The organism is Flammeovirga agarivorans, from assembly GCF_012641475.1.
Lineage (GTDB): Bacteria > Bacteroidota > Bacteroidia > Cytophagales > Flammeovirgaceae > Flammeovirga > Flammeovirga agarivorans.
Map to the genome: position 1 here is coordinate 230,686 of NZ_JABAIL010000006.1, position 57,671 is coordinate 288,356.

Below are 57,671 nucleotides of genomic sequence, written 5' to 3' on the forward strand. Positions count from 1 at the left end.
GCATTAAATCAAGAAACACCAATTGACCCTGATGCATTATACCAAAATAACTTTGCAGATTATACAAACAACCAAGACCTTGTAGGTGATGCTGAGGATTTCTCTTTTGTAGCCTTCAAAAATTTAGAGGGAGAACGTACTTTGAAAGTGATCAACGATCAAGGAAATAATATTGCTCGTTATGAAACTCCAGGTGCTACAGTTGATGCCAATACGAATATTCAAGTAGCACAACAACTTGAAGTACTAGCAGGTAAAAAATATACTTATTCAGCGCTTACTAGAGGTAAATTTGAAAGAGATATTAAAGTAATTAATGTTGCGACTGGTATGGCTGCTTACAGTAGTACTCCATATAACGCAATGAACGACGATGCATTAGCGGCTGTTTGGCAAGAGTTATCCGTTACTTTCATCCCTGATGCTGATATGGAAATCTTGTTGGTAATTAACAGAAAGTGGAATGGTACTTTAGATATCGATGATATCAAATTAGTTGAGATTCCATTAGAAGAAGAAACAGAATTGGATGACACTGCAGATTATCATAATAACTTTGCGAATTATGATGAGGAAACTACAGTTGATACAGATTTTAATTTTGTGAAAGTACAACAAGAAGATGCCGTTAGAACTCTTGAAATTGGAACACAAGACAATAACAGCTTCTTACGTTTTGATACTCCTGATGTGACAGGTGATGCTGAAACATTAATTTATACTACTGCTGATTTTGATTTCGTATTGGGAACAACTTATACTTTAACAGTAAGAAATAGAGGTGCTTATATGAAGAATTTAGCGGTTCTAATGAGCGACGACCTTTCAATTGCATACGAAAACAGAGGACATAACGCTGGTGCATCAGATGATGCATTACAAGTATGGTATGATGATACTTTAACGTTTACGCCGACAGAAGACTTTACAGGTAAGCTTGCGATCGGTAGAGAAACAAATGGCATTTTAGAAATTGACGACCTTAAATTAGTAAGTGTTGTTAATGATGACGACGAAGATGATACTCCGGTAGAAGAGGAGGAAGAAGATGAAGACGAGACTCCTGTAGACGAAGAAGAAGAGGAGGACGAGGATGAGGATGAAACACCTAATGATGATGAAGAAACTCCTGAGGATGAGGAGAATCCTGACGGTGATGTGACATCATTAGAAGATTTAGCTTCAGAAATCTCAATTTATCCACTACCGACAACTTCTAAAATCAACCTGAAGTTAGAAAGCTCTAATCCTATCTCGATTATAGTTTCTAATGCCAACGGTACTGTTGTACAACGTATCGATTCACTTCAGATTTCAAACAACGGAGTAGGTACTCTTAATTTAGAAAACACATTAAACAACGGTGTGTACTTTATGAAAATTACAGATGGAGACAAACAAGTTGTTAAACGTATTATCTTGATGAGATAATCAATAGAAATAAGCGACCGACAGACAACAAAAAAGTCATCCTTCTTTAGTGGAGGGATGACTTTTTTGTGCTTTTTATGTAATTAGTTAATCGTTCTGAAAGGTGCAAATTCTGGGTTAATGCATCTTTCTCCGTATCGGTCATACACCGCTTTAAGTTGTTCTTTACTTTCAGGATATTGTCCTTGATCATTAGTGGAGACTATCCATTGGTCAAGAATTCCTCTTAGTTCTTTTAACTTTGAAGCATAATTAGGATCATTTGCCAAGTTATTGACCTCAAAAGGATCGTTCTTTAAATCATACAACTCTTCAGCAGGTCTTTGGTCAGAAAGCCATTCATTTTCAAATGGGATCCCCTCTTTATTCGCTTTAAAAATAGCTTTCACAGCAGGCTTGTGTGATCTGTATTGCAATTGCATCAAAGGTCTATCGGTCATGAAATTTTTGATGTACTTAAACTGAGTAGTTCTCACAGCTCTAATTCTGTCTATTGTAAAATCACAACGGTCCCTAGCCGCAATAACAAAATCTCTATGGTATCCTTTTTCAAATACATCCTTACTCTCCATATACTCTGGTACTTTAATTTTTGCCAGTTGAAGAGTAGTGGCCGTAAGGTCTAAAAGACTCATTAGATCCTCTCTTACTCCAGATTTTTTCAAAAGCTTTGGATTTCCGGGAGCAGAAATAATCATAGGCATATGGAGTCCTGCATCATATAAAAACTGTTTGTCTCGTAACAGTTTGTATCCATTGTCAGAAAAGAAAATAATAATCGTATTTTCATACAAACCATCCTTCTTCAATTCATTGATAATCTCACCAATTTCACCATCGGTAACTTTGATCTGGTTATAATGATCTGCGATCTGCTGTCTTACAGATGGAATATCTGGATAATAAGGCATTACTTTTACCTTATCGGGAGAAATTGGAGAGGCAGGTTTCTTGTTATTTTTTCCTCCATAAAGTTCAATAACTCCAAAGAAAGGTTGGCCATCTTTTCTATTTTTCCAGCTACCTGTTCCCGATTTTCCAAAGTGCTTTTTCTCAGTATAAGAACCCGACCAATAGTCGTCCCAATTGTAAGACCAGTTGAAATCATCTTTACCTTCACTAAAGGTATAATACCCATGCTGTTTGAAAATTTCTGGAACAACTTGTACATGTGATGGTAATCGCTTTGTAATGGTTCTACCCGAGCGGTGGTTATGTGTACCGATTGTAGTAGGCATAGCACCTGTAAATATACCAGACCTTGCAGGAGAACATACAGGAGACATAGAAAAACAATTAGTGAAAGTAACACCATTTTGGGCTAAAAAATCAATGTTTGGCGTCACAACAGTAGAATCTCCATAGACGGGCATCCAAGGATCGATATCTTCTCCAAACAACCATAATATATTGACTTTTTTACTGCGATGAGCAGTTTTCTGAGTGGAAGAACAAGTACTAAATACTAACGGAACCGCTAGCATGAGTAGTACGGATCTTAATGGAAATAATATTCTATTACATTTCATCGACTTCACTTTAAATAGATTAAAAAATTATCAAATACAAAGTCGATATTCTTGAGATAATGCAGGTATTTATCCGTTATTTCAATGTGTTTCTTGGTAAACATCTCTGTTTCTATGGGTGTGGAAAATACAATCCATTAGATAAACACTTTGTTATGATCCACAAAGCAAAATGTCCGTTTTTATACTAATAATGTAAGTATTTGGATCAGTTGGGTTAGCCAAAATTATGATCTAACGCTAAGGGACAGATGATTTACGGAGAGCAACACTGCCTGTAGGATTAATCTTGATATTTGATGGATGGTTGACGAAAAAGATATTTTTTAAAACTGTATGAAATGAAGAAAATTAAGCAAAATACTATCCTCTTATTATTACTATTAGTGATGCAAACTTTAGCATTCGCTGGTGATAAAACATCCTTTAATAAGGGATGGAAATTTATTAAAGAAGGCGAAAAATTAAATCACTCTTTAGTTAGTCAGACAAATTTTAATGATGCTGATTGGGAATCGGTAAATTTACCACATACCACTAATTTAGAACCTTTAGTTGTCAATAATCAGTGGCAGGGAATTTCTTGGTATAGAAAATCGTTTTCGATCAAAAAAGAAGAGGAGCAAAAACAAATATTCTTGGAGTTTGAAGGGGCAATGAACATTGCTGAAATATGGGTAAATGGAAAATTTGTCAAGAAACATTTAGGAGGCTACCTACCTATAGTAGCTGATATTTCTTCTTTTGTAGAGGCAGGGAAACAAAATATTATTGCCATCAGATTAGACAATACGGATAGTGATGTAACAGGTCCTAAACCGTTAAGGATTCTAGATTTCAATACATACGGTGGTTTATATAGAAATGCATGGATGATCGTTAAAGATCCAGTACATATCACATTGCCCTTATTAGAGGAAGAGGTAGCTGGTGGTGGAGTATTTATTCGTTATCCAGAAGTGAGTAAGTCTTCTGCTACTATTTCTATTCAGACAGATATTAAAAATACGTACAAGAAAGAGGTGTCATTTTCTTTAGTTCAAGAATTGAAATGGAAGGGGAAAACCATTAAAAAGTTAAAGTCAAAAAAGGAGATACTTTCCGCAGGTACAAAGAGAGTGATGCATCAATCGATGGTCATTAAAAACCCTAAATTGTGGAATACATACTCTCCCAACTTATATCAGCTAGAAACTAAAATACTAATCAATGGAAAAGTGACTGATCATGAAGTCACAACCATTGGTATCAAATCTGTTGAATTTAAAGGCAAAGAGCTATATATCAATGGAGAGAAAAGATATGTAAAAGGTGTGAATAGACATCAGGAATATCCTTTTGTAGGATATGCTCTTTCTGACCAAGCAGAAATCAGAGATGCTGTTTTGATAAAGAATGCAGGTTTTGATGTCATTCGTCTTTCTCATTATCCACATTCTCCAGCATTTATGAATGCTTGTGACTCTCTAGGTTTACTTACTATCGATGCTATTTTAGGATGGCAATATTATCAACCTACTGAAGCGTTTAGGAATCAAATCTTCCAGACGGCAAGAGACCTAATAAGAAGAGATAGAAACCACGCCAATGTATTACTTTGGGAAGTTTCATTGAATGAAACCAAAATGCCTTTGGAGTTTAGAGAGAAACTAAGCAAAATAGTAGAAGAAGAATATCCGAAGGTGAAGGCATATTCTGCTGGATGGATGGACGAAGGTTATGATGTGTATTTTCAAGCAAGACAGCATAGGATTCTTCACCCTGAAACAGAAGGTAAATGGAAAGGGCCTTATTTTGTTTCAGAATATGGTGATTGGGAATATTATTCAAAAAATGCAGGACTAAATCAGCATAAACTAGATAAACAAACACGTTACGAGACTTCAAGTAGACAATCAAGAGTTTATGGTGAAAAACGACTATTACAACAAGCATATAATGTGCAAGAAGCATTGAATGATAACCTTAATACTTCAGCATTTGGAGATGGTTATTGGGTGATGTTTGACTACAATAGAGGATACCACTCAGATTTAGAATTTTCAGGATTATCGGATATTTTCCGTATTCCAAAGTTTGCTTATTATTTCTATCAATCACAAAGGGAGTATAGAGAAGATAAAGATGCAGTTGTAAAGATCGCTTCTTATTGGAATGAAAACTCACCATTAGATGTAAAAGTATATTCTAATTGTGATCAAGTAGTTCTTTCCTTAAATGGTGAAGAAATTGCCATACAAACTACAGATAAAGATAAAAATTCATCTAAGCTTTCTTATGCTCCATTTACCTTTAAGGTCAATAATTTTGTAGCAGGTGAGTTAAAAGCAGAAGGATATAAGGATGGAAAGCTGATTAAGGTTGATCGAGTAAAAACAGCCAAAAAGGCATCACAATTAAGAATTAAGTTGGCAGAAAATACAGTAGCTGTTGGTAATAATGACCTTATCTTCGCTTATATAGAAGTAGTAGATGAAGAAGGAACAATAGTACATGATTTTGCAGATACGATAGATGTACGTCTTGCAGGTGATGTCGCTTTAATGAATGTCGGGGAGGTACAAGTGGAAGCAGGTATTGCGACTGCATTGTTGAAAGTAAACTCTTTAGATCAAGGTTTATCGATTCAAGCATTGTCTAAGAAGACGCAATTAAAAGGATCTTTTCAGTATAAAGAAAACGAATAAAAGAAAGTACAATGAAACGAATATTGGTATTATTTATACTCATCTTTACGGTGATTATTACTAGTAAAGGAGAGGAAGTGATCAAGATCCAACCCGATGGAACAAATGATATGACAAGGGCGGTGAAACAAGCGATAGCCTCTGCCAGATCAAAAGAAATTAAGTTGATCTTTGAGCAAGCAGACTATTATTTTAAACCTGATTTTGCCACTGAGAAGTATTGTAGTGTAACAAACCATAAAAACGGTTCGAAACGTATCGCTTTTGCTTTTGATGGATTTAATAAAGTATCAATCGAAGGTAATGGAGCTAATTTAATATTCCATGGCAAGATGATGCCTTTTCAATTTGAAAGTTGTGAAAATGTAACTGTGAATCACTTGTCGATAGATTGGGATACTCCATTTACAATTCAAGGTACAGTCTTAAAGGTTAATGAGAAAGATCATTGGATGGATATTAAAATGGATACGGATGGGTTCTCATTTTCAGTGAACAAAGGTGTGATTAAGTTCCCAAATATCCATCATCAGGAATATTCTAGCCTTGGTAATACACTTACGTTTGATTCTCTGACTAAGGCGGTAAGTCATGGTGCTTGGGATGCTAATTTTAGAGCAGAAAAAGTACAACGCTTAAAAGGAAATACTTATCGTTTCTATGGTAGAATGAAATATTATCCCAAAGTAGGAAACAAGATTAATTTTAAAGGCCCACATGGCGATAATCGTTATGCACCGGCCTTTCATATAATCCGTTCGAAAAACTTAAAGTACGACCAAGTAGTGGTTCATCATGCCTTAGGTATGGGTTTCTTAGCGGAAAGAAGTGAAAATGTTTCAATCAGTAATGGTGGGGTGTATGTACGAAAAGGGTCTAATCGATTAATATCATCTACAGCAGATGCGACTCACTTTTGTAACGTAAAAGGAAAAGTGATCGTAGAGAACTGTAGATTCGAAAACATGCTTGACGATGGGACCAATGTTCATGGAACCTATGTGGAAATTAATGAGATATTAGACCCTAAGACGGTGATTGTTCAACTAAAACATTTCCAACAATTAGGTTTTGACTTTGCTCAAAAAGGTGATGAATTATGGTGGATAAATCAACCAAGCCCTAATAGAAGAGCTGAGACTGTCTTTGTAACCGGATCAGAAGTGATTAATGAAGAATATATCCAATTGTCTTTCGATAAAGAACTACCAAAAGACTTATCAGTAGGTGATCTGTTTGAGAATAAGACTTGGAACCCAGAATTTGTGATGAGAGGTTGCACCCTACAAAACCATCGAGCAAGAAACATTGTGCTGAAATCACCAAAGAAGACGGTGATTGAAAATAACTTCTTTTCTTCAAGTATGTCAGCCATCTTCTTTAGAGGGGAATCCTATTTTTGGTATGAATCGGGACAAGTAGAAGATGTACTTATTCAGAATAATACTTTCTACAACTGTGCATCGAGTGGCAATGAACATGCGGTATTATATATTACGCCAAGACTTGGTAAATCATACGATAAGTCAGCTACCTACGATAAAAATATTCGATTTATCAATAATAAAATCAATACGTTTGATGATCGTATCGTTTGGGCTTACAATGTAGATGGTTTAGTGATAGAGGGGAATGAAATTACCAAAAATGATTTATTAGCACCTGTACATCCTGATCGACCTATTTTTGATTTTAATTATTGTAAAAACATAGTAGTGAAAAACAATAATTACCATGGTCCGAAAGATCAAAATATCAAAACAGATAAGGCGTCATCAAAAGAAATATCAATAAAGAAAAATAAAAATATTCATCTTGGTAAACTTGATGTGGTGGAGTAAAATAGGCCTTTAGACTACTTATATAAAAGATATAACTAATAGAAACATTATTCTTACCTAAAGTAACAGACAAAATTTCATTTCAATTTACCTTACCAACATGAAATCATCAGAGGGCTGAGAGTTCAGTTCTCTGATGTTCTTTTTTGTATAGCTAGCTTACAATTAACAACACCTTTAATGGTGTAATTATTAAATGAAAAAAAGGGTAAACAACATCACATAAATAGAGCCCTTTCATTGAAATGAATTGAATATGAATTACAATTATCAAAACTTACAAAATACTTGTTATAAGCAGGTATTCTTGATAGGCATGGCACTACTATGCCTAAATTTCTCCGCTATTGCTCAAAAGACAATTGGTAAACATACAGCCACTGTCGGAACAAAAAATCTTACATTTTTCACAGACAATATCACTGTGAATGCTACTAAGGTTTTCAAAAACGGAATTGCTACAACAAATGATGTAAATAGTGAAATCCAAAGAATCTCAAACCTTGGAGGTGGAGTCGTAAAGTTTCTGACCGGAACATATACGCTTGGACAAATCAACTTGAAATCAAACATCCGAATTGAGGTTGGGAATAATGTCACTTTTATTATCGATCGCAGTGGTAATAATAATACCTTATTTAACCTTGGTAGAGATGCCAATAACCTTCAGGGAGTAATTTCTAATGTAGAGATTATTGGTGCAGCAGAAAGCTCATCCACATGGTTTGAAATAGACCTTAGTAATTTTGATCCTTTAGAAACTGCTACTCCTTTTAAGGTCGCATATGTAAAGAATTTTGCGATTTCAAGGTTTATCATTAAAGATAATTATACCCTTAATCCTTCTGTATTTTTAGTAGCAGACAGCAAGTTTCTAGGGAGAGATGAAACAGGAAGATTAAATTACGATTTAAGTACTTTCAATAGAATTCCGATTCAGGGTGTAGTTAAAAATGCGAAGGCAACAGGAATTGGTACTGGCTATGCATTAGTACAACCTTTTAGTGGTAAACGCTTGTATTTTGAGAACTTGGAAGGTGAACAAGGGATCACAGTAAGGTTAGAACCTGGTAGTGGTAAATCCAATGATGATCTGAACTTAACCTCAAGTCAAAAGATGGGATCTATTGATGATGTATACATCAAAAACGTATCGAATAAACTAGGTTTTGCAGCATTATTTATCAAACCTCATGCAAAGATCTGTAATAATATTTATGCTACAGATCTGTATGCAGAAAACAGTTTATCAACGTTATACATTGCATCTGCAAGTTTATTACCTCAGTCAAGAAGAGGAAAATTTACGAACACTAAGTTTGAGAATATCTCTTTCAAACAAACTATCGTTAATAGGGTGTCTAATGGAACGAATAATCTTGTCGCTTCAAATTATCCAGCAGACTCAGGATTAGAAGGGTTAAGATTTATGACGGAGTTGCATAGACAAAAACTAGTGACGGTACGAAACAGTAGATCACCAAAGCCTGGAGTATATTCATTGATAGTAAGAGATGCAGGTGGGGAGCGTTATAAAACTCATCCTATTGCCCCAATTATGTATACAGCTAGGTTCTCTAAAAATACCATTGGGAATATTACAGGAAGATACAATGTGAGTATCCCTAATGAAAATGATATAGAAGTTTTAGGAGGAGTTTTCTCCGGAGATAAGGTAGTGTATAGAAGCGAAGCAAGAGTGATTACCACTGCGGCTGAAGATACAGATTACATTTACGAATAACCCTAAAAACTTATAATCATGAAAAAAACATTAATATTTATCGCTTTACAATTGCAGGTGATTTTCGCTATTGCTCAGACGCCATTAAACTTTGATACAGAGATATTATCTTCTGGTAATTACATCGTTGGTGTTCCTTACGAAGTTTCTTCAGTAGGTGCTACAAATCAAATTAAAATTAACTGTAAGGCAACTGGAACGGAAGCAAAATTCGGAGTTTATGCTGATGACGAAGGAGCTCCGGGAGAGCTGATATTTCATTCTAATACGATCACACTAACCGAAGATGAAGTGATGGTTTCTCTAGAAAATACGGTATTAGAGCCAGGAAAATATTGGATCATGGTAAATTACAAGTCCAATGGATACCATGTAAATGCCAATGTATCTGATCCTTTGTCCAAGGTGTATTATACCCAACAAAGGTTTAGTGAAAGTTTCCCTGTATCAGCGGCAGAATTTGATCTTTATTATGGGCATCAGTTCCCGTTTTCAATAGAGGTAATAGAGAAGCCGAAATCATTTGAGATGGAAGTGTATCCTAACCCAACAGTAGACGATGTTCATATTCAAGCCAACCAGAAAGAATATATGGTACATGTTTACGACAGTCAGGCTAAGAAAGTACTTTCTCAGTTTTGTCAAAATTACAAAACGGAGTTAGAGTTAAAGACCTTACAGAAAGGAACATATTATATAGTGATTGAAGGAGAGGAGACGTTTAGAATATTGAAAAATTAAGAAAACATCAATCCCTTTTTTCTCTAGATAAATTGTACATAGTATTTATTGACAGATAAAAAACATGAAACGACAAACAATTTACTTCTTATTTCTACTCTTAATGAGTACTTCATCATTTGCTCAAAATCTAGTGAATGAAATACAACAGGAAAAGAGAACCTTACTTGCTTTGATAAAGAAGGCAGAGAAAAAAGGGATTGATGTAACTAAAGAAAAAAGCACAATCCGTACAGCTGAAATATGTGAACGATTTGCGGATTGGGATGAAAAGAACATTAAAAAAAATGAACAACTTTTTAAGCGTTTAAAGACGTACAAACAAAATGCCTTAGAGGTAGCAGAAGAACTACCCAACTTTGAAAGAGAAGAGATTGTTTTGATGTTACAAGACGCTCAGCATACTCTAGAACTTGCTTTGAAGGGAAAAGTTGTAAAGCAACCTATCGAAAAAATTGATTGGTCGAAAGTGAAACTTGAGGGGAGTGATGCACTGTACAATGGTAAGCCGGTATTTCTAGCAGATTATACATGGAAACCAAAAGTAGACTTCCTTACAGAATACCATGGAAATCTAGATGGAATATTCGTAACTACAAAGTATCTCTTAGACGAGAAAGGAACATTAAAACCAAATTTCAAAAAGGAAATTATAGAAAAGCCATCGGGTAGAGTGGGTACTGTATTTTTAAATCACTTGAATCCACCCAAATGGTTTACAGAAAAATATCCAGAAGCCTCAGTAGGAAGCAGAAGGTATTTTGATTATGATATTGACCATCCTGCGACAAGAGCATTACAACAATCTCTATTAAAAAGTATTGTACCTACTTTTAAAGATAAAAAGTATAGTTCTATAGGTTATATGTTAGTAAATGAACCTCATTGGCATACTAAAGAAAAATCATGGGATACAGGTGAAGTTTCATCCTATACTTTTGCCAAGTTTAGAAAGTACTTGGAAGAAAAACATAAGAGCATCGCACAACTAAATGTCATTTGGAATACCTCATTTGAAAGCTTTGACAGTGTGAAAATTCAAGTACCAATGTCTGGAGATTTACGAGGATCTGCTGTTTGGTACGATTGGATGCGATTTAACCAACTCAGAGGAACAGAATGGTTTCAGTTTTTATCAGACGAAATTCATAAATATGACCCTAAGGCAAATACGCATATTAAAGTAATGCCCCATCTGTTTTCGGAGAACGCAAGAGATCATGGAATAGACTTAGAAGCTTTAACAGAAGTCACAACAGTGATTGGTAACGATGCAGGAGCTGTATATTCTGACATGTGGGGGAAAAAGGAGCCTGAGTGGTCATCAAAATATTACTTTGATTGGAAACAGCTTTGTATTGGCTATGATTTTATGAAGTCTGTTAGTCCGGATAAATTAGTATTTAACTCAGAAGGTCATTTTATTTCAACGATACGTTTCAGAGACTTGAAAATGAAACCGGAATATGCTAGAGCCACCTATTGGTTAGCCACTATGTTAGGACTGGATGTGATGCAAACATGGTTTTGGCCTAGAGATGTAGATGGTTCTTTACGAAAAGAGTCTAAAGGATATGCAGCATCTTTAACGCAAATGCCAAGAGTTATCAATGAAATCACATTAACTTATTTGGATATGAATGCCAATGCAGAAGCTTTGACAAAAATTCAGAAGTTAAGAAAACCGGTACGTATTTTTCATTCAGAGACTTCTGCAATCAATAAACCAACTCATATGGAAGATGTTTATCATACATATGAACAGTTTCTATTTGAAGGTATAGCAGTAGGTTTTGCGACAAAAAATATTCTAAATAAACAGCCACATCATTTGTGGGATGTTGTAGTTATTGAAAATACACCTTTTGTCACTAAAGAGGAAAGAAACGCCCTTCAAGAGTATCTTGATCAAGGAGGGACAATCGTAATGGACAATAAGAGCATCCTTAAAAATGAATATGGCGAAAGTATAGATGTACTGACCCAAAGTAAGGGACAATTGATAAAGTTCAACACAGCAGAGAATATTCAGAAAAAAGTACTTAGCATAGTAAAGAAAGATGATATACAGATTCATGAGACAAATATGTTGAGTCATAAAGGGTGCATCTGGAGATATTTCGAAAATGAAGAAAAACTTAAGATTGTATCTATTGTCAATGTGGGTAAGTCGGAAGCTAAACTTGATGTTCTATTAAATGGGATAGACCAAAGTGTGGAGCTTACAGATGTGATTACAGGGAACAAAATTGAGAATGGGTTTACCATGAAATCACTTGATGTGTATTTATTAAAAGTGGGAACTATTCAGAAGAAAGGTTTGTAAAAAAAATATATTATTGGAACTATAATAGATGTGTGTTTCTACTTCAAGAGCGCCTTACACAATGTAAGGCGTTCTTTCTAAAAAGATCAATCACCTTAGTAATTCTAAAATTTCACATAACACTTTAAACCATACTTTTCTGTTATTTCTCGCAAATACCTAACGGTTATAATAACTATTTGTGTAGATACAAGAAATCGAAATAAATAACGGGTGTACATTGTTTTTGTTAATGCTCTTTTGAAATATTTCTTTGGATCCATAATACGTTACTTTGCGTAAGGAATCGCCCTTTTTAGTTGATTAAAAGCTGTTTTTAACCAATACTTGTAGTGTTCGAACATTTACTGATGAAAATTATTACACTAATTTTTTATTGAAATGAAACATCTAAAAATACTATCAACGATTATTCTATTCTTAAGCACTTATTTCAACATCATTGCTCAGACTACCATTCAAGAAACAGCAGATGTCTTCTTCCCTGAGAAAGTTGTAATAGCTTTAAATCATCCATACTTTAATTACGCAGTGAATGATGCGTACCTAAAAGGTATGAAATATGAGACCACTTTTGGTGAAGATTCATTTAATGGTAAATACAGAACATCAGTTCCTCATGTATCTTTAATGACCAACCCAATGGAGAATAAAGATGCTTATGAATTTGAAATGCGTTCGGCAAAATTAATGGGAATCGATGCATTCAAATTTGAATTTAGACCTCTTGGAAGTGATTTCTATATCAGACAGTTTAAAAAGATCTTTGCTGCCTATGTAAAAGTAGCAGAAGAGAAAGAAATAGATTTTAAGTTTACTATCGCGGTGGAGATGAACAGGAATAAAAATATACCTGTGACCCACATGATGATGAAAGTAGAAAAGAACCTGAACGAACTATTTGAAACCACAAACTTTTCAAAGAAGTGGTTGAGAACTGGAAATGGTAAGGTCATCGTCTTTACTAAATTCACTCAGAAAGTCATCGATGAAGGATTAGTAAAACTATACTCGAAGCAATTTGTGAAGGATCCTTCTCTCATGGAAAAAGTAGCGGATGTCTATTCATCATTGAGAAATAAATTAAAAGACGATGTGGCCTTTGTTTATCAAGCAGATGTTGTCGGGAACAACTACTTTGTAAATCAAGTATTAGATCATTTTCCAGCAGTGTATACTGCGAGAGGTATTCAGACATACGAAAAGGGTATCGATAACTTAAAAAGAATTTGTAAGAACAGAAAACGTCCATTTGTACAGAGTGTATTTTCAGATGGTCAAGGTGTGCAATTGTATAGCAAGGTCAATAATAAGAAAGTAGAGGAAGGTTCTAAATATGCACAAACTGTACAGAATAGGGACTTATATATAAAAGGGAACAATTACAAGATGACGGGCACATTAAGAAAACTCTTAGAAAAAGGAGTGAATCGAGATGCAGATGCTTTTTGTGTATCTTCTTGGAATTTCTATGATGCGGGTTCTCATTTTGCTCCCGAGATTCACCACGGATACGGACCTGGTTTATTGTTGAATTACTACAAAAACCAATGGAAAAATGGAGTGACAACTACACAAGATGAAATGGTGATGGTTTCTTTTAAAAACTATATGACCGGTGGTTTAAATAAGAATACAGGTATTACAGTAAAAGTGAATAGTAGATTTTATAAACTACCGGAAATGGATAGTGTAGAAATTGTTACGGTACTAAATGAACAAGGTGAGGTTTATTGTAATAACGAATTTGTAGGGACTGCTCCCAAAGGAGTATATGCATTCTATGTACCTAAAGAAAAAGGGGATATACACGTTAGAGTAAAAAGAGGAAAAGAATCGGTGATTAATTATTTAGTTCCTAAGAATATTCAAGCAGCTGAAGAAAATATAGACTTCTTAACCTATACTTTTTCTAATCTAGATAGAAAGTTTGCGTCTTTTTCTCAAGAGATCATCTTAAACAATGAGATAGAACAAATGAGAAAAAGGTTCTTGATTTCAAGACAAGATCAGATCGATTGGAAAATGGCTGCAACAGAAAGGTTTATTACAAACTTGGAGGCAATTCAGAAATATGGACATGACTCAGAGAAGTATTTGAGTATTCAAGATAAAAATTATAAAAAGTACAAGCTTCAAATCAAAAGTATCTTAGAGGATCTCCATTACGAGATTTGGTGTGAACTAGAGGAAAGTGCACAGAACAACAAAGGTATGCTTACGCTAGATGATGATGTTGATGATGTACTAAAAGGATATAACATTTTACCCGGAACACAGAATCTAAAATAAACGTAGAAATATAGCTTAAAAATAGAAAAGTAATTATTTAAAGAGTACGACCTTGTTGTGCTCTTTTTTTATACATATAGAAACATATAGTTTTTGGATAACAACTTGTTTTTTCTGTTCACCTAGGATATTTGAGACATAGATTATTAATGATGTGAACGAATAAATGAAATGAATGTATTATTAAAAACAATAGCAATTTTCACCTTATGCCTCACTTCATCTTTAGTGATGGCACAAAAGGTAAGCTTTAATAAGGACTGGTTATTTACACTAAATGATTCTGTTGAATATACTCTGAGTACTTACTCAACTGAGCATTGGAGAAAAGTGAACTTACCACATGACTTTTCTATCGAACAAGATTTTGAGAAAGATAATGAAGGATGTACTGCCTTTTCATCGGGTGGTATTGGTTGGTATAGTAAGCGTTTTAAATCACCTGCCTTAAAAAATCAGAAATGCTTTATTGTATTTGATGGAGTATACAACAATGCTGAGTTTTGGTTGAATGGGATAAAGTTGGGAAGCCATCCTTATGGTTATGCACCTATCTATTTTGATCTCTCCAATTATTTAAACCGAGATGATTCCGAGAATATACTTATGGTAAAAGTAGATCATAGCCGTTATGCAGATTCTAGATGGTATACAGGTGGCGGAATCTATAGAAATGTAGATATCGTTGTTACTGAAAATGTATATATACCAGTTTGGGGTACTTTTGTGACTACACCCAACATTAAGAACACTACTGCAGAGGTCGCCATTCAAATCGATTTGAGAAACGACAGTGGTTTGTCCCAATCGAGAAAGATTCATGTTGATATCTTAGATGCTAATAATAAAGTAGTTGGAAATTCAGTTCAGGAAGTACTTTTTCAAAATTCAAAAAAGAAGGTCATCAATACTAAAATAGTGATGGATAAGCCTCACTTTTGGGATCTTAATGATCCATATCTGTATTCTGCCAAAATCACTCTTATTGAGAATGGTAAAAAAGTACAAGAAAACGTAACTAGGTTTGGAGTGAGAGATATTCATTTTGATAAGGATAAAGGCTTTTTCTTAAATGGTAGAAATGTCAAAATCAAAGGTGTTTGTTTACATCATGATGCTGGAGCAGTAGGAGCAGCCGTTCCAAAAGATGTTTGGAGACGGAGGCTTACATTATTGAAAGAAGCAGGCTGTAATGCGATTAGAAGTGCACATAATCCAGCATCAGACGAGTTTTTAGACCTATGTGATGAGTTAGGCTTTCTTGTACAAAACGAGTTCTATGATGAATGGGATCTACCAAAAGACAAAAGGTATAATATGCATGATAAAGAAGTAGATTTCATTACTAGAGGACATGCAGAACATTTTCAGAATTGGGCGGAAAAAGATCTTAAAAATACAATGCTTTCAAGTCGAAACCATCCAAGTATTTTTCAATGGAGTATAGGCAATGAAATCGAGTGGACCTATCCGGGTAATCGTGGAGCGACGGGAATCTTTAAAGAAACCAATAAGGATGATAAGATGGATTGGACACTATGGAGAACAGAAGTTCCACCTCATACACCTGAAGAAGTTCGTGAATTTTGGAAAAACTATCCGGAACAGACTTTTAATATTGGTGCCACTGCAAAGAAATTAGCCGAATGGACCAAAGAAATGGATAGTACTCGATATATCACAGCCAATTGTATTTTACCTACATCAAGTTTTGAAACAGGATATACAGACGTTTTAGATGTTGTCGGATTTAGTTATAAACCTCACAAATACGATTATTTTAAGGAAACGTACCCTAACCAAATCATGATGGGGACAGAAAATGTTCCGAGGTGGTACGAATGGAAAGCAGCCCTGGAAAGAAACTTTATTGCAGGAGTCTTTCTATGGACGGGTATAGATTATTTGGGTGAGCGCAGAGCCAAAGAATGGCCGTTGAAAGCAACACCTCATGGTTTATTAGACACTGCAGGTTTTCCTAGAGGTTCATTTTATATGTTTAAATCTTTATGGAGAGATGATATCCCTGTGATGAGTATATACACTCAATCTGCTAAGCACTCTATATACAAAGAAGGGAGTAATGGTAAGGTTGTAGAGAAGAAAAAAGGATATTGGGAATTGGCTCCAAGAGAATGGCAAGATGTAAATCCTTATTGGAATTATAAAAATGGAGAGGAGACCATAGTAGAAGTATATTCTAATTGTGAAGAAGTAGAGTTGTTTCAAAATGGGAAATCTTTAGGAAAACAATATCTTAAAGATCAAGAAGATTATACCTACAAGTGGGCTGTAACTTATAAGAAAGGTAAATTAGAAGCTGGAGGAACTAAAAATGGTGTACCTTCTAAAGTATCATTGGAAACAACAGGCGAGGTGACGGCAATAAGGATTTCCAAAGACCGATCTACAATGGTGGCAAACAACGCTGATGTTTCTCATTTTATCGCTCAATTAGTGGATAAAAAGGGAAGAGCTGTAAAAAATTCAGAAGAAGAAATTACCTTTGAAATACAAGGTGATCATGCTTTCCTCGGAACGGACGGGGGAGATACAAGAAAAATAACGAATTATAAAAAACATACAGCAACGACAGTCAATGGGCAGTGTCTCATGATGGTTCAATCAACAGATAAGCCCACAAAACTAATAGTAACGGCTTATGTCAACGGTAAGAAATTAGAATCTAACGAGGTCATTGTTGATATCAATAAAAAGGGGACGATAACACAATAAAATAATGAAATTAACAGACATATTAAAAGGGATTATACTATTGGGTGTTATACTTATATCTATTCAAGTACAGGCTCAGAATCATCCATTATCAGACCTTGAAAATAAGGACAATTGGGTTTTTAATGAGACTTTAAGTGATGAATTTAATGGGAAAAAACTAGATAAAGACAAATGGTGGATTTTAGGAGAGAATGGTGATTACCGCTCAAAATGGAAAGGTAGGGCACCAGGACAATTTGTGGCAGAAAATGTGAAAATCCGTAAAGGAAACCTTGTACTTCAATCTAAGTGGGATCCCAAATTCAAGTTTATCGAAGAAAAAAATAATGGGGTGTACTATGGGGGAACAAAAGAGTCATTTGATGGAAGCCACCCAATTACACAAGCTTGTATTATGAGTGAATCTTTTTTCCAATACGGGTACATGGAAATAAGATGTAAAATCGCTGATGCTCCTGTAACATCTGGCTTTTGGACGACAGGATATAAATCAGAAATTGATATGATTGAGAACTTTGGAAAGTTGCCTATTGGAAATCCAAAGAAGAAAAATACAGATCTTGAAAAAAAATATAGGACCAACATCATTAACTGGGAGGCCAAGAGAGATCCAGATTTTGAAACGTATAAAGCAGAAGATGTTATGTCAGAACGTTTAGCTGAAGACTATCATGTTTATGGTTTCGAATGGGACAAAGATTATGTAAAAACATTCTTTGATGGTCAATTGATAAGACATGTGACGAGAGAAGAACTGGAAAAAGAAAACCAATGGAAACATCAATTTCCGCAGGAATTGTGGATCAACTCAGAAGTATTTTCATGGTATGGACTTCCTACAGCTAAAGACCTTGAGAAGCCTGCAGAGTTTTTGGTAGACTATGTTCGTATATGGCAAAAAGAAATCACTGGTCCTGAGTTTGATGCACTTGGTTTTGAAGGTCCTTTCTATTTTCAAGGAAGAAGTGTAAATTGGTGGTGTAAAGCGAAAGAACCCTGGAGAATATCTAACGAAAAATCTTCTGATGGTACCTTTGCCTTAAGATTTAAAATGGATAAGAAGATAAAAAATAAGTCTTCTATATTTTCTCCTTTTGGATCATTAAATCTACCTAAGGGTGATAACGAATTAAATTTCAAAATTTGGATTGACAAAGAGACGGAAGTGGATCAACTGACTTTTGTTCTACAGAGTCCGTACAAACCAATCAAAGTTAATCTAAGTGACGTAAAGAAAAATAAATGGGTCGAAGTTTCAGTTCCTTTTAAAAGAAAAGAGGGGTCGAACTTGGCATTAAAAAATGGTGATAGGATACAATTATTTGTAACCGCTGACGACTTAAAGAGTACCACAGCATTGTTCTATATCGATGAAATATCTTTCAAGAATATCACAAAAGAAACGAAATAAAGAGCATGTTAGTCGTTGAAAGTCAAGGAATATACTTGTACAATCATTCCTTTTACTTAAAACAACATCGACAAGAACAACCTTAAGTAAATTGAATCATCAATTTTTTTGTCTTAAGAAGCGTAGAGAAATGAAACAGATTATTAATCGCATATGGACTGTACTACTTGCCTTTGTGTGTGTGGCATCAAGTGTATCAGCAGTCGAGAAAGGGAAATCACCACGGCCTAATATTCTATTGATTGTAATGGATGACTTAGGGTATGCTGATGTTGGATTTATGCCCAATGCAGCGAAAGATATATATACACCTAACATTGATAAATTAGCTGAAGGAGGAACGATTTTTACTTCAGCATATGTAACGCATCCGTATTGTGGTCCTAGTAGAACGGGATTAATGACAGGTAGAATGCCTCATGTTTTTGGAGCTCAATTTAACTTGGCTGCATTTTCTGGTTATGGTGTCGCAAGTGGAGAGTTATTTATGTCGGACGTTTTACAATCGGCAGGGTACCATACTGGTATTGTAGGGAAATGGCATTTAGGAGAAGAAGGTGAATTCCATCCAAATGAAAGAGGCTTTGATTATTTCTATGGTTTCCTTGGTGGAGGTCATGAATATCATTCTAGAACTTGGTTACCTGCAAAAACATACAATCCAGAAGGATATCAACCGGGAGCATATGGGATGGATTACAATCGTCCTATGATGAAAAATAAGACCTATTTAGAAACAGGGAAGGATAAGTATGTAACAGATGTACTTACGGATGCCACTTTGGAATTTATCGATGAATCTTCTGAAAAGGAAAAACCTTTTTTCTTATACTTATCGTACAATGCACCGCATACACCGCTTCAAGCAAAGCAATCTGATATTGCTGAGATTCAGCAGAAGTTAGGAAAAGATGCTGCACAGAAAGGTAGTAAAAGACTTACTTATACTGCCATGATGTACAATGTGGATTATAATATCCAACGCATTGTAGAGAAATTGGAAGAAAAGGGTGAACTTGAGAACACAATGATTGTTTTTATTAGTGATAATGGAGGAAAAACACCTGCAGGAGCTAATAATCAACCTTTAAAAGGAAGAAAAGGAGATGCATACGAAGGGGGCTTTAGAGTACCAATGTTTGTTTACTATCCAAATAGCAAAATGAAAAAAGGAGATGTAAATACGCATAATTTTTCAGCGTTAGATTTCTTTCCAACATTTGCAGCAATAGCGGGAGCAGATATACCAAAGGATAAAATATTGGATGGTAAAAACGTTTGGAAGAGTATTGAAAACAATACTGATCCACGTAAAGATGAGAGTGTGTATGTGCTAAGACACTACTTTAGAATACCTCGTAATGGGAATGTCAACCCATCAAACATCCAAAAATTTAATGATTTGAATAAAGTTGGAGTGGTAAGAAATAATTTCAAGCTTTATTCAAATGGTGATGGAGAATGGAAGCTGTTTGATTTATCAACTGATATTGGTGAAACTAAAAATATTGCTGCTAAACACCCTGAATTAGTGAAGGACATGAAGGCAACAGTTAATGAGTGGACCTATACTTGGGAAGATAAAAGACCAGAATTTTTTGATGCACCTCACTACAATTTCGAAGCGAATTGGAATAAGTTCAATATGCCAAACTTCGAAAAAACATTTGGGGAAATGCACCTCGATAAAAAAAGTAAATAAGACTAATTTTTGAGCATTGATGAGTAGAGGCAATAGTTTCAGTTGCCTCTACTTAGACTATTACTTTTATCACACCTACTATTACGTATTAAATACTAAGAAATGAAAAGGATTATATTACTAAGCTTACTATCAATCTCTCTTTTTCGCGTCTATGCACAAGTAAATCCCTTATCTGATCCCGATAATGATGGAGGTTGGATCCTCAATAAATGGGCAAGTGATGAGTTTAATGGTACATCACTCAACAAAGATAAATGGTGGGTTCTAGGAGAAAATAATGATTATAGAGCCAAGTGGAAAGGCAGAGCACCAGGACAATTTGCAGGGCATAATGTAAGAGTTGAAAATGGAGAATTGATTCTTACTTCTCAATGGGAGCCGGGTTTTGATTATGCAGTGGAAACGAATAACGGTTGTTATTATGGCGGTACCACTTCAGGCCCCGATGGAAGTAAACCCATTACACAGGCAAGTGTGATGAGCGAAACGTTCTTTCGTTATGGTTATATGGAAATCAGATGTAAAGCAGCAGATGGTCCTGTTACCTCAGCTTTCTGGACGACAGGTTATCATAGTGAAATAGATATGACTGAAAATTACGGTCGTCGTCCGATTGGAAACCCTGAGAATCAACCCGATGAATTAGAACGTAAATTCCGCACTAATTTAATCAGTTGGGATCCCGATAGAGCAGAAGACCATGCCAATTGGAAAGTGGAAGACGATATGGAAGTACGTATGGCCGAAGACTATTACGTATTTGGTTTTGAGTGGGATAAAGAATACATGAAAACGTATTTCAATGGTAAACTAGTTCGATCTGTAACAAAGGAAGAGTTAGTAAAAAATGACCAATGGAGATATGATTATCCTCATGAAATCTGGCTGTCATCTGAGGTGTTTTATTGGTATGGTTTACCAAGTGAAGCAGATTTTGCAGAGCCAGTTGAGTATAAAGTGGATTATATCAGAGTTTGGCAAAAAGAGGAAACACAATCTTTTTTTAACGCAAAAGGATTTGAAGGTCCGTTTTACTTTAAAGGAAGAAGTGTTCAATGGTGGAATTCGGCCAATCATCCTTGGAGAATTAGAAATGAAAAAGCTGCAGAAGGTGAATTTAGTTTAAAGTTTGAGAAAGCAGGAGTTTTCTCTGGGAACTATTCTATCTTCTCACCATTTGGATCAATCAACTTACCTGCGGGTGATAATGAAGTGAGTCTAAAGGTTTGGTTAGATAAAGATACAGAGGTAGATAACCTACAGGTAACACTGTTCAATCCTAGGATTACAATACGTCTAAATACTAAAGATATTGCCAAAGAAGAATGGGTGACTGTCACTCAAAGTTTCTCTAGAGAGGAAGCTTCGAATCAAAGTCTAACAGACGGAGACAGAATACAATTAATGCTAAGAGAAAGAGATATTCAAAGTGAAAAAGTACTTTTATATGTCGATGATATTCAGTTTAAAAATGATTTAGATTCAGGACCACCAGAGTATACAACTCCTGATGATGAATATCCTGATGAAAACCATGGCGATGGAGATAAAGATGAAACGCCAAAGGAGGATGAAACGACAGATCCAGATGATTCGGACAAAGATGCCGAAGTAACAGATCCAACATCAATAGATTTTGACCAAAAAGAGTTTACTGTTTATCCTAACCCGACTATGGATATATTAAATATTCAGGGTGATGGTATGGGAATCATAGAAATATGGTCTTCGCAGGGTACTTTATTAAGGCGATGGAATAAAACGGAATCCTTGAGTAAAGTATCATTAAATGGTTTTATCAATGGAATGTATTTCGTTGTAGTAAAAGCTCAAGGAAAAGTATTCCGATATAAAATCATGAAACAATAAGAAAACGAAAGTTTCAACTTATTTAATAATAGAGGCTGTTTTTTACCATAAAAGCAGCCTCTAATCATAATAAACAATTAGTGCGAAATGAAAATCATTAGAAAACTTATTCTCTTACAACTTATAATGGTTGTGCCTTTAGTACTGTTTGCTCAAATAGAAAAAAGATCAGATGTTGGTTACCAAGGTCCTAGTACGAATGAAATACAATCGTTGCCAATCGTTGCTACTTTACATCCTTCTGGTCACGCAAATACTGATATAAAGAACTTTCAAAATGCAATTAATACTGCGGCTCGAAAAAAAGGGGGAAGAATTATTGTCGAGAAAGGAAATTACCAATTAAAGGATATTCAACTAAAATCAAACGTACATTTTGAGTGTAAAAAAGGTGTTGTTTTTATGCCGAGACTGGATTTGGAGAACAATACGAAAGTACAATTGATTTTTGCTATCGGTCGTTTTGCCAATGAAAATATTGAAAATGTCACTTTTATTGGAGAAGGGGATATTTCACAAAGGCCTCGATTTTATTACGACCGTACTATCGCAAAAAAATGCAGAGCTTTTACTGTCGGGAAAGTCACCAACTTATATATTCAGAACTTCTCTGTAACTGATGATCAAACTGTTTTTTCTGCTATTTCCTTGAATATGAGAAAAAAAGGAACATCCAAAAATGATCGTCCCAAAAATGTAACCATCAAAGACTTATCTATTTATAATGCTTCTTACGGTTATGGTTTGGTACAAGGAAATACGGGTGAAAATATTTGGTTGAAAAACCTACAATCTATTGGTGGAGTAACGGCGCGTATAGAAACACATACAGGAAGAGAACACAATGTGGGAGTGGATAATGTAATCATTGAAGATGTTGTTTGTACTCAAGGAAAAGCGGCAGTATCCATGCAGCCACATGTTGTAGAAAATGGGGTTGTTACTGTAAATCGAGCAAAGGCGATTCGTTGTGAATGGGGTGTGATGATCAAAGATGGTTTTATTTCTAAGAAATTAGATAAGAGTAAACATTGGGAGTTAGGTTCCTTTGCTAAAGGATCATCCATCAAAAATGTAGAAATGATTCATGGAGAAGCCACGACTATATCGAGACAATCAAAAGTGTATATCCCTGATGCTTTAATGAAGTTTTACCAAGAAGATAGTTCACCAGATAAGGAAACAGGCATTGGTTGTAAGTTAGGACCATCTATAGCGGCCATTCTAAATTTAGCATCTGATGAGGTAGACATCGATAAAAAATCAATATCCCATACGGGTAAACAATCGGAAGATAGATTGTTAATTGTAACTGAGGAAGTTAAAAGAGTTCGTTCAAATTAATGATTTTCCGTTTTTAGCAGAAAAAGAAAGGCTGTGTATTTGTCTAAAATATAGAGGAATACACAGCCTTTTATTTATGCTTTTTCTTCTAAGCTTTTACTATACTTACTTGGTGATACACCATAGTATTCTTTAAACATTCTACTAAAGTGTGTTCTGTTTTTAAATCCTGTTCTTACGCAAACTTCTGCGACCGGTAAGTTTTCTTGAACTAAGAATTCTGCCGCCTTTTTAAGTCGGTAGACTTTTAATAACTCATAAGGAGTATAGTTTGTAATTGCTTTTACCTTTTGGAAGAAGGTTGTACGGTTTAAGTATAAACCTTTAGCAAATACGTTCATATCAATGTCTTCATTTTCAAGATTTTCCTCAATAAGTTCGTAGAACTTCTCAATAAATATAGCATCGTCTTTATTTGTATTTTTCTTTTCAACTTCTACAGGGAAATCTATTTGGAAGCGTTCTCTTAATTGCTTTCTATTTTTCAATAGCATCTGAGATGAAGCAACTAAGTGTTTCATATCAAAAGGTTTTGAAATATAAAAGTCGGCTCCCACCTCTAGTCCTTTTACCTGATCATCGATGGACGATCTAGAGGTAAGAAGAATGATCGGAATATGACTTGTTCTAATATCTGTCTTTAATTTCTGACATAATTCTAGGCCATTTACTTCAGGCATAAGAATATCACTAATGATCAAATCAGGCCATTCGTTCTCTAAAGTATTTAGACATTCCTTACCATTTTCAAAGCAAGTAACGTTGAAATATTCTGATAGTACATCACTTACAAAAGTCCTGAGTTCTTCATTGTCTTCCACATAAAAAACATTAAGTTCTTTAAGACTTTCATCCATCAAATAACTCGGAAGTTCTAAAGTAGTAGGCAGGATCTTTTGCTTCTCATCGTCTGTCTCGTTGCTTAAGATATCCTGCATTCTATTTTCATTCAGAATTTCTTTTGCATTCACTTTTACTGGAAGCGTTACAGAGAAGGTTGTGCCTTCGCCAACTTCACTTTCAATCGATATTTTACCGAAGTGCATCTCTACTAATCGCTTAGAGAAGGCAAGTCCAATACCTGAACCAATAGAATAGGTATTTGAATTTTCAGATTGATAAAAACGATCAAAAACGTAAGGCAAGTTTTCCTTTTCGATCCCAATACCTGTATCGATTACTTTAAAGAAAAGTGATTGCTCATCGTAACCATATTGAATCTTAACAGTATCTCCTTTCTTGGTAAATTTGAAGGCATTATTGAGAAGGTTATTTAAAACAATCTCAATTTTATAACGGTCAGCAGTAATAAATAACTGATTGGCGTCCCCTTCAATTTCAAGATGTTTCTCTTGCTTCTGTGCTAAAGAATCAAAGTCTTTTTTCATGTCCATGACCAAACCTGTAAAATCGAAGTTTTCTGATTTCAGTTTTAGTATGGACTGTTCAGCTTTATGGAAATCTTGTACTTGATTGACCAATTGAAGCATCTTATTCGATTGTCTATGAATAAGATCCAGATGTACAAATGCATCTTTGTTAGAAGAGAACATATTTAATAGCATCTGAATTGGACCAGTAATCAAAGTGATTGGTGTTCTAAACTCATGAGAGATATTCATAAAGATTCTCTCTTTTGTTTTGTTCAATTCATCTACCCTCATACGTTCAACATGCTCTAACTCCAATTCATGTTTTAAGTGCGTATGATTCAACATAAATCGAATGACGATAAATACAATGGCACACAGTAAAACAAAGTATAGGAAGTAGGCAAATGGCGTTTTCCAGAATGGTGGTCTCACCACAATATTCAATGATATTGGTGCAGTCCAATTATTTTTTGAGTTAGAAGCTTTGGCCTCTAATGTATATTTTCCAGGAGCAATACCATTGAACGAGATATTCTTGAATTCAGAGGTTGTTTCAATCCATTCATCATCTTGAGGTAGTAATCTATATTTAATCTTATAACTGCTCGGATAGTTAGAATAGTGCAGTAGTAATAATTCGATAGAGAAAATATTCTCATCATAACGAAGCGTAATTTTCTTTTTCTGATCTAAAGGTTTGTCTAAAATTACCCTGTTATTGATGGTGTCGTTTACGTTAATGGTAGTATTTAGTAAAACTAAGTCACCAAAGCTAAATGGAGGTAAAGGCTTTTCGATATCAGTCTTCGCTGGATCAAAGAAACAAATACCATTACCTGCTGCAAAAACAATTTTATGGTCGTTTTGCTTAAAACCTACGTTTTCAAAAGCATAAGCATGAATTCCATCTTCTACTGTAAACTGTTTAAATGTTTTAGTTTCAAGATCAAAAAGATTTAATCCCTTATCGGTAGTAATCCATAATTTATTTTTCTCATCATAGACGATTTTCTTAACGATATTATTATCAAGTCCATCTTTTTCAGAGTAACAAGAATACTTTAATTTATCTTTCGAATCATCTTCTATAATACAAAGTCCCTTTCCTTCAAGTCCAACACATACAGAACCATTAGGAAGTAATACAATATTAGATACATGGTTTGAAGGTAAAGATGAAGATTTATTGTTTTCATTTTTGTACTGATCGACCTGCATATCATTAATACATACACCGTCAGCATTATGAAATTTCAGCAAACCACTTAAAGTTGTACCCACCCAAACCGAGTTGTTTAAAGAATCAATCATGATGGTTCTAAACTGGCTTGCATTGGCAATTTGTGTATTAGGGTTTTCAGAAAGTTTCTCTCCAGTGGTAATGTTACCTTTCTCATCTAATTTTAATCGAAATAGACCATTGTTGGTAGCTACCCAATAATAACCGAATTTATCCACTTCAATTTGGTAGAATTTCGAGTAAGTCATTTCAGAAATCTCATTTGACTTAACTGCTATCCAATTCTTTTTGTCGTTAGGTTTTTGATAATACCATTGTCCTCTTTCTCTGGTAAACCTCATCCATTTTCCTCCTTTATTGTCTTTAATAATAGAAGTCCATTTAACTGGGAGAGGACTGTTTTTAAATTCTTCTGGCAGGGGAGCAAGTTTTTCTGTTTTAGTATTGTAATAAACTAAACCTCTTAAGTAAGAACTTAAAAGGATATGTTCATCGTCCCAAACACAACCCTCTAGAATTTTATTATTAAAGTGCCTTCCTCGAAGTTCTACTGTATTTAAGTCAGCATATTTAAAAGGAGAGGCATTCTTATCAAAAGTGAAAAGGCCATCACTTAGAGAGGCAATCCAAATTTCATTATTTTCTTTTTCAGAAATAATATCACTGACCCTACCTATTTCTAGGTAACGGTCACATTTGTTTCTTCTATATTTTTCTTTTTCAGTGAAACTATTTGGGTTTTTGAATAAAGCGATGCCTTTAGAAAGCATTCCGGCCCAAAGTTGGTCTTTATCATCAATTGCCAATGCTCTAAAACGAGCATTAGGGAAGAACTTTTTCACATAGTGGAATTGATAGGAGCCGTTATGCTGTTTTGCTTTGATAAAGCTTATGCCATTATACTCTGCTACATAAATATTATTGGAAGCATCTTTCGCAATACCTTTACAAGAAGAAATGTTTTCTTCTAGAATATATTCATGATGATCACTTTCACTATTGTAGGCAATAAGACCCTTCGCAGTGGAAATTAGGATAGTATTATCACCCATCGGAAGGGCATCATAAACATATTGAAACACTTTATCCTTAATCTCAATACTGTGTACTCTTTCCAATTGATAAGTATCCTTATTATAAAAAAGTAAACCTTCATATTCGGTAACGCAAACAATATGATTCTTAAATGGGATAATCTTAGCAATGATACAAGGCTGATCGGATTTGCTTACAATATTTGCTGTAGGAATAATCTGAATTTTCTGTTCATCATAGATAAAAACATTCAATCCATTTTCAGTACCCACCCAGATATTGTTTTTCTCATCTTGGTATAAAGACCTGATTTTATTGTCACTTAATATTTTTTCGTAGTCACTATTTCTAAAATTCTTAAAATCGTAACCATTATAGCGATCGAGACCATTGTATGTTCCAAGCCAAATCAAACCTTTGTGATCTTCAATTAAAGCAGTAACACCATAATGTGAAACTCCATCATTGATACCATAATTTGTTAGGCCTTCGTTAGAAATATTTTTTGGTTGTGCAGTTACATCAACAAAGAAAAATATTAGAACAATAAAGGACAGTAAATAGTAAAATTTTCTCATCTGTAATATTGTAGTCTTGGTTGGACTAAAAAATTGAGTTGGTAGATAGTAATTTGTATTCTGAAAAAATCCCCCTCAATAAAAAAGATTTGAATTACCATAAATGTAAAAAATACATTAAATTTACACAAAAGTTTAGAGGTTTATTTCAGCACTTCTATTCATTATTTTTTAATCTACCTTTTATTCAATTTTCAAACCGTCAACAATTAATATATGAATACATAATTACACCTTCATTATTTTCTATACTTAACGATATCTTTCATCTGATTTAGTTCAAAATATATTCCTTTTCAAAGTCTTAATAATTGTAAATAAATGGATGTTTTTCCTATATTTGAAATCTCTTTCTTTAGTTAGAAAACAGAAATTTCAATTTTTTGAACTAAAATATACTAACGATTATATCCCATGTGTATGGAAATTTGCTATCAGTTAACTAATTCAATTTGTGGTATTTACGTGTTGGTTTTACGCGAAAAAACATTTTATTGATTTAAAGTAACCTTCAAAAATTTATCTCTATCTACATTTAGATTATCAATTGAAACAAACTCTTGCCTCTTGTTGAGAATAACTAAGAAGATTTAAGGAGTTTGGAGTAGATAACAGATTAGAAATAAACAAATATGATCGGCATGGTGAAATGGCCAACTCGTTATTTTATTAAAAACAACAAGATTCACCAACTAAGATCAATGCATTTATTACACTAATCAAGATGAAATGAAATAGAATAGAATCGAGGGGTTCTTTTACAATGAGAACATTAATTTTTTAGTCCCTTTGATTAGAACGATTTTTATTAATTGAGATGTAACATGAAAGCTTACTTATCTAACTTATTCTCCTTCAGGTATATCATCTGGATGGCAATACTCTCAATGCTTATTTTTTCTAATGATGCTACCGCTCAAGAAAGAATCATTGAAGGTAAAGTGTTAGGAGCAGAAGATAACCTTCCATTACCTGGAGTTAACATTTTAGTACAAGGAACAAAACAGGGAACAGTATCGGATTTTGACGGTAAATTCTCAATGTTAGTGACTAATGGGGATGTTTTAGTATTCTCTTTTATCGGAATGCAAACTAAAACATTCACAGTAAACTCAGAATCATCATTGACAATTACATTAGATAGTGATGTAGAATTACTAGATGAAGTAGTAAAAATTGGTTATGGTGAACAAAAGAAAAAAGAGATCTCTGGTGCTGTAGCACATGTAAAATCAGAATCTTTAGAAAATTTCGTTACCTCTGATATAGGAGATGCGTTGCAAGGGCAAGTTGCCGGTGTGAGTGTCACATCAGCATCAGGTTCACCAGGTGAAGCATCTGTTATTCAGATTAGAGGTGTTAGTACAGTGTCTAATGTAGAAGGGGCGAACCAACCGTTATACGTTGTTGACGGAATTCCTCAAAATGAAGATCCCCGATTAGCACCTAACGAGATTGCATCTATTGATATCTTAAAGGATTTAGCATCTTGTGCGGTCTATGGTACAAGAGGTGCAAACGGTGTAATTTTAATTACAACGAAGACAGGTAACAAGGGAAAATTAAAAGTATCATTAGACGGTAATTATGGTGTTAGGAAGATAACATCAAATACACCTGTGATGAACTCACAAGAACAAGCCTATTTTGATATCCTTGAGCAAAGAGCTTTAAATCCAGGTATTTCTGATGATGAAATCAATATGTTTATCCAAAGAAACAAAAACAACTTCTTGAATGATAACAACTTAGATGAGCTTGTTTTTGTGGATTATGCACCAACACAACAATATAACTTAAACCTAACAGGTGGTTCAAGTTCTGGTTTTACTTACAACCTGACAGGAGGGTACTACAACCAAGAAGGTAGTGTGATTAACTCTGGATTTGAAAGATTAAACTTTAGAGGTGGATCTAGCTTTAAATCGAAAAAATGGACGATTAACTCTTCTATTGCGATTTCAACAGAAGAAAGACAAAGACCTTCAGGAAACTTGTTAACACAAACAATTAGATATAAGCCGTATATGGCTCCTGTAGACCCAGATAAAGATGTTTATGCGGGTGCATCAGATCAGGAAGCTGTACAAGCTAACTTCCTTTACCAGTCGTTGTACTTCCAAGATTTTGAAGACAGAGACCGTTTCTCAGGAAACATCAGTATTCAATATGACTTTACAGATTGGTTGTCATTTACAACAAATGCTGGTGGTAACGTTATGAATAGATACCGTTCTCGTTTCAACCCTTATTTCAAGATTGTAAATGAGAATACAGGAAAAGAATTTTCTGACCCTAACAATTCGTACTACTCAGAACAAAACGAAAGAAGTTCAGCATTTAGTTGGGATGGTAGATTCTACTTCAAAAAGAAATGGGGAGAGCATAACTTCTCTGCATTATTAGGTGGATCATTAGAAGAGTACAACGGACAAGGACATACTGTATTGCGTAGAGGTATTGTTGATAACAATAAGCCAGGGTTTGGTTCTGCTACTTTAGAAACTTCAGTGATTCCAGGGTTTAACTATGTCTATAAGATCATTGGTACGATTGGTAGATTACAATACGATTACAAAGGTAAGTACTTGGTATCAGTGAGTGGTAACTACAATGGTAACTCGAAGTTCTCGGAAAATAATAAGTTCAAATTCTTCCCATCTGCATCTGTAGCATGGAACATCTCTGAAGAAGCTTTCTTTGAAGGAGCAAAAGAGACTATGAACATCTTCAAAATTAGAGCATCACATGGTAATGTAGGTGGTCAAAGCTTTAGACCATACTCAGATCTTCCTACAATTCGTAGAGGTTATGATTATGAGTTTAACGGTAAGGTGTACTCTGGTGCGGCGCAAGCAGCATTTGCAAACCCAGATGTACAATGGGAAACATCTATCCAAAATAACATTGGTGTAGATATGGCATTCTGGGGTAACCGTCTAACATTTAATGCAGATGTGTACCATACAACGAAACAGGATATGTTATTCCCAATTGAAGTGCCTTCATCAGCAGGTACAGCAACGGGTGGCAACAACGATAAGCTAGTAACATTGAATGTGGGTAATATGATCAATAAAGGTTATGAAATTGCCCTTGGTTACAAAGGTAGAGTGAAGAAACTGAGCTGGAATATTACAGGTACTTTCTCAAGTAACCAGAATGAGATTACAAATATGAACTCAGAAGATTTCGTTTACACTGCCGATCAAGGTTTGATCTGGGGAGCTGTAAACCAATCTAGAGCTACAGTATTTGCGAAAGGTTATGAAGCAGGTGCATTTTTCTTATACAAAACAGAAGGTATTATCAATACGGAAGAAAAGTTAGCACAATACAACAAAGTAAATCCTTCAGCGAAAATGGGTGACTTAATGATCCAAGATACAAATGGTGATGGTCAAATTACAGAAGCTGATAAAATCTATGCAGGTAGTGGTCTTCCACAATATGAGACAGGTTTCATCTTAAACTTAAGATGGAAGAACTGGGATTTCATGATGAACTGGTATGCTGCTTTAGGTCATGAGATTATGAATGGTAGTAAGTTAATGGCTTACTCAGAGGGTAGACACCAAGATCAAATTCATACATGGTCTCCAGATAATCCATATTCAGAAATTCCTGCTTACCGAGGTGATTTGAAACAAGGTACTACAAACTTTAGAGGAGATACGGATCTTTGGTTAGAAGATGGTTCTTACTTAAGACTGAAAAACGTGACTCTAGGATATACTTTACCAAAGAGTGTATTGAAGAAGGCAAAAATCGATACTTTCAGAATTTATGTAAGAGCACAAAATCCATTAACCTTCACAAACTATACAGGTTATGACCCAGAAATTGGTGGTAATGGAGTTTCTTCAAGAGGTTTAGATAAAGGTAATTATCCAATTACAGCTTATTATTCAACAGGTTTCCGCATCAACTTCTAAACAACTAACGAATATGAATTTAGTATCAAAAAACATCTTTAGATGTATAATAATATTGGTTGGTATTTCTGCCCTAACATCTTGTACTAAAGATTATTTGACAGAAATCAACCCGAACGAAACAACGATTAAAGATTTCTACCAAAACTTAGATGATTCTGAAGCGGGGTTAACTGCTGTATATGCTTCGATGATGAATCACTACATGTGGAATTTTGGAGAAGAAGCTTGTCGCTCTGATTTAGGTTACCCTGGTATGGATAGACCCACTCCTACAAGTAGGTTGTTGGCTTACTATCAACATACATACACTGAAACAAGTGATGAAATCAATAAGAAGTGGGCGGCATTATACAATGGTATTTTTAAAGCCAACCAAGTGATCCATGGTTTACAATTTGAATCGATGGAAGAGTACAAAGAAGAAGAGCTTTGGGGTTTACAAATGGCTCAAGCGCGTTTCTTCAGAGGTTTATTCCATTTCTATGCACACCAAGCATTCAATAATGGTGAAGTAATTATTAGAGATTCTTGGGTAGATGCTAACAATATGTATAAAGCAGTTTCTCCAGCAGATTCAGTACTGAATTTTGTGAGAGAAGATTTAAAATATGCTTATGAACACCTTCCTGCCAACTACAATAACACAGCAATTACAGATGTAAGTGGTAGTGCGAGAGTGACGAAAGGATCTGCAGCGATGATTTTAGCAAATTCTTACCTTTTCGATTTTGTAGACGGAGCGAATTATGATTCAGCAGCTTACTATTATAATGATGTAATTTATAATTCAGAATATGGTTATGCTCTTGAAACGGATATGAGTAAAATCTTCACTACCGCAGGAGCTTTCAATTCTGAATCGATTCTAGAAATTGCATATTCTAATGATGTTCGTCCAGATTTAAATAACTGGGATGAGGTAAATGGTCAAAACAGATGGGCTGCGGTATTCTCACCTCAAAGTTATGGTGGAAACAGACAATCAATTCCTGTAGGTTGGGTAGCATATGCTTATAAAACAGAGCAGGTAGATCCATCAGATGCTAGAAATACAGTAGAAGTAGAAGGATCTTCATTTGCCAGAAATATTTCAATGAGAGCATCAGCTATGATGGCCTTGGCAGAAGATGATTTAACTCCTTATTACCAAATTGGTTCAGTATCTGAAGCGGACCCATTTAGAGCAGGTGGAGCAAGGTCTCCAGAATTTGGCTACTACAAACAGTTCAGTAACTATGATATTTTAGACAGCGAAAGAAGTTTACCAATGGGTAACCAACGTTCTGCTAAAAATGTAGTAATCAATAGATTGTCTGAAGCTTATTTAAACCTTGCTGAGTGTAAAATTCAAATGGGACAGCTGAACCAAGCAATCAATTTGATTAATGAAGTGAGATCTCGTTGGGGCTTAGTATTATTAGGTTCATCAACAGATGGAAGTAAAACTTTTGATGGGTTATCATACAATGCGACGAATTTAATGGATCACATTATGTATGTAGAAAAACCACTTGAGCTTTCTGTAGAAGGTCATCAGATCAGATGGATTGATTTAAGAAGATGGGGTATTATCAAAGAAAATTTCCAGAGAATTTCTAGCCAAAATTATTGGGTAGTTCACTTCAAAGATGCAAGAACTTATTCTCAGAAGACGCTTTGGAATTCTAGTATTATCCCTGGTGGAGATACGCATCCTACTCCGGAAAAGGAATTTACAGCTCGTCCAAACTACAAGATTGTAGATGGTGAGTCAGCATTGATGAACTACATTCCATCATTGCATGATTTCTATCCGATACCAACTTCTGAGTTGTCGACGAATCCAGGTGTAAAAGGCTAAAACGAAGATAATCATGAAAAATACATATAAAATATTCTCATTAATTTTCTTGAGCATCTTGGGTTTTACCTCATGCCAGGAAAAAGACGAAATGCCTGATGAAGCTAAAGTAAGAGCAATCTCTTGGGCGATTAGTGAAGAACATAAAGATACATTAGAGATTTCCATTGATGATTATATCTCATTTATGGATGCATCTCAAGGAGTATTATTTCACGAATGGACAATTGAAGAATCATCAAATTATTTAACAGGTGATTTTAGTAAAACTGAATTGGATTTTACTCCATTTATTGATGAAAGTAAAGGATTGAAATCTGAAGATGCAACAGTACATGTATTGTTCCCCGAAGCAGGTGTTCATAAAGTGAGATTATATAACACTTATGATAGACAAGTGACTCACAATGGTTTAGAAAGACAGTTAGAGGCTCAGCCTTTGGCTTCTCAACCGGGTATTTGGGTGATTGATACTACATTTAATATTGAAGTATACGATCATGTACAACCTTCATTTTATGTCTTGAAAAACCATACAGATACCGTATTATTTGTATCAGCAGAAGACTTGATTGATGGTGCAGATGATTCTGAGTGGGCTACAGTTCCATTGATTGCAGGTGAAGATACACTTACATTTGTAGATACGACTACAGTAGGTAAACCAACAGATACAGAGTGGACATTAAGCTACTTAGATACGGTTAACAAAAGCAGAGTATTTGATATCATTCCGTTGAAAACAGGTCAAGGTAGAGCAGGTTCCTTGAAATCGATCAGACAAGGTGCTTCTCAGGCTTTATCTCAAACAGTACAGAAAATTATACCTTTAAAATTAGACATTTCAGCACCAGTTTTAGTGCCACAATATGAAATCTATCATGGAGAAACTTTGGTGTTTGCTTTCAACGAGGGTGATGAAATTCCTGAAAATACAGATGAGTGGACTTCAGTAACTATCAAGCTAAATGAGACACTTACTTTTGTAGATAATACAGAAAAAGGTTTAGGGAATGGAAGAGTTTGGACGCTAAATAATGCGGATCAAGAAACTTATACTGATGAAACATCTTATGCTCAGTATCCAAATGTTTCTACACCTTTTGAGGCAGGTACTTTCAAAGTTACTCGTACAGGTGTAACAGGTATTCCAGATGCTGAGGAAGAAGTAAAGATCCCTGTAATGATTCAGGTCAACGAAGCTTTATTAAAAACTTCATCGCTTATGCAAGATGCTGCTAAAGTAATTTCATTTGAAACATCAACATCAGTAGCAAACATTGGAGCAGATGCAGCAAGTCACTTCACAGTACATATCACAAACCCTAATGGTTATGATGCTTCATCAACAATCTCTAATGTGGCGATTGATCCAAGCAACGATAGAATGATTCAGTTAACGGTAGGTGAAACCACTTACAATTCTGATGAAATTACAATTGCTTACTCAGGTAATGGAGGAATTACTTCTGCTACAGGTAACGTCTTGGAAGGTTTCGATGAAGAAAGTGTTGTGATTTATAATACGGCAACGAATGAGTTCGAAAACCCAGATATGATTAGTGTAGAATTGGGATTAACTAACCTTGGTAATGCACATGCTGAAGGTTGGTACCAAGATGGAGGTTCGGATACGGACAAGAAGAAATGGGCAAGAACTACAGACCTAGCATCAGACGGAGATGCAAGTATGTCATACGTAAGTGATGACCGTACATTGCAAGCATCAACGTTATTCTCTATCCATAATATCCATGCGGGTAAAACATGGGACAATGGTATGAAGAATGCTCCAGGTGATTATATGTTAACTTTCGACATCTATATCCCAGAAGGTGTAGACTTTACAAACGGTTTAATTACAGGTTTCCAAGATACTTCTCTACCTGATAATGATAAGAGTTCGTATACTCCAGATCTATCGTCAGTAGAAAAAGGTCAGTGGGTAACCATCAAACAAATTGTAAGCTTTGATCTACAGGCAAACCGTAGACAATTAGTATTACAAGTAGTTAACCCGGTTCCTTCAACGGGAGCGTTAGAATTCTACTTAGATAACTTTAGTTGTGTAGCTATCGAAGCTAGACCATAGAAAACAAGAAGGGGGTATCTTCTGCCCCCTTTTGTTTCACTCAAAACTTAGAAAGATCATGAAAGTTTATAATAAATTAATTGCATTTTTTGCTGTTGCTGCATTTTGGGGTTGCCAGGATATTGAACCTGAAAAAGGTAGCGAAATTGCACCTACTGAAGTCATTCAAATAAGTAGTCAAACGGCTTTTTCACCAGCACTGCAAACAGAATATATTAATATTTATACGGAGAAATCATTCAAGATTCGTTATGTAAATATCACTTCACCAGTAAAACATGAATTCAATGAGTTTTCATATACTTTAGGAGGTGATGCAGTAGGTGACCAGTCAACAGTTTCATATTCAATTGCAGACTTTGAAGACCCTATCTATCAGGTTAATGAAGATATGGATAGTATTGTTATGCAGAATGTAGATTTAATGACTTACAACATTCAATTAGCAGTGACAGAAACGGAAGACGGAAATCAAAATTTAGGTACGATGGATGTAGTGGCCTCTGCAGACACAGTGATTGTATATCCATTTGAAAGGTACTTAGAAGATGCTGAAGGAAATATTGTTGGTATAGAATACGGCACTCCAGATACTGTAGCTAATGAAACTCCAGTTGAATTTACTTTCAATGAGAGTGTAGCAGGAACAGTTGAGGAAGTTCTGAACTAACATAAAAGACCATAATTATAATTAATTCTTTGAGGGATTCGGTATTTTATATCGAATCCCTTTTTTGTATTGCAAATAAAATGGCATTGAAATGAAAAGGTTGTTAAAGAATGAATCCATAATTTGAATTTCATCCCTTAACAACCTTTTTAGTGAAATTAGAAAATATGTGACTAACTGATTACTGACTTTTCGTAAGCTCTAACTTCAAAGAGTTTGGCGATAGAACTACCATATGTTTCATTGATATTTACTCGGAGAGATGTAGTTTTAATCGTATCAAAATTAAACTTTATACGCCTTGTTTTATTATCGGTAATAGTGCCTATAGTAACCCATTTACCGTTAATTCTTGCTTCAAGATTTAAGTCTTTAAGAAGTTCAGGTGGAACAGTATCTGTAAAGATCTTTCTGTTATTGTAATTATTCCTCATCATAATATTCATCTGAACATTAGTGTCACACTTTAGAACGATAGAAGATAATGCCACAGGCTTTTCCCATTCCATTTGCACAGAAGCAGGGATCTGGTCAGTAGACCAATGATGTAGAACTCCTTTAAAATCTCTAGACCATCCATCATTTAATAGATTAACGTCACCGGATTGTGTTGAGGAAGCCGACCATTGTTTCACTTCTTTGGCCAAATCATCTTTATCCATAGCAGGATGATCTGGAATAAAGGCATCATTCAACATTAGCTTTTCCTGAAGCTCAACCATATGTTTCTGATAAATGCCTCTTGGGTTTTTCTTATGCTGAACACACAAGGCAGCGGCTGTTCCCGTAGCTTGTCCCATCAAAGCACAAGTTGCCATAACTCTAGTCGAAGACAATGCAATATGAGTCTGACTAATATTACGTCCACTAAATAGAAGATTATCAATATTTCTTGAATATAAACTTCTAAATGGGATCTGGTAAACTTTCTTAAAATGATAATGGAAATAGCTAGGAGGCTCATCCAAGTTTTCAATACCACCTGGGTTGTGCTCGTCCAGCGACCATCCTCCATAGGCTACAGCATCATCAAAATGTTGATGATCAACAAGGTCTCTTTCTGATAAAATATGGTCTCCCATAAATCTTCGAGATTCTCTTCTTCCCGGAACAGAGCCAATCCATTCTAAAGCATAATTTTCAGTTCCTTCAAAATCCCCTGAGTTTTTTATATAGTCCCAAACACCATGTACATACCCCATCAGTTTGTGTTGTATTTCATCTTGTTCGGCGATAATATCATGCTTAGATCCTACTTCTACCCACCAATAGCCCTCATTAAAAGAACGCACTTTTCTGCGAGGGTTAGATTTTTTCAGGTCAAATGGGATGGCGAAAGAAGGAGGAGAATAGGCTGTTGGTTTTCCCATGTCTTTCCCTGCTATCAATAAACTGGCACCCATTTGCCAACCATCAGCTTCTTCTGGGGCATACTTCTCATTGAACTCACTTCCAGCTTCTCGTCCTGTTCTATATTCTGCACCAGCACTTGCTGCTAGTAACCCATCACCTGAACAATCGACAAACTGTTGAGCAGAAATATGATATTCTGTTTCTGTACTATTTTGCCAACAAATGGCTTTCTTGATACTACTACCCGTCATTTCAACATTGACTGCTTGAGTATTTAGTAATAGTTCGAGGTGGGGTTCTCTGATCACAAAATCATATAATACATGATCCCATACAGAAAAAGATTCTTGAGGATTATTAAATCTATTATGAAGTAAAATCTCTTCAATAATTCCAGTTTCTCTTTCTGGTATCCAATCTGGTTTTAAGTGATTCACACCATTGACCAAGACTCGAATTTCACTAGAGGCATTACCTCCTAATACAGACCGATCTTGAACAAGTAATGTTTCAACGCCCTCTCTAGCTGAAGCGACTGCAGCACATATTCCTGCGAGTCCTCCTCCAACAACGACTACTTTGTAGTTTACTTCTTTAAAACGTTCAGGCTTTCCTCGTTTGCCATCACTAAGTTGTTTCCAATTGTCTCTGGAACCATCATTAATAATATTATCCTTTGATTTTTTATCCTTGGCACTAATAGAATTTGAGGATAATAATAATCCAGAGGCGATAGATCCCTTCACCCCTGATTTCAAGAAATTTCTTCTTTTCATTTCAGTTACTTAATTAGAGTTTAAGATTAGTTGATGGAAAAAATCACAGATGAAGAACACCTGTGATTTCGAAAAAAAATTATTACTACTTGGAATATTTTATTGTTAGTTATTGTGTTAAAACAGCTTGATTTCCTTTCCAACCCAATTCCATTTGTGCCATGAGTTTGGCCACTAATCCTGGAGATGTTGAAGCGATATTTTTAGTTTCATGAGGATCATTTTTATGATCATATAATTCGATAAACAACGGAGCTTCATTAGGTGCTTTTCTATTTTTCCATACCACCAATCTAAAGTCCTTGTTTCTCATTGCATATCCCATGATGTCATTTTCGAATAATTCTCGATCCCATTTCTCCTTCATTTGTTCTCTGATATTGTCTTCTACTTCTTCAATAAGAGGACCGAAATATGTTTCTCTCATACCTTTTGATAACGGGTTTGCAGCCCATTCTCTTAATGCCGGAGTAGGGTACTGGCTAAATACTGCAGATTTCCATGTTTGATTAGGCTCTTCTAGCAGAGGAGCAAAAGATTGTCCTTCAAGATGCGAAGGTTTCTCAATACCTGCTAAATCACAAAGAGTAGGGAACATATCAACCAATTCTACTAAAGCATTAGATTGTACACCTCTGCTTTGTTTGGCCTGATCAGGTGTCCATACGATCAAAGGAACTCTAGTCGCAATTTCGTAGTTCGTTGCCTTACCCCAAATACCCATCTCACCTAAATGATATCCATGGTCAGACCATACCATAATGATTGTGTTTTCTAGAAGTCCTTCTTTCTTCAAAGCATGAATGACTTTCCCGATTTGGGCATCAACATAACTAGAAGTTGCTAAATAAGAATGGATAAGATCAGTAGCCAAACGATCATCAATTTTTCCTTTGTTTGGAATATTTGCTCTAGTTCTTAATTCAAAAGAAGCATGTAATCCCATTGCTGCTCCGTTTTCAGGAGCTGAAGTTTGAGTACTTAATTGTATCTCTTCTCTGTCATATAGATCCCAGTATTTTTTTGGTGCAATAAAGTTTAAGTGAGGGGATATAAACCCTAACCCCATGAAGAAGGGTTTATCTGGGTTTTCAGCAACCATTGCTTTAATATTTGCAATAGCTAGGTCTGCGTTCATCCCATCGATATATGTATTGTCCGGTACATCTGCACATTCAAAAGCAGGTCCCATACCCAAACCATATTTTGCTTCTTTACCATATTTTTCGATCATGGCAGCTTTATTCTTCTTAAAAGTTTCTTGATTTTCTTTTAAGACATATCCACCTACCAAGTTTTTACCAAACTTGTAACCTAACAGTTTTTTATTTGGTTGTTTTGACCAAGACTTCTCTTGATCCTTGTACTTACCATGATATACCTTACCACAGTTCATGGTTTCATAACCATTGGCTCTAAAGTGTTGAGGTAAAGTGATAATATCAGGATTTTCATCTCTAAAGTAAGTGTAGTTTTCAATCACATTAATTGTTTCAGGTCTTGCGCCTGTCATTAAACTTGCTCTTGAAGGACTACAAATGGCTTGTTGACAATAAGCATTATTAAACTGTAAACCCTGACTCGATAGTTCGTCTAAGTGAGGGGTAATAGCTATAGAAGAATCATAACAGCCAAGTTCTGGTCTTAGATCATCTATAGAGATAAACAACACATTTGGTTTTCTTTCTACTTCATTTTTCTTATTGATGGAAGAGCATGCCGAAAAAATGATAAGTAATAGTAAAAATTGGAAACTTTTTCTCATGTTATACTAGTAATAAAATTTTCATTTCATTTAGAAGTGCTATTGACGTACTCTTTTTTTAAGAGATTAGCCCATAGCATTGTGTTGTTGAATAAGCGAACATTACAAAAGTTTATTTGTGCTATAAAGATAATGAGATGTGTTGGTCTATGTTTTTTTGTCTATCAATGAGATGTTGTTTTACGTTAATACCTCAATTTTCTAATCAAAATAAGACATTTCAATTAAAAATGAGCCCTAACATTTTGCACTAAAATTCATCTTATTTCAAATGGAATTAGACTGAAATCATGTTGTTATAAGTATTTACGGAAAACAACATAGCTATCTCGGTAAATCTATTCTCCTTGTAATAGTTCCATTCCTATGTGTTAAAGGCGGTTTTTTACGTCTTTGCCATGTTGCTATAGATACCGATTTTTTTAAAATGTTGCTTTGTGTACAAATTGAAACATTTAATTAATTCAAAACAACTCACTCTGTTTAAAGAGCCTATAGATTTGTAACTGTTGATAGCGAACAAAGATTAATTCCATTTACTCGATGTCTTGATTATGCTTCATAAGAAATATTCAACGACAGATTATTTTTTATATGACTACATCGGTATTTCAAGAAGTAAAGCGAATTCTAGACATCATTTAAAAGTATAATTGAAATGAAGAAATTATTAGCAGTGGCATGTGCAGCAGTGATGTCACATTGGGCAGTAGCTCAAGAGAAAGGTATATTAGGACAGGAGGATTCTCCAAATGTTGCTTTAAAGAGTATTAATATTGGAGATTGTAAATGGACAGAAGGTTTCTGGGCAGATAAGTTTGATGTGGCAGAACACTCTATGGTTCCATATATGGGAGAGGTATTAACAGGTGATGTTGGGCATGCTTTAAATAACTTCAAGATTGCTGCAGGCATGAAAGAAGGAGAGCATAAAGGAATGCGCTGGCATGATGGTGATTTCTATAAATGGATGGAAGCAGCCATGTATGTATATGCTCAAAATGGAGATGAAAAAATCAAAGAAGAAATTGACGGGTATATTGATATCATCAGTAAGGCACAAGAGGAAGATGGGTATCTACAGACTTTTATTCAGTTAACAGATGATGTTGATCGATATGAAAACCGTAAGTACCATGAGATGTATAATTCAGGTCACTTATTAACATCTGCATGTATTCATTACAGAATTACTGGAGAAAGAAAGTTCTTAAATATTGCGATTAAACATGCTGATCTGCTATATACTATTTTTAGTCCAAGTACAAAACAGTATGGCCGCTTTGGTTTTAATCAAACTCAAATCATGGGATTGGTTGAGCTTTACAGAACAACGAAGGATAAACGTTATTTAGATTTAGCTGAAATCTTTATCAACAATAGAGGGAAATACAAAGTAGAAGATCATCCAACTACAGTAGGTTATCCTATTGGTGATATGGTACAGGAGAGAACTCCTTTAAGAGAATCTTCAGAAGCAGTAGGACATGCTGTATTAGCTTTATATTATTATGCAGGTGCAGCAGATGTTGCAGCAGAAACAGGAGAACAAGCGTTGGTAGATGCTTTGGATCGTCTTTGGGAGAATGTTACAGAACAAAAAATGTATGTAACAGGAGCTGTTGGACAAGCACACTACGGAGCTTCATCACATAGAGATAAAATTGAAGAAGGGTTTATCGGTGAGTACATGATGCCTAACATGACGGCCTATAATGAAACTTGTGCGAATGTTTGTAATTCCATGTTCTCTTATAGAATGTTAGGCTTACATGGAGAATCAAAATACGCTGATGTAATGGAATTAGTGTTATATAATTCTGCACTATCAGGTATTTCTATCGAAGGGAAAAATTACTTTTACTCGAATCCATTAAGAATGGTCAACGGTTCAAGAGATTATAAACTTCATAATACAGAAACTCCACATAGATTACCATATTTAGAGTGTTTCTGTTGCCCTCCAAACTTGGTGAGAACGATTGCTAAATCTTCTGCTTGGGCATATAGCTTATCAAAAAATGGTATTGCAGTAAACCTTTACGGAGGAAACCGTTTAGATACAAAATTAGAAGATGGGTCTACACTAATCCTGAATCAAGTAACAAATTACCCTTGGGAAGGCTCTGTAAATATTACAGTTGAAAAATGTAAGAAAGATGCTTTTGATATGATGTTACGTATTCCTGAATGGGCAGTAGGTACAACAGTTAAAGTGAATGGAGAAGCTGTGAAAGCTAAGGTGGAGAATGGTAAGTTTACGACGATCAATAGAAAATGGAGAAAAGGTGATATCATCTCTATTGATATGCCAATGGAGACGAAATTGGTAGAAGGCCACCCTAGAATTGAAGAAGCAAGAAACCAAGTAGCAGTGAAGAGAGGTCCAGTAGTGTATTGTATGGAAACACCTGACCTTCCTGAAGATGCTCAAATATTAGATGTATATATCCAAGGAAATACACCATTGGTAGCATCTTATAATAAAGATTTATTAGGAGGCATTACTACAGTAGAAACAACATTATTGATTAGAACAAATCAATCAGAAAGTAAGATGTATAATACTGTAGACAAGCCAGAATTTAAACAGTATAAAACGAAATTAGTCCCTTACTATTCATGGAGTAATAGAGGTGACGCTGAAATGACGGTATTTATGCCGGTTGTGTGGAGCGACTTATAGAAGTGGACATCTAAAAAGCTGTCACTGTTTTCAATGTAATTTTATATTGATCATTTAGTGACAGTTTTTTTATACCCTTTGGCTTCACAATGACAATTATTTTTTGATAGAAATGAGTAATGAACAATGAAAAAACTTCACTATTTTCCAATAAGTTTTCTTCTTCTGTTATCACAGTTGGTATGGGCTCAGATCAATGACTGGGAAAACGAAATGATGTTTGAAGAAAACAAACTATCCTCTAGAGTACCTACTTATTCTTATGCATCAACATCGTTGGCATTGGAAGATGACCGATCAAAAAGTAGAGTGCTATTTTTAAATGGACAATGGAAATTCAACTTTGTCGAAAAAGAAGAAGATAGACCCTTAGACTTTTTTAAAACTAACTATAAAGCTAAAGACTGGGCAGACATTAAAGTGCCATCTAATTGGGAATTAGAAGGGTATGGTCAGCCTATTTATACCAATATCGTCTATCCTTTTACACCTAATATTGTTGAATTGGCAAAAAAATCGATCAAGCAATCAACATATTTGGGACCACAGCCACCAAAGCCTCCTTACATTTATAGAGACAATCCGGTGGGTAGTTATATTAAAGAATTTACGGTTCCAGAAGATTGGAAAGAGCAGTCTGTAATACTTCATTTTGGTGGGGTATCTTCAGCTTTTTATGTATGGGTAAACGGTAAAAAAGTAGGATATAGTCAAGGTAGCCGTTTGGCTGCAGAGTTTGATATTACAGAGTACTTACAATCAGGAAAAAATAAGCTTGCTGTACAAGTATTTAGATGGTCAGACGGTAGTTATTTGGAAGATCAAGATATGTGGCGTTTGTCAGGTATTCATAGAGAAGTGATGCTATTGGCACAACCTAAGGTTTCACTTAATGACTTTCATGTACGAACAAAGTTTGATGCTCAATTGCAAGATGCAACTCTTTCTATCCGCCCAAGAGTTTGGGTGAAATCTATAGATACAGAGTTAAAAAAATGGACGGTTTCTGCACAGCTATATGATGAAAATAAAAATCCTGTATTAGAAGATAAGTTATCGTTATCTGTCGATGAAATTTATAATGAAAGATGGCCACAAAGGGACGTCAATAAGTTTGGGATGATGGAAACGAAGATCCGTTTACCCAAAAAATGGTCGGCGGAGCAACCCAATCTTTACCAATTGGTCTTCGAAGTAACCAACCCAAATGGTGAGGTAGTGGAGGCAAGAACACAAAAGATAGGGTTTAGACAGATCGAATTCGGGAAAAACAATGAGTTGTTGATTAATGGAGAGGAGGTCAAAATTATGGGTGTTAACCGTCATGATCATCACCCCACCAGAGGCAAGGCATTAACAAGAGAAGATATCAAGAAAGATGTAGAGCTGGTGAAACAGTTCAACTTTAATGCGATAAGAACATCACACTATCCTAACGATCCGTATTTCTATCAGCTTTGTAATGAGTATGGAATTTATGTAATGGATGAAGCCAATGTAGAAGCACATGCACTAGGTTCATATATTCCTCAAAACCCACGTTGGCCTGCAGCAATTATAAGTAGAGTGATTCGTATGGTGGAGAGAGATAAAAATCATCCTTGCGTAATCTCTTGGTCATTGGGTAATGAAGCAGGAACAGGTCCTGCGTTTGCAGCTGCCTCAGCATGGGTAAAAGACTATGATCCTACAAGGTTTATACATTATGAAGGTGCCCAAGGAGATCCAACGCACCCAAATTACCAAGAAGATAAAAAGGCTATCAAAGCGATTAATAGAGCTCCATTTATGGCAAATCCAAGGGATCCATCATATGTGGATGTGATCAGTAGAATGTATGCGAGAATAGATCAAATTGAAAATTTAGCGACTTCTCCCTATATCAATAGACCGATGATTTTATGTGAATATGTACATGGAATGGGTAATTCGTTAGGTACAATTGGAGACTATTGGGATGCGATCAGATCTCATAAAAACCTTATAGGTGGTTTTATCTGGGATATGGTGGATCAAGGATTAGTAAAAACAAATGAGAATGGAGAGCAATTTTATGCATACGGAGGTGACTTTGGTGATTTACCAAACGATACTAATTTCTGTATCAATGGTGTTTTCTCACCAGATAAAAAGCCTAATCCACATGCATGGGAGGTGAAATATGTATTCCAGCCGGTAGTTTTTGAAAAGGTGGTAGGGAAAGAAACAGCTGTTCATATTATCAACCGTTTCGACTTTACTAACTTAAATCAGTACAATTTAAATTGGGAATTACAGGAAGAAGGAATAACGGTTAAATCAGGGACATTTGGGAATATTGATTTAGCTCCCAAACAATCACTTCAGCTAGAGGTACCCGTTAGGGAAAATCAATTAAAACCCAATAAAGAATATTGGTTGAGATTAACATTGAACGAAAAACAAGATCGTTTGTGGTGTAAGAAAGGATATGAAGTAGCCTATGAACATCTACAAATTCAATCAGTAAATAAAAAAGAATACGTTTCTTCTTCTAAGTCATCGATTCAACTGGATAAAAGTTCGGAGCAATTCCTTTTTGAAGGTAAAGGTTTTGCCATTCGATTTGAAAAAACAACGGGTGCCTTGGTTTCTTATGTAAAAGATGGAGAGGAGCTAATGGCTTCACCCATGAAGCCAAACTTCTGGAGGCCACTTACAGATAATGATAGAAGATTCAGAAAATTCCAATATAAAATGAAAGTTTGGAAGGAAGCTTCTGAAAAACTTATTACTGATAAAGTGGAAATAACGAAAACTTCTGAAGAACAGTACAAGTTGAAGGTCGCTCAACATTATGGAGATAAAATTAATGTAACAACACTATATACAATTCACAGTGATGGAACAGTGGGCGTAGCATTGAACTTAGATGCTGATAAGTCACTGCCTGAATTACCAAAATTTGGAATGACCATGGCTGTTTCTAAGAAATTAACTCAATCTAGCTATTATGGAAATGGTCCTTGGGAAAGTTATGCAGATAGAAAAAGAGCAGTAAAAATAGGCCGCTATGAACAACCTACAGACAGCCTTTTTTACAACTATGTAATGCCTCAAGAAAATGGGAACCATACCGATGTGAGATGGTTGAAATTAACTTCCAAAAATTCGAAGAAAGGCCTAGAAGTTACAGGAGACTTTAATTTTTCAATATGGCCTTATACCATTGAAAATATTGACAATGCAAAACATCCTTTTGACCTAAAGAAACAAAACTTTTACACTTTGAACATAGATTTGTTTCAGGCCGGTGTAGGTGGAATGCAAGCAAAACCCCTTCCATATCAGCAACATCCGTCAGGTAAATATACTTTAGAGTTTATGTTTGGAGGTGTAAGTAAACACCATAGAATTAGCCAATAGTTTTTTCAACTGAAGTAAATAGAGATGAAAATTAAATTATCTATAGCGTTTATTTTAACTAGTTTTTTCTGTTTTGCTCAGCAAAAACAACCGAACATAGTGCTCTTGTTTGCAGACGATGCAGGCTATTCTGATTTTGGGTTTCGAGGTAGTGAGAGCTACGAAACTCCAAACTTGGATAAGCTAGCTAAGAAAGGAGTGATCTTCGACCAGATGTATGTCACTGCTTCTGTCTGTGGTCCATCAAGAGCGGGTTTACTTACTGGCAGGTACCAACAGAGATTTGGCTTTATCGAGAACAATGTTCCTGGGATTATGGACGATAATAGTAAGTTTCTCGGTGATGAAATGGGAGTGCCTATAGAAGAAAAAATGATTGGGGAATACCTACAGGAAAAAGGTTATACTACTGCAATTTTTGGTAAATGGCATTTAGGTGAAGCGGATAAATTTCATCCTACAAAAAATGGATTTGATGAGTTTGTAGGCTTCAGAGGAGGAGCAAGAAGCTTTTTTCCATATTCAGATAAACAAAAAGAAAACCCACATGCAAAAGGTGTGGGGAAAGGTAGATGGTTGGAAAGAGGTTTTGAAAACTTTCAGGAACATAAAGGCTATTTAACCAACGTTCTCGCAGATGAAACTTGCAACTTCATAGAACGCCACAAGTCTCAACCATTTTTCGCAATGGTATCTTTCAACGCGGTTCACCTTCCCTTACAAATTGATCCACAGGACAAAGATGCATTTCCAGAATTAGAAGGTGTGAGAAGAAAGAATGCTCAAATGACATTGTCTTTGGATAGAGCTTGTGGCCAGATCTACGACAAGCTGGTCGAGTTAGGTTTAGAAGAGAATACAATTATTGTTTTTGCCAATGATAATGGTGGACCATCTGATAAGAATATGTCTTGTAACTATCCTTTTGCAGGAGTAAAAGGTACACAGTTAGAAGGCGGAATTCGAGTACCTTGCTTTATTGTTTGGCCAAATCATATCAAAGAAAAATCACGATACGACCAACCAGTAATGACTTTTGATCTGATGCCTACATTCTATGCAGCAGCAGGTGGAGATGTCTCTGATATCGAAAAAACAGACGGAGTGGATTTAATTCCTTTCCTAATGAATCAAAACAAAAATAATCCCCATGAAAACCTTTTCTGGAAATGGGAAACAAGAGGTGTGGTTAGAAGTGGTGATTGGAAATTAATGCGTTTTCCTGATCGCCCTGCCATGTTGTTTAATCTCAAAAAAGATCCGGGGGAACAAAATGATTTAGCAGCAAAGCATCCCGAAAAAGTACAAAAAATGTTCAAGGAGCTTTTTGCATGGGAAATGGAATTGAGAAGACCCATGTTTATGCTTAGAACAGCAGAAGAACAATGGTCAGCCAATCGTTTCGATCAGTTTAGAAAGCCTCCAACAAAGGATTATTTAAAATAGAAAACAAACGTTCTCAAAATTATAGATGAAATGGATATACTAGCAATATTATTGATTTTATGTGCCAGCTTTTTTCAAGGCACTTTTGGATTAGGAATGAAACATATCGCTCCATTAAAATGGGAAAATTGGTGGATAGTTCATGCAACGATTGCAATGGTTCTATTCCCTGTGATGTGGTCTATTATAGCTGTACCAGATACATTTGGAATTATCATGGAAGCGGATTCTTCTGTGATTTTTATGGCCATGCTCTTTGGTTTCCTTTGGGGTATTGGAGGTATTTTATTTGGTGTGAGTGTTGAATACACAGGCGTCAGTATTACCTATGGCATTGTAATGGGATTGGCAGCATCTGTGGGTTCGTTAATCCCTTTAGCTCAGATGGAAACATTGCCTGAAAATGCCAATATAGTATTAGGCGGTGTAGGTTTATTGTTAGTTGGAGTAGCAATTACTGCTGTAGCAGGAGTGAAAAGAGATCAAGATACTTCAACAGACATCGAAGAAGAATTTGAGGAAGATGGAGACGTACTGGTTGCTCCATCAAAAACAGAGGCGACAGCTAAGAAGTCGATCAAGACAGGAGTAGCTATTGCTGTAGCATGTGGTGTACTGTCAGCTTTATTAAATGTTGGTTTTTCTAATGCTTCACCTATTGTTGAATTAGCAGTAACGAAATACAATACCAATCCAACAGACGCAAGTTTAGTAGCATGGGTGGTAGTTCTTTTTGGTGCATACATTATGAATGCAGGCTATGCTTTATTCAAAATGGCACAAAACAATTCATGGACTGATTTCAAGGTAGAAGGAAGTAATAAAGCTTATATGTGGTCTGCCTTAGCAGGTATTTTCTGGTTTGCAGCATTAGGGGTATACGGACAAGGTGCTGCTCTTATGGGAGAACTTGGTGCAGTTGTCGGTTGGCCAATGATGTTAGGTATATCACTGATTGTAAGTAACGTTTGGGGATACCGTTCAGGAGAATGGAAAGGTGCTTCTGGACCTTTCAAAATATTGTTAGGTGGCTTGGTAGTCTTGATCGCTGCTACTTGTTTATTAGGGTACTCAAACATATAAAAACGACTATTATGAAGATTAAAAATATAGTTCCTTATGTGTTGTCACAAGATTTGGAACAACCCTTTTACTTTTCTCAATGGGATTATAAATCGAGAAAAATCTGTCTTGTAAAGATCATTCTTGAAGATGGTACTTATGGTTGGGGAGAAGGATATGGCCCTGCTGATATGATTGAGACAGGAATCAATTTCTTAAAACCATTTGTCATTGGACAAAATGTGCTAGAAAATGAAAAGATCTGGCAGATGATGTATTTAAGAACTTTAGATTTTGGACGTAGTGGTATTTTCAATGCTGCCATTAGTGCAATTGATGTAGCTCTATGGGATTGTAAAGGTAAAGTTTTGAATCAGCCTGTTTCTGTATTGTTAGGAGGGGTAAAAAATGAAGTCATTCATCCTTATGCTACAGGTTTCTATTTCACAGATTCTCCAACATTAGATGAGGATTTAAGAGCAGAAGCCAAGTACTACAGAGAGCAAGGTTTTAAGGCTGCAAAGATGAAAGTAGGCTTAGGGATAGAAAAAGATGTTTACTACGTCAATTTATTAAAAGAAGCCCTAGGTGAGGATGTAAAGTTGATGATTGATTCTAACCATGCTTACAATTACAGAGAAGCATTGGAGCTTTGCAAACGTATTGAACATCTGAATATCGGATGGTTTGAAGAACCAGTACATCCTGAAGATTTTAAAGGATATGCAAAACTGAGAGAGAATACCAACATACCTATTGCAGGTGGGGAATGTGAATATTTGAAGTTTGGTTTTCAGCGTCTTTTTGAGAATGATTCTGTTGACATTGCCCAGCCAGATATTTGTGCTACAGGTGGCCTGACAGAAGCCAAGCGTATAGCCACATTAGCAGCTGCACATCATAAGGATATAGTACCACATTCTTGGGGTACATGGATTGCCATTAGTGCAGCCATTCACTTTGTATCTAATCTGGATCAGAACCCAGGTAGAATGTTTAGAAACGCTCCAATGATTGAATTGGATCGTACAGAAAATCCATTACGAGACGATGTAGTAACACATCAAATTAAAGTCGAAAATGGTGAAATTAAGGTCCCTCAGTTACCGGGCCTAGGTATTGATGTAAACCAAAATTATTTAGAGAAATATGCAATCAACTATAGAAAAGAAACAGCTGAAGTTTGGTCATAAAAGACTTTACATTAATGGTGAACTTATCGAAGGGAAGACTGGCGAGGTAGCTGATGCTATTTCTCCTATAAATAATCAAGCAGTTGCCACTTTATCACAAGCGACTTTAGAAGATACGGAATATGCCTTAGAGTCTGCTCAGGCAGGTTTTAAAGTATGGTCTAAACTTCCCGTTGAGGAAAGAGTAGCTTGGATGATAAAATTACGTCAGCAACTATTAGACAATGCAGATAGATTAAGAACCGCTGTTTGCCATGAAATGGGAAAAACATGGGCGGCTTCTGAAGAAGATATTACAAGTATCACCGATGCATTAGCGTTTTATGCAAAGGCTATACAGGAAAAACAAAACTTCGAAATTGAAGATAGACAAGGTACACATACTCACCGTATGATTTACCAACCATTGGGAGTAGTCACGGCTTTCTTGGCTTGGAATTTCCCATTATTGAATCTTGGTTTCAAGTTAGGACCAGCGTTAGCAGCGGGATGTTCGATCATTATCAAGGCGTCTGAATCATCGTCTATTTCTGCTTCGATCATTGCAGAATTAGCTCATGAGATCAACTTCCCTAAAGGAGTAATCACAGTATTGCATGGTAACCGTAAAAATGTGGGCATTCCGTTATGTGAAAGTACGATTCCACAACTGATCACCATGATTGGTTCTACTTTTACAGCTCAGAAGCTAATTGAACAATCGGTAAAAACATCGATAAAAAGATATTCTATGGAATGTGGTGGAAATGCACCATTTATTCTTTTTAAAGATGGAAATATGCAAGATGCATTAGATATCACACAAGCCATAAAGTTTGGAGGTAATGCAGGGCAAGTTTGTGTAGCACCTAACCGTTTCTTTATTCAGAGTGATGTTTATGAGGATTTTAAGGATCAGTTGGTAAAAAGAGCACTTCAAACGAAAGTAGGATATTATGTAGAGGAAGAAGTGGACATGGGACCTGTAGCAAATAAAGCACAGTTAAAATCGGTGCAACAATTTGTAGAGAACTGTGTGAGAGACGGAGGTGAAATCCTTACAGGAGGCAAGACATTGGATAAAGAAGGTTGTTATTATGCTCCTACTGTAATTGAATTAAAAGACAGAAATGCAGAAATCCTTCAACATGAAGTGTTCGGTCCTGTATGTGTGATCATGAAATTCGATACAAAAGAAGAGGTAATGAAATTGGCCAATGATTCTACAGCAGGTTTAGCATCGTATATTTTTACTGAAAACGAAGAGCTGTTAGAAGAGTTTGCTATCAACCTAGAATTTGGAGAGGTACAACAAAATGGGGTGAAGTATGATATCAATTTACCTCACTTAGGAGTAAAAAATAGTGGTATTAGTATGGACTGTTCAGAATATGCACTGGACGATTATCTAATATTAAAACGTATTTCGAAAAAGATATAAAGTTATGATAAGTTTACCAAAGCAGTTTATCAGTTGTGATTGGGGAACATCTAATTTTAGACTCCGATTAATTGATACGAATACGCTTGATGTGGTCAAAGAACACAAGACAAGCAAAGGTGTAAAAGCCTTATATCAAGAATACGAATCGAACGCAAATACAAGTCAGTACAAGTACTTTTCTGATTACCTGACAGATCAATTGAATGAAATTGATGAGGCAGGAAATAGTAAAGTGGTCGTGGCTTCTGGAATGGCTTCTTCATCCATAGGATTACAGGAACTAGGCTATGCTCAAATGCCCATTGACGCTTATGGGAGCAATTTATTTAGCAAGTTACTGACCTTAAAAAAAGACCTTTCTTTATTATTAGTATCAGGCGTAAAAACCAATACAGATGTAATGAGAGGTGAAGAAGTACAGGCAGTAGGTTTAGCAGATTTTCTTCCAATAAAAAAAGAAGGAGTATTACTTCTGCCGGGTACACATAGTAAGCATATACAATATAAAAATGGTATTTACCATGGCTTGCAAACCTTTATGACAGGTGAGCTATTCGATCTAATTGCTAAGGAAAGTATTCTGAATATTTCGATGATAAAGGCCCCTTTTTCTGAAGAATATAAACCTGCTTTTGTAGAAGGAGTAAAGAAAGGAATGGAGGGAAATCTATCCAGTTCATTGTTCTCGATCAGAGCCAAGGATTTGATGCATAACAATTATTTCATGAGGAATAAAAACATCAAACCTGAGACGGTAAAGATCGAAAACTATTATTTCTTAAGTGGGTTGATGATCGGTGAAGAACTGACTTATCTGAAAAACTCTACGCAACACATTAGTGTAGCTGCTAATGGGGTATTAGGTGAACTGTATCGTATTGCTTTAGCTGAAGTGATGAATAGAGACATCAACTACCTTGAAGAAGATGTTTTAGAAAAGGCATTATTAATTGGTCAACGAAAAGTATTAAATACCTATGTATAGCACTTCATTTTCTCAAGAAAAGTTTCAACAAGCTCCAGTGGTAGGTATCCTAAGAGGTATCGATAAAGAGACATTGGATAGAATTATTCCGGTCTATATTAGGGCGGGTTTTTCTACCATAGAAATAACAATGAATACTGATGAAGCCACTTCGCTCATCCGTTATCTTTCACAAAGCTACCCAGATTTAAATGTTGGAGCAGGAACAGTCTGTTCGTTAGAAGATTTGGATAATGCCTTAAAAAGCGGGGCTCAATTTATTGTTACCCCAATTATTGATGAGACGATTATCAAGAAATGTAAGAAACAAAAAATTCCAGTATTTCCGGGTGCATTAACTCCATCAGAGATTTATAGAGCCTGGGAAGCGGGAGCCACTGCAGTAAAAGTCTTTCCATGTTCTCAATTTGGTATTCAATATATCAAAGATGTGATGGCACCATTGGATCAGATAAAGTTGCTTCCAACGGGAGGGGTAACAAAAGATAATATTACCAATTTCTTTAAAGTTGGAGTTGAAGGTGTTGGAATGGGAAGTTCATTATTTCCTAAAAAGTTGATGAACGAAGGACAAGAGGAAGCATTGGCTCTTCACCTAAAAGAAATCAAAACGGCTTACGAAGCGGCACTTCAGTTGGCATAAGTGTGTGATGTCAACAAAGAATGCCTAAAAAATTAATACTATGAAGCAGGTTATTTTAAAATGCTGTATTGTTTTATTTTCTCTCTCAATCTATTCATGTAGCCTAAAGAAAGTAGATAACAAAACAGATATCAAAAAGCCAAATATCTTATTTATCTCATTTGATGATTTAAGACCAGAAATGGGTACTTATGGTTCAGATGTAGCGATTACACCCAATATTGATAAGCTCGCTAAAAGAGGCTTACAATTTAATCAGGCGTATTGTCAGCAAGCCATTTGTAGTCCTTCAAGAGCAAGTTTAATGACTGGTGCTCGTCCTGAATCCATCAATGTAATTGAGAATTATACTTATTTCAGAGATGAAAATCCTGATATAATTACACTACCTCAACATTTTAAAGAAAATGGATATGAGACGGTGAACTGTGGAAAAGTATACCATGGTAAATTCTCTGATATGGAAAAGTCTTGGTCAATGCAACCAGATTACAAAGCATTACCTTATAAAGTAAATGCTTTAGTAGAGAAGTTTGTTGACCCTGATAATATCAGAACGTTCAAAGAAAATAAAGCGAAAATGGTGGCCAAGTATGGTAACCAACACGGCTTAGGAATGGGGCCAGCATTCGAATGTGTTGATGTACCAGATAATGCCTACATCGATGGTGTAAATACCGATATGGCTATCCATATTTTGAAAGAACACAAGGCCTCAAAATCTGACAAACCTTTGTTCTTGGGTGTCGGCTATATTGCGGCACATTTGGATTTCTTAGCCCCTAAGAAATATTGGGACATGTATGATAGAGACGACATTAAGTTGGCCAATCAATACAAAGGACCTGTAAATGGAGCACCTATGGGGTTACATGCTTCTTTTGAGTTAAGAGTTCGTTCCAATATTCCTAAATATGGAAAAATTCCTGATTCATTAGCACTGGATCTAAAACATGGTTATTTGGCTACTGCAAGTTATATCGATGCTCAAGTAGGGAAACTTCTTGCTGCTTTGGAGGAAGAGGATTTACTCGAAAATACTATCGTAATGCTTTGGTCAGATCATGGTTTTCATTTAGGAGAAATGGGAGTATGGTGTAAGGCCACCAATTATGATATTGCAACGAGAGTACCACTTATCATCTGGACTCCCGATCAATCAGAGAAAAGTAGAGGTGTAAAATCAGATGCTCTTGTAGAGTTGGTAGATATGTATCCTACTTTATGTGATCTAGCTGGTTTAGAAAAACCAAAACATTTAGAAGGGCAGTCATTTGCTCCTTTGTTAGATAATCCAGACTTAGATTGGAAATCAGCAGTATTTTCATCTTTCCCAACCCCTGCACTTAGAGAATGGGCGGCCAACCCTCTTTCTAAAGGAATGAGAGAAACGTATTTTGGTCCACTGATCAAAGATGTGGAAGCCAATATCAAAGAAGTAATGAAAGACAAGTGGAACCGTAAGTTATTTGAAAATGACTTGATGGGTTATGCCATGAAAACTCAACGTTACAAATTGGTATTATGGAAAGACCGCAAAAATAAAGATAAAGCACCGTTGTTTATAGAACTTTATGATCACCAAAAAGATCCTAAAGAGACTGTAAATGTAGCGGATCAAAATCCAGAATTGGTAAAAGAACTTATTCAACAATTTAATAAAGGGTGGAAGGGAAACCTTGCACCGATAAAAGCGGATAATTCATTAATATAATAGAGCATGTGTGACTTAAGCATCTGTGTATAAGAACTCTTCATTATATCACGGATGCTTATTTATAGTAAAGGGGCTATCTTTTTTAGATAGGTCCTTTTCATAGTTTTTAACAATCATTGCTAATTAAATAAATCATGAAAAAACAACTAGTACTGATCAGTTTATTACTATCATTCTTTTATTCTTCTGCACAGGAACTTGAGAAGATAAAAGATTACAAAGGATGGAAATGGGAAGACATTTACGTTCTGAGCAACGAATTTATAAGTGTTGCAGTCGTTCCTGAAGCTGGTGGCCGTGTTTTAGAATACAGTCTAGATCAAACCAATTCACTTTGGGTAAATCCTAAAGAATTTGGTAATAAATACTCGTCTTCTGATGAAGTAAAAAGCAATCAATGGAGAAATTTTGGAGGCTACCGTTTAGTACCTACTCCTGTAGAGAATTGTGCCTTGGGAGCTGATGGCAAAAGATCAAAAAGATGGCCCCCTCCAGTAGTAATTGGTGATGCACCTTATACGGTAACAAAAATAGAAGAGAAGAAGGGGCAAGCTGAGATTGATATTCAATCGGGAGTACAACATTTACCTGTACCCAAATGGATTCCGAAAGAGAAAACGTTTAGTGTACCAAAAGAACCAGAAGAGTCTATGCAATACTCAAGGTCTTTATCTATTGATCAGAACTCTAGTAAAGTATACTATCTCCATACGTTGAAAAATGTAGGAAAAACTACAATTGAGAGAGGAATTATGTTGAGTAGTCAACACCAATCTTGGTCAGATGTAAAAAAACAAGACGGCGAAAACTTTGTGGCTTACATTCCTTTTAGTCCAGAATTGCAATTACCTGATGGCAAGCAGTATCATATTAATGTAACACCAGAATTGCATTGGAGATTTGTTAACAGAAGAAGATTTCCACTAGATAAAAATAATCCGGAACATGTGGAGAAATTCTATAATATCGGAACCAATTGGACAGGTGAAGTGGCTCCAGGAATTTTTGAAATACATTTCGACTATAATATGATGGGTGGGTTTCATATCATTTCTTCTTCATCTTGGGTATGTTATGCTAACAAATTAGAGAACAAGGTTTTCGCCAAGTATTTTGAAAAATATGATCCTAAATTAAAATACGATCATGATGTAAATATTGCGATCTACAATAGTGGTTTAGAAACGGGTTACCTTGAGACAGAGGTTAAAACACCTATTTACACATTAAAGCGAGGAGAAGAATTTACCTTTAAAGAAACGCATGCAGCAGCTCAAGTATTAAGTTTGCCTGTTTTATCTTTAAACGAAACAGGGGTAGTGACCAGTAAACTAAAATACGATAGTAAAGAGCATATAGTGACCGCACAATATGGCACCTTTATTCAAGGAGAGTTACTCTTACAATGTTTTAATGACAAAAATAAATTGATTGAAGATATTCAACTTCATCAAGTGTCTCCTTTAAAAGGAATTGATTTGAATACTGTTGTACCTGAGCGTACATCTTTTGTCAAAATTATCGTAGTTGATAAAGACAAAAAAGAGCATGTATTGGATCAATTAGTATTTAACGAATTATAGCTTCAGAAAAAGGATTGGTCTGATTTTCCTAAAGATTAGACCAATCCTCCAAATTATTTGCTTAACGAACTTCCATCTTTGCTTTAGATCAAATTCAAGAACAATGTATTTTAATTCTAAGGCTATGAGATCTATTGCTCTTTTTATTCTACTTATGATGGGTATTAACATTGCAGATGCCCAAAATAAAGAAGCAAATGTTAACGTCAAGATATCAACCATTATCAATGCACCCGCAGATAAAGTGTGGGAAGTTTTAGGCCAACAGTTTGACGATATAGCTGATTGGACCACAGTAGTCAAGTCTTCAAAAGCAATAGAAAAAATCCCTACACATATTATTGCAGACCCTTCAGCACCCATTCCAGCAAGAGAAACTACTTCAGAGAATAAGGGTAAAACGATCACTTTAGTAGAAGTAATCACGGAATACTCTGATGAGAATAGATCATTGAAATTTTATGGAGATGGTCTTCCAGGCTTTATCGAATTTGCTTCAGATAAACAGTCAGTAATTGAGAAAGGACCTCACCAATGTGTAGTAGTATTTGAAGTAGAAGTGAGGTTGAAAAGTGTCTTTTCCATCTTTAAAGGAAAAGTCGAAAAAAGATTTGAGGAGAACTTTAAACGAGTTCAAAATGATTTAAAAATTTATGTCGAACGAGAGTTAGTAACCAAATAAGGGGTAATAAGTCTAAGGCTCAGCATTTTTTGCTGAGCTTTTTTATTGATCCAAAGAGACAATCTAATGATTGAAACAGACATCCCTTCTTTTTCACTTTTACATATTTGTTTGAATAACAAAGAAGTAATGAAATGAAAAGAAGAGATTTTTTTAAGAAGACAACATTAGCAACTGTAGCGACTGGAGTAGGGGTTTCCTCTGCTAGTGCAAAAGACAAAAATGGGAATATAAAAGAGCAAGCAAAACGAGGTAAAGACAATTGGTACCAGGTCGGTGAAGGCAAAAAAGGGGTACCTTCAAGACATAAAAAAGTATCTTATGAGGTCGTTGTTGTTGGTGCTGGTATTGCAGGAATCTGTGCGGCTGTCGCAGCAGCAAGAACAGGAGCAAAGACCGTTTTGATAAACGATAGACCTGTACTTGGAGGTAATGCTTCCTCCGAAATAAGAGTAACGGTGAATGGGGTTATGCACCTAAAGAACAAACATAAAATAGAAAGGGAAACAGGTATTGTAGAAGAGCTTCTCATCGAAAATTGGCATTAT

The 57,671-nt window shown here is 35.5% G+C and carries 32 protein-coding genes (2 of these 32 only partly in view); 28 read left to right on the forward strand and 4 right to left on the reverse strand.

From position 1 onward, the window contains the following. Nucleotides 1-1,431, forward strand: partial view of a T9SS type A sorting domain-containing protein gene (locus HGP29_RS19540; protein ID WP_168884111.1) — the 3' portion only. The gene continues 1,056 nt to the left of window position 1, outside the view; the window shows 1,431 of its 2,487 coding nt (coding positions 1,057-2,487); its start codon lies beyond the left edge, outside the window; its stop codon occupies nt 1,429-1,431. A gap of 83 nt (nt 1,432-1,514) precedes the next feature. On the opposite strand, the gene HGP29_RS19545 is transcribed toward HGP29_RS19540, so the two are convergent. Further along, nucleotides 1,515-2,915 carry a sulfatase family protein gene (locus HGP29_RS19545; protein ID WP_168884112.1) on the reverse strand — a complete coding sequence of 467 codons (1,401 nt, stop codon included), beginning with the start codon at nt 2,913-2,915 and terminating at the stop codon, nt 1,515-1,517. Nucleotides 2,916-3,301: 386 nt separating this feature from the next. Here HGP29_RS19545 and HGP29_RS19550 point away from each other — a divergent pair, with 386 nt between their 5' ends. The 11 genes from HGP29_RS19550 (at nt 3,302) to HGP29_RS19600 (ending at nt 23,659) form a co-directional block, all read left to right on the forward strand. Continuing rightward, the gene (locus tag HGP29_RS19550) at nt 3,302-5,647 is read left to right on the forward strand and encodes a glycoside hydrolase family 2 protein (RefSeq protein WP_168884113.1); all 2,346 of its coding nucleotides are present in this window, start codon (nt 3,302-3,304) and stop codon (nt 5,645-5,647) included. Nucleotides 5,648-5,658: 11 nt separating this feature from the next. Continuing rightward, nucleotides 5,659-7,488 (forward strand): alpha-1,3-galactosidase-related protein, encoded by a 1,830-nt coding sequence (locus HGP29_RS19555; RefSeq protein ID WP_168884114.1) that lies wholly within the window; start codon nt 5,659-5,661, stop codon nt 7,486-7,488. 256 nt (nt 7,489-7,744) lie between these two features. Next, nucleotides 7,745-9,232 carry a hypothetical protein gene (locus HGP29_RS19560; protein ID WP_168884115.1) on the forward strand — a complete coding sequence of 496 codons (1,488 nt, stop codon included), beginning with the start codon at nt 7,745-7,747 and terminating at the stop codon, nt 9,230-9,232. Nucleotides 9,233-9,250: 18 nt separating this feature from the next. After that, nucleotides 9,251-9,973: a T9SS type A sorting domain-containing protein gene (locus tag HGP29_RS19565; RefSeq protein ID WP_168884116.1), complete on the forward strand. Its 723-nt coding sequence runs from the start codon at nt 9,251-9,253 to the stop codon at nt 9,971-9,973. A gap of 64 nt (nt 9,974-10,037) precedes the next feature. Further along, nucleotides 10,038-12,299, forward strand: coding sequence for a beta-galactosidase (locus HGP29_RS19570; protein ID WP_168884117.1), 2,262 nt, complete (start codon nt 10,038-10,040; stop codon nt 12,297-12,299). Nucleotides 12,300-12,680: 381 nt separating this feature from the next. Next, the gene (locus tag HGP29_RS19575) at nt 12,681-14,591 is read left to right on the forward strand and encodes a hypothetical protein (RefSeq protein WP_168884118.1); all 1,911 of its coding nucleotides are present in this window, start codon (nt 12,681-12,683) and stop codon (nt 14,589-14,591) included. A gap of 171 nt (nt 14,592-14,762) precedes the next feature. Continuing rightward, entirely contained in the window at nt 14,763-17,327 is a 2,565-nt protein-coding gene (locus HGP29_RS19580; RefSeq protein ID WP_168884119.1) for a glycoside hydrolase family 2 TIM barrel-domain containing protein, read from the forward strand. 4 nt (nt 17,328-17,331) lie between these two features. Next, on the forward strand, nt 17,332-18,741 hold the full coding sequence (locus HGP29_RS19585; protein WP_168884120.1) for a family 16 glycosylhydrolase: 1,410 nt from the start codon (nt 17,332-17,334) through the stop codon (nt 18,739-18,741). A 130-nt stretch (nt 18,742-18,871) separates the two neighbouring features. Then, nucleotides 18,872-20,443: a sulfatase-like hydrolase/transferase gene (locus HGP29_RS19590; RefSeq protein WP_168884121.1), complete on the forward strand. Its 1,572-nt coding sequence runs from the start codon at nt 18,872-18,874 to the stop codon at nt 20,441-20,443. Nucleotides 20,444-20,545: 102 nt separating this feature from the next. Continuing rightward, nucleotides 20,546-22,315 (forward strand): T9SS type A sorting domain-containing protein, encoded by a 1,770-nt coding sequence (locus HGP29_RS19595; RefSeq protein ID WP_168884122.1) that lies wholly within the window; start codon nt 20,546-20,548, stop codon nt 22,313-22,315. A gap of 87 nt (nt 22,316-22,402) precedes the next feature. After that, nucleotides 22,403-23,659 (forward strand): glycoside hydrolase family protein, encoded by a 1,257-nt coding sequence (locus tag HGP29_RS19600; RefSeq protein ID WP_168884123.1) that lies wholly within the window; start codon nt 22,403-22,405, stop codon nt 23,657-23,659. A gap of 74 nt (nt 23,660-23,733) precedes the next feature. Here HGP29_RS19600 and HGP29_RS19605 read toward each other — a convergent pair whose 3' ends face one another. Continuing rightward, nucleotides 23,734-27,885, reverse strand: coding sequence for a hybrid sensor histidine kinase/response regulator transcription factor (locus HGP29_RS19605; RefSeq protein WP_168884124.1), 4,152 nt, complete (start codon nt 27,883-27,885; stop codon nt 23,734-23,736). Nucleotides 27,886-28,709: 824 nt separating this feature from the next. Here HGP29_RS19605 and HGP29_RS19610 point away from each other — a divergent pair. From HGP29_RS19610 to HGP29_RS19625, 4 genes are read left to right on the forward strand one after another with little or no spacing between them, the layout of a single operon-like run. Continuing rightward, nucleotides 28,710-31,820 (forward strand): SusC/RagA family TonB-linked outer membrane protein, encoded by a 3,111-nt coding sequence (locus HGP29_RS19610; RefSeq protein ID WP_168884125.1) that lies wholly within the window; start codon nt 28,710-28,712, stop codon nt 31,818-31,820. Nucleotides 31,821-31,833: 13 nt separating this feature from the next. Then, nucleotides 31,834-33,663: a RagB/SusD family nutrient uptake outer membrane protein gene (locus HGP29_RS19615; RefSeq protein WP_168884126.1), complete on the forward strand. Its 1,830-nt coding sequence runs from the start codon at nt 31,834-31,836 to the stop codon at nt 33,661-33,663. 13 nt (nt 33,664-33,676) lie between these two features. Then, nucleotides 33,677-35,755 (forward strand): hypothetical protein, encoded by a 2,079-nt coding sequence (locus tag HGP29_RS19620; RefSeq protein WP_168884127.1) that lies wholly within the window; start codon nt 33,677-33,679, stop codon nt 35,753-35,755. 58 nt (nt 35,756-35,813) lie between these two features. Next, nucleotides 35,814-36,425: a hypothetical protein gene (locus HGP29_RS19625; RefSeq protein WP_168884128.1), complete on the forward strand. Its 612-nt coding sequence runs from the start codon at nt 35,814-35,816 to the stop codon at nt 36,423-36,425. Between the two features lie 173 nt (nt 36,426-36,598). Here the strand turns inward: HGP29_RS19625 and HGP29_RS19630 are convergent, their stop codons facing one another. Further along, nucleotides 36,599-38,554: an FAD-dependent oxidoreductase gene (locus HGP29_RS19630; RefSeq protein WP_168884129.1), complete on the reverse strand. Its 1,956-nt coding sequence runs from the start codon at nt 38,552-38,554 to the stop codon at nt 36,599-36,601. A 109-nt stretch (nt 38,555-38,663) separates the two neighbouring features. Further along, the gene (locus tag HGP29_RS19635; RefSeq protein ID WP_168884130.1) at nt 38,664-40,319 is read right to left on the reverse strand and encodes a sulfatase; all 1,656 of its coding nucleotides are present in this window, start codon (nt 40,317-40,319) and stop codon (nt 38,664-38,666) included. Nucleotides 40,320-40,977: 658 nt separating this feature from the next. Here HGP29_RS19635 and HGP29_RS19640 point away from each other — a divergent pair. The 12 genes from HGP29_RS19640 to HGP29_RS19695 all read left to right on the forward strand — a co-directional run. Continuing rightward, nucleotides 40,978-43,005, forward strand: coding sequence for a glycoside hydrolase family 127 protein (locus HGP29_RS19640; RefSeq protein WP_168884131.1), 2,028 nt, complete (start codon nt 40,978-40,980; stop codon nt 43,003-43,005). Between the two features lie 126 nt (nt 43,006-43,131). Further along, nucleotides 43,132-46,389, forward strand: a complete 3,258-nt coding sequence (locus HGP29_RS19645; protein WP_168884132.1) for a glycoside hydrolase family 2 TIM barrel-domain containing protein — start codon at nt 43,132-43,134, stop codon at nt 46,387-46,389. 24 nt (nt 46,390-46,413) lie between these two features. Further along, on the forward strand, nt 46,414-47,835 hold the full coding sequence (locus HGP29_RS19650) for a sulfatase (protein ID WP_168884133.1): 1,422 nt from the start codon (nt 46,414-46,416) through the stop codon (nt 47,833-47,835). Between the two features lie 30 nt (nt 47,836-47,865). Continuing rightward, on the forward strand, nt 47,866-48,918 hold the full coding sequence (locus tag HGP29_RS19655; protein WP_168884134.1) for an L-rhamnose/proton symporter RhaT: 1,053 nt from the start codon (nt 47,866-47,868) through the stop codon (nt 48,916-48,918). 11 nt (nt 48,919-48,929) lie between these two features. After that, on the forward strand, nt 48,930-50,090 hold the full coding sequence (locus HGP29_RS19660) for a mandelate racemase/muconate lactonizing enzyme family protein (RefSeq protein WP_168884135.1): 1,161 nt from the start codon (nt 48,930-48,932) through the stop codon (nt 50,088-50,090). After that, complete coding sequence (locus tag HGP29_RS19665; RefSeq protein WP_168884136.1) at nt 50,047-51,510, forward strand: aldehyde dehydrogenase family protein; 1,464 nt, start codon at nt 50,047-50,049, stop codon at nt 51,508-51,510. Before HGP29_RS19660 ends, HGP29_RS19665 begins: the two co-directional genes overlap by 44 nt. Nucleotides 51,511-51,514: 4 nt before the next feature. Then, nucleotides 51,515-52,498: a 2-dehydro-3-deoxygalactonokinase gene (locus tag HGP29_RS19670; RefSeq protein ID WP_168884137.1), complete on the forward strand. Its 984-nt coding sequence runs from the start codon at nt 51,515-51,517 to the stop codon at nt 52,496-52,498. Next, nucleotides 52,491-53,141 (forward strand): bifunctional 4-hydroxy-2-oxoglutarate aldolase/2-dehydro-3-deoxy-phosphogluconate aldolase, encoded by a 651-nt coding sequence (locus tag HGP29_RS19675; protein WP_168884138.1) that lies wholly within the window; start codon nt 52,491-52,493, stop codon nt 53,139-53,141. Before HGP29_RS19670 ends, HGP29_RS19675 begins: the two co-directional genes overlap by 8 nt. Nucleotides 53,142-53,181: 40 nt before the next feature. Continuing rightward, nucleotides 53,182-54,855 carry a sulfatase gene (locus HGP29_RS19680; RefSeq protein ID WP_168884139.1) on the forward strand — a complete coding sequence of 558 codons (1,674 nt, stop codon included), beginning with the start codon at nt 53,182-53,184 and terminating at the stop codon, nt 54,853-54,855. A gap of 137 nt (nt 54,856-54,992) precedes the next feature. Continuing rightward, nucleotides 54,993-56,441, forward strand: a complete 1,449-nt coding sequence (locus HGP29_RS19685; RefSeq protein ID WP_168884140.1) for a hypothetical protein — start codon at nt 54,993-54,995, stop codon at nt 56,439-56,441. Between the two features lie 124 nt (nt 56,442-56,565). Further along, nucleotides 56,566-57,123, forward strand: coding sequence for an SRPBCC family protein (locus HGP29_RS19690; RefSeq protein WP_168884141.1), 558 nt, complete (start codon nt 56,566-56,568; stop codon nt 57,121-57,123). A gap of 134 nt (nt 57,124-57,257) precedes the next feature. Further along, nucleotides 57,258-57,671, forward strand: partial view of an FAD-dependent oxidoreductase gene (locus tag HGP29_RS19695; RefSeq protein ID WP_168884142.1) — the 5' portion only. It continues 1,518 nt past the right edge of the window; only the first 414 of its 1,932 coding nucleotides appear in the window; the start codon lies at nt 57,258-57,260; its stop codon lies beyond the right edge, outside the window.

What these genes read in the sequence shown, in the direction of transcription:
- HGP29_RS19545 (WP_168884112.1), bottom strand. Translation starts at nt 2,915, where the DNA reads ATGCTAGCGGTTCCGTTAGTATTTAGTACTTGTTCTTCCACTCAGAAA.
- HGP29_RS19550 (WP_168884113.1), top strand. Translation starts at nt 3,302, where the DNA reads ATGAAGAAAATTAAGCAAAATACTATCCTCTTATTATTACTATTAGTG.
- HGP29_RS19555 (WP_168884114.1), top strand. Translation starts at nt 5,659, where the DNA reads ATGAAACGAATATTGGTATTATTTATACTCATCTTTACGGTGATTATT.
- HGP29_RS19560 (WP_168884115.1), top strand. Translation starts at nt 7,745, where the DNA reads ATGAATTACAATTATCAAAACTTACAAAATACTTGTTATAAGCAGGTA.
- HGP29_RS19565 (WP_168884116.1), top strand. Translation starts at nt 9,251, where the DNA reads ATGAAAAAAACATTAATATTTATCGCTTTACAATTGCAGGTGATTTTC.
- HGP29_RS19570 (WP_168884117.1), top strand. Translation starts at nt 10,038, where the DNA reads ATGAAACGACAAACAATTTACTTCTTATTTCTACTCTTAATGAGTACT.
- HGP29_RS19575 (WP_168884118.1), top strand. Translation starts at nt 12,681, where the DNA reads ATGAAACATCTAAAAATACTATCAACGATTATTCTATTCTTAAGCACT.
- HGP29_RS19580 (WP_168884119.1), top strand. Translation starts at nt 14,763, where the DNA reads ATGAATGTATTATTAAAAACAATAGCAATTTTCACCTTATGCCTCACT.
- HGP29_RS19585 (WP_168884120.1), top strand. Translation starts at nt 17,332, where the DNA reads ATGAAATTAACAGACATATTAAAAGGGATTATACTATTGGGTGTTATA.
- HGP29_RS19590 (WP_168884121.1), top strand. Translation starts at nt 18,872, where the DNA reads ATGAAACAGATTATTAATCGCATATGGACTGTACTACTTGCCTTTGTG.
- HGP29_RS19595 (WP_168884122.1), top strand. Translation starts at nt 20,546, where the DNA reads ATGAAAAGGATTATATTACTAAGCTTACTATCAATCTCTCTTTTTCGC.
- HGP29_RS19600 (WP_168884123.1), top strand. Translation starts at nt 22,403, where the DNA reads ATGAAAATCATTAGAAAACTTATTCTCTTACAACTTATAATGGTTGTG.
- HGP29_RS19605 (WP_168884124.1), bottom strand. Translation starts at nt 27,885, where the DNA reads ATGAGAAAATTTTACTATTTACTGTCCTTTATTGTTCTAATATTTTTC.
- HGP29_RS19610 (WP_168884125.1), top strand. Translation starts at nt 28,710, where the DNA reads ATGAAAGCTTACTTATCTAACTTATTCTCCTTCAGGTATATCATCTGG.
- HGP29_RS19615 (WP_168884126.1), top strand. Translation starts at nt 31,834, where the DNA reads ATGAATTTAGTATCAAAAAACATCTTTAGATGTATAATAATATTGGTT.
- HGP29_RS19620 (WP_168884127.1), top strand. Translation starts at nt 33,677, where the DNA reads ATGAAAAATACATATAAAATATTCTCATTAATTTTCTTGAGCATCTTG.
- HGP29_RS19625 (WP_168884128.1), top strand. Translation starts at nt 35,814, where the DNA reads ATGAAAGTTTATAATAAATTAATTGCATTTTTTGCTGTTGCTGCATTT.
- HGP29_RS19630 (WP_168884129.1), bottom strand. Translation starts at nt 38,554, where the DNA reads ATGAAAAGAAGAAATTTCTTGAAATCAGGGGTGAAGGGATCTATCGCC.
- HGP29_RS19635 (WP_168884130.1), bottom strand. Translation starts at nt 40,319, where the DNA reads ATGAGAAAAAGTTTCCAATTTTTACTATTACTTATCATTTTTTCGGCA.
- HGP29_RS19640 (WP_168884131.1), top strand. Translation starts at nt 40,978, where the DNA reads ATGAAGAAATTATTAGCAGTGGCATGTGCAGCAGTGATGTCACATTGG.
- HGP29_RS19645 (WP_168884132.1), top strand. Translation starts at nt 43,132, where the DNA reads ATGAAAAAACTTCACTATTTTCCAATAAGTTTTCTTCTTCTGTTATCA.
- HGP29_RS19650 (WP_168884133.1), top strand. Translation starts at nt 46,414, where the DNA reads ATGAAAATTAAATTATCTATAGCGTTTATTTTAACTAGTTTTTTCTGT.
- HGP29_RS19655 (WP_168884134.1), top strand. Translation starts at nt 47,866, where the DNA reads ATGGATATACTAGCAATATTATTGATTTTATGTGCCAGCTTTTTTCAA.
- HGP29_RS19660 (WP_168884135.1), top strand. Translation starts at nt 48,930, where the DNA reads ATGAAGATTAAAAATATAGTTCCTTATGTGTTGTCACAAGATTTGGAA.
- HGP29_RS19665 (WP_168884136.1), top strand. Translation starts at nt 50,047, where the DNA reads ATGCAATCAACTATAGAAAAGAAACAGCTGAAGTTTGGTCATAAAAGA.
- HGP29_RS19670 (WP_168884137.1), top strand. Translation starts at nt 51,515, where the DNA reads ATGATAAGTTTACCAAAGCAGTTTATCAGTTGTGATTGGGGAACATCT.
- HGP29_RS19675 (WP_168884138.1), top strand. Translation starts at nt 52,491, where the DNA reads ATGTATAGCACTTCATTTTCTCAAGAAAAGTTTCAACAAGCTCCAGTG.
- HGP29_RS19680 (WP_168884139.1), top strand. Translation starts at nt 53,182, where the DNA reads ATGAAGCAGGTTATTTTAAAATGCTGTATTGTTTTATTTTCTCTCTCA.
- HGP29_RS19685 (WP_168884140.1), top strand. Translation starts at nt 54,993, where the DNA reads ATGAAAAAACAACTAGTACTGATCAGTTTATTACTATCATTCTTTTAT.
- HGP29_RS19690 (WP_168884141.1), top strand. Translation starts at nt 56,566, where the DNA reads ATGAGATCTATTGCTCTTTTTATTCTACTTATGATGGGTATTAACATT.